A 54764-nucleotide genomic window follows, 5' to 3' on the forward strand; every position below is an offset into this window, starting at 1 on the left:
GGGTGCGGTGTTCCTGATGGGTATCCTGTTTACCCTGATCTCCGCCACCGGCATTCGCGCCTGGATCCTGCGCAACCTGCCGATGGGCGTGGCGCACGGCACCGGGGTCGGGATTGGCCTGTTCCTGCTGCTGATCGCCGCGGACAGCGTCGGCCTGGTGGTGAAGAACCCGGCACCCGGCCTGCCGGTAGCGATGGGCCACTTCACCTCCTTCCCGGTGATCATGACGCTGGTTGGGCTGGCGGCGATCTTCGGCCTGGAGAAGCTGCGCGTGCCGGGCGGCATCCTGCTGACCATTATCGCCATCTCGGTGATCGGCCTGCTGTTTGACCCGTCGGTTAAGTATCAGGGGCTGTTCGCCATGCCAAGCCTGAGCGATGCGCAGGGGAATTCGCTGGTGTTCAGCCTGGATATCCTCGGTGCGCTGCAACCGGCGGTGCTGCCGAGCGTGCTGGCGCTGGTGATGACCGCGGTGTTTGATGCCACCGGCACCATCCGCGCGGTGGCTGGCCAGGCCAACCTGCTGGATAAAGACAACCAGATTATCAACGGCGGTAAGGCGTTAACCAGCGACTCACTGAGCAGCATCTTCTCCGGTCTGGTCGGTGCGGCCCCGGCGGCGGTCTATATCGAATCGGCGGCGGGCACCGCGGCGGGCGGCAAAACCGGCCTGACGGCGATCGTGGTCGGCGTGCTGTTCCTGATGATCCTGTTCCTGTCACCGCTGGCCTACCTGGTGCCGGGTTATGCCACGGCACCGGCGCTGATGTACGTTGGCCTGCTGATGCTCAGCAACGTCTCTAAAATCGACTTTGATGACTTTGTTGATGCGATGTCCGGCCTGCTGGCGGCGGTGTTTATCGTGCTGACCTGCAACATCGTGACCGGCATTATGCTTGGCTTCGGTGCGCTGGTGATCGGCCGCATCTTTGCCGGCGAATGGCGCAAGCTGAACGCCGGTACGGTGATTATCGCGGCGATCCTTGTCGCTTTCTATGCCGGCGGCTGGGCGATTTAATGCTGTTTCGGGGCCGCAGACGGCGGCCCCACCTTCAGAACCTACTGAATTTCCCTCCTGAGCACATCCTGTTTTTCAACGGTTTACTATTTTGTTTTACTATAATCTGTGTCCCGTCACGCTGGCTGTGCCGCTGACGGTGATGTTCTGCAAGGTGCATTGCGCTGCCGTCTTTGCATGAAACCCCACCGGAAGACAGAGTAAGGTAAACATGGAAATCTTCTTCACCATCCTCATTTTGACGCTGGTCGTGTCGCTCTCGGGCGTGGCCGCGCGTATTATCCCGTTTCAGATCCCCCTGCCGCTGGTGCAGATTGCCGTGGGGGCGCTGCTGGCCTGGCCGACGTTCGGCCTGCACGTCGACTTTGACCCCGAGCTGTTTCTGGTGCTGTTTATCCCGCCGCTGCTGTTTGCCGACGGCTGGAAAACCCCGACCAGCGAGTTCCTGCACCACGGGCGGGAGATTATCGGCCTGGCGCTGGCGCTGGTGCTGGTCACCGTGGTCGGTATTGGTTACCTGATTTACTGGCTGGTGCCGGGCATCCCGCTGATCCCGGCGTTTGCGCTGGCCGCCGTCCTGTCACCGACCGATGCGGTGGCGCTCTCCGGCATCGTCGGTGAAGGGCGTATTCCAAAAAAAATCATGTCGATCCTGCAGGGCGAGGCGTTGATGAACGACGCCTCCGGCCTGGTGTCGCTGAAGTTTGCCGTGGCGGTAGTGATGGGCACCATGGTGTTTACCGTCTCCGGTGCTACGGTTGAATTTCTTAAGGTGGCGATTGGCGGCCTGCTGGCCGGTATCGCCATCTGCTGGCTGTACGGTAAATCGCTGCGCCTGTTCAGCCGCCTGAGCGGTGACGATCCGGCGACGCAGACCGTGCTGCTGCTGCTGCTGCCGTTTGCCTCCTACCTGATTGCCGAGCATATCGGCGTCTCCGGCATCCTTGCCGCCGTGGCGGCCGGGATGACCATTTCTCGCTCCGGCATTATTCGCCAGGCGCCGCTGGCGATGCGCCTGCGTGCTAACAGCGTCTGGCAGATGCTGGAGTTCGTGTTTAACGGCATGGTGTTCCTGATGCTCGGCCTGCAGCTGCCGGGGATTATGGAAATCTCGGTCAGGCAGGCCGATGCCGATCCTAACGTCGAGCTGTGGGTGCTGTTTGCCTCGGTGGTACTGGTCTATTTTGCGCTGATGATCGTGCGTTTTGGCTGGCTGTGGACCATGCGCGCCATCAGCCGCCGCCTGCTGAAAAAGCGGCCGATGGAGTTTTCCAGCTACACCACCCGCGAGCTGCTGATCGCCACCTTTGCCGGCGTGCGCGGGGCGATTACCCTCGCCGGCGTGCTGTCGATTCCGCTGCTGCTGAGCAACGGCAGCGACTTCCCGGCGCGCTACGAGCTGGTGTTTCTCGCCACCGGGGTGATCCTGTTCTCGCTGCTGGTTGGTGTGGTGCTGCTGCCGCTGCTGCTGCGCGGTATTGATGGCATCGATAAAAGCGTGCACCGCCGCGAAGTGCAGACCGCGCGGGCGGTGATGGCCGGCGTGGCGATGGAGAGCCTGTATAAGATGGAAGAACGGCTGACGGCGGACACCGAAGAGAACATCGATACCGAGCTACTGAAAGAGGTGAGTTCGCGGGTAATTGGTAACCTGCGCCGCCGGGTGGACGGCAAAGACGATCTGGAACGTTCGCAGTTTGCCGAGAACCTCGAACGCCGCTTCCGCCTGAACGCGGTGCGTGCCGAACGCGCCGAGCTCTACCACCTGCGCGCCACCCAGCAGATCAGCAACGAAACCATGCAGCAGCTGCTGCACGAGCTCGACCTGCTGGAAACGCTGCTGAGCGGTAAAGAGGAGTAAACCGGCGGGTGGGGCAATGCCCTGCCCGTATGCTGGTAGCACAAAAATGTGCGGATTAGTTCTCAGCATCTCCGCAACAAATAACCGCGCATTTTCTGAATTTTACAGTGACAGCCCTGGTGCTTCACCCGGCAGGCACTCGCGGCAGCAGCTGATCCACGCCTGGGCGCTGCGCGACAGGTAGTTGCCCTCGCGCCAGATCAGCCCCAGCTGCCACACCAGATCCGACTCCAGCGGCAGCCACAGCAGCTGGCTCTTATCCAGCCGCTGACAGACTGGCTCCGGCAAAATCGCTACCCCCATTCCTGCCTGTACCATTGCCGCCAGAAAGTCCCACTGGCCGCTGCGCACGGCGATCTGCGGCGTAAAGCCGCTGGCCTGAAATGCGCGCATCAGCTGGCGGTTGAGGGAAAATTCTTCGTTATAAATCAGGATCGGATGCCCGGCCAGCTCGGCCAGCGGCACGTGGGTGCGGCGCAGCCAGGCCTCGGTACGCGGCACCAGCACGCACAGCGGATGGCTGACCAGCGGCAGCGCGTTGAGTGGCTGATCGTCAGCGATTGGCAGGGCGGTCATGGCAATGTCCAGGCTGCCGGTCAGCACCGCCTGCTGCACCGTCAGGCCGCCAAACTCAGAGATCTTCAGCACCACACCCGGGTAACGCTGGCGGAAGGCGGAGACCGCACCGGCGATCTGCATGCCGACCATCGGCGGAATGCCCAGCCGCAGCTCGCCGGTTTTCAGCTCGTTGATATCGCTGATCTCGGCTTCCAGCTGTTTAAACTCCTGCAGGATAGTCAGCCCGCGCTGATAGACCGCCTGGCCGGTGTCGGTCAGATGCAGCCTGCGCCCTTCGCGCAGCAGCAGCGTGCAGCCCAGCTCCTCTTCCAGCTGGCGCAGCATCTTGCTGATGGTCGGCTGGGTGACGTACAGCTGTTCCGCCGCGCGGGTAAAACTCTGCTGGCGAACCACTTCCACAAAATAGCGCAACGCGCGAACGTCCATCATCATTCCTTTCTGGCATAGCTGGAATAATATTAATTCATTTTTTTCACCCTTTGTCGCGGATTTATAATCATTTCTGTCGAAGTATTACCGAGGATAAAAAGTGAGTCGCAGCACCCCACAGCACCTGACCGGCCCGCTACCGTCTGCCCCCGCCTGGCGGCAGCGCCTGCAGGTGCCACTGCAGGTCTTACTCTACATCGCGCTGTTTGTATTCTCTGAGCAACTGGTGATCTGGCTGCACCTGCCGCTGCCGGCCAATATCGTCGGCCTGCTGCTGTTGCTGGCGATGATCGTGCTGCGGGTGCTGCCGCTCGGCTGGGTCAAAGCCGGCGCGAACTGGCTGCTGGCCGAAATGCTGCTGTTCTTTATCCCGGCGGTGGTGGCGGTGGTGAACTATGCGGAGCTGCTGCGGCTGGAGGGCTGGCGCATTCTGCTGGTGATCGGCGTCAGTACCCTGCTGGTGCTGGCGGCGACCAGCGTGGTGGTGGAGCGGGTCTACCGTTTTGAGTGCTGGCTGAGCGCGCGGCGGGAGGCTAAACGTCATGCGTGATCTGCTGCTGAGCGTGGTGTGCCTGCTGGTCACGCTGGGCGTCTACTTCTGCAATAAGCGCCTCTACCGCCGCTGGCACCGTCTGCTGCTGATGCCGCTGGTGATGACGCCGATGGTGCTGGTGGCGCTGCTGCTGGTAACAAAAGTTTCCTGGCAGGACTATATCGGTGAGAGCCGCTGGCTGCTGTGGCTGCTCGGCCCGGCGACGCTGGCGTTTGCCGTGCCGGTATATGAAAACCTGGCGATTATTCGCCGCCACTGGCTGTCGCTGACCGCCGGGGTGATCGTCGCCACGCTGGTCGCCGTGTTCAGCTCGGTGTGGCTGGCCCGGTTGCTGATGCTGCCCGAGGCTATTCAGCGCAGCCTGGCGGTGCGTTCGATCACCACGCCGTTTGCGCTGGCGGCGGCGAAACAGCTCGGCGGCCAGCCGGACCTGGTGGCGCTGTTTGTGGTGATCACCGGGGTATTTGGCATGGCCGTGGGGGATATTCTTTTCCTGCGGCTGGCAATAACCCAGGGGATGGCGAAGGGCGCGGGCTTTGGTGCCGCCTCCCACGGTGCCGGTACCGCCCGCGCTTACGAACTGGGTGCACAGGAGGGCGTGGTATCCAGCCTGGTGATGATGCTGTCCGGTATTCTCACCGTGGTGCTGGCCCCGGCCATTGGTCATCTGATGTGGGCCGGATAAGAAATATTTGCTTACCGCCATTTTTGTAATGTTAATCAAATTCAGGCGCTTTCCCCTGTTTCTCATATAATTCTTAGTGTGATTGCTTTAGTCTTCACGCTCGCCGCCCTGCGGCATGCGTAATTTTTACCAGGAGAAAACAATGAAAAGAGTGGCAATGACAACCGGTGCGCTGGCACTGCTGGCGCTGGCAGGCTCTGCCCAGGCTATCGAAGGTGGCGTGAGCGTGGGCAAAGACTACACTGACGTTCACGTCGGTCTGGGCACCAACACCCCGGGCTTTGCGCTGTCCGGCGACTGGCTGCGCAGCGACCACGACGGCAACGTGGAAAGCCTCGGTCTGGGCTACAACGTGGCGGTCGGCGACGTGTTCCTGTCACCGACCGTCAAAGCACTGTCCACCAACCCGAAAGACACCCGTGACGGCTATGCCATCGCCATCGGCGGCGGCGTTAAGGTGCCGGTAACCAGCATGTTTAACGTCTACGGTGAGTACTTCTACGCGCCGGACGCGACCTCCAGCCACATCGACAACTATCAGGAAGCCGCTGCCGGCGTCAGCTTCCAGCCGATCTCGCTGGTTGACGTCAGCGTGGGCTACAAATATATGAGCCTGAACGGCAAAGACGGTCGTAAAGACAACGTCGTCGCCAACGGCCCTTATGTGGGTGCCGCGCTGCACTTCTAACCTGTTCTGCTTACAGGCAACTCGGAACGTTAAGCGCAGGGAGGCTGTATCTTGAAAGGTGTTTTCTTTCAGTCAGCTCCGAACCTAAAGCGCAGGGAGCCTGTACACGGAGCAAAGCATCACGGGTCATGGATGGCCCGCACAAAGCAGAAGTCGCTGCGTGTTCCGGTGCCCGGCGTATCGGGTCTTTCCGGAACGCGGACACGCTATGAACACGTCCGTGTGCGCTCGGCAGCGGCCGTCCCTGGCCGCTGACGGTCCGCTTATCCGGAAAGACCCGATTGCCCGAAATTTCTGGCGTCGCTGCCTGAGCCTGTCGATCACTGAACCCGCAGGCGATGACTCCTGCGGACAATGCAAAACGATGGGAGTCGGGCACGGTGCCCTTCCTTCAGGCAGCTCCGAACCTAAAGCGAAGGGAGCCTGTACACGGAGCAAAGCATCGCGGGCCAGGGAGGGCCCGCGCTGAGCTGTCATGGATGACGCTTGTTGCGTCTTTGCGGAGTGTACAGGCTCCCTGAGCCGGGCACGGTGTTAACGGTTTTTACCTTCAGGCAACTCAGAACGTACAGGCCCCCCTTGCTGACTCAGTGCCCCTTACCACCCTCAATCCCAATCCCGGTCTGCGAACGGATAAACTGCGCCTGGAAGCGCTGGCGCTCCTGCGCGCCGCTGGCGGAGTTATCGGTCACCGAGAACAGCCAGGTCCCGATAAAGGCGGCCAGCATCGAAAACAGCGCCGGATACTCATACGGATATATCGGCTTCGCGTGGCCCAGCACCTGCACCCACACCGTCGGGCCGAGGATCATCAGCCCCACCGCCGTCAGCAGCCCCAGCCAGCCGCCGATCATCGCGCCGCGGGTGGTCAGCTTCGACCAGTACATCGACAACAGGATAATCGGGAAGTTACAGCTGGCGGCGATCGAGAACGCCAGCCCGACCATAAAGGCGATATTCTGCTTCTCAAACAGGATCCCCAGCGCAATTGCCACCACCCCCAGCACCAGCACGGTGATCTTCGACACCCGCAGCTCATCTTTCTCGCTTGCCTGCCCCTTACGGAACACGCTGGCATAGAGATCGTGCGACACCGCCGATGCCCCGGCCAGCGTCAGCCCGGCCACCACCGCCAGAATGGTGGCGAAGGCCACGGCGGAGATAAAGCCGAGGAACAGGCTACCGCCCACCGCGTCGGCCAGATGCACCGCCGCCATATTATTGCCGCCAATCAGCGCGCCCGCGGCGTCTTTAAACGCCGGGTTGGCACCGACCAGCAGAATGGCACCGAAGCCGATAATAAAGGTCAGGAAGTAGAAGTAACCCATAAAGCCGGTGGCGTAAAACACGCTTTTACGCGCCTCGCGGGCGTCGCTGACGGTGAAGAAGCGCATCAGAATATGCGGCAGTCCGGCGGTACCAAACATCAGCCCCAGCCCGAGCGACAGCGCCGAGATCGGATCTTTCACCAGCCCGCCCGGGCTCATAATATCAATGCCTTTCGGATGGACCTTCATCGCCTCGCTGAACAGCGTATTAAAGCTGAAGCCGACGCTCTTCATCACCATAATTGCCATAAAGCTGGCGCCGAACAGCAGCAGCACCGCCTTAATAATCTGCACCCAGGTGGTGGCCAGCATGCCGCCAAACAGCACGTAGAGCACCATCAGAATGCCCACCAGCACCACCGCCACATGATAGTCGAGGCCAAACAGCAGCTGGATCAGCTTGCCGGCACCGACCATCTGCGCAATCAGATACAGCGCCACCACCACCAGCGAACCGCAGGCGGAGAGGGTGCGGATCGGTTTCTGCTGCAGACGGTAAGAGGCGACGTCCGCAAAGGTGTAGCGGCCAAGGTTGCGCAGCCGCTCGGCGATCAGGAACAGGATAATCGGCCAGCCGACCAGGAAGCCGAGCGAATAGATCAGCCCGTCATAACCGGAGGTATAGACCAGCGCCGAGATACCGAGGAACGAGGCGGCGGACATAAAGTCACCGGCCATCGCCAGGCCGTTCTGGAAGCCGGTAATGTTGCCGCCGGCGGTGTAATAGTCGCTGCGCGAACGGGTGCGCTTCGACGCCCAGTAAGTGATCCCCAGCGTGGCGGCGACGAAAATCAGGAACATCACGATCGCTTCAATATTGGTCGGCTGACGCTCGACCGCGCCGCTGATGGCGTCGGCCGCCAGCGCCGGTACCGGCAGCAGCGTCAGCAGGCTGAACAGGCGTAAAGGCTGTTTCATTGCTTCACCTCGGCAAGCAGTTCGCGGGTCAGGCGGTCAAATTCACCGTTTGCGCGCCAGACGTAGACGCCGGTCAGCACAAAGGAGATGACGATCAGGCCGACGCCGATCGGGATACCGCGCGTTACGCTGGTGCCGGCGTGCAGCGGGGTGCCGAGCCAGCCGGGGGCAAAGGCGATCAGCAGGATAAAGCCGACGTAGAGCACCAGCATGATCAGCGACAGCAGGGTGGCAAAGGCCTGGCGCTTGCTGACCAGCTCCTTAAAGCGCGCACTGTGTTCAATGCGTTGGATGATGACATCGTTCATTAACGCCTCCAGAGGTGGTGAACGGAGGGGTGCGGACAGGCACCACGCCCCGATCAGGGAGTTTTTTGTTATTGATATCAACGGTGTTTCGAATGAAAGAGCATTACGGCAGGCCCTGCTCTGCGGCAGGTAAAACAGGGGCGCGGAGGCCCCTGTGAGTTACGGCATCTTAATGGTCTGTTTCTCTTCCAGCAGCTTCTCCACCACGCCCGGATCGGCCAGCGTGGAGGTATCGCCGAGATTGCCGGTATCGCCGGTGGCAATTTTGCGCAGAATGCGCCGCATAATTTTGCCGGATCGGGTTTTTGGCAGCGAGTCGGTCCAGTGCAGCACGTCCGGCGTGGCGATCGGGCCGATCTCTTTCCGCACCCAGTTACGCACCTCGGTGTACAGCTCCGGCGTCGGCTCTTCGCCGCTGTTCAGGGTGATATAGGCGTAAATGGCCTGGCCCTTCAGACTGTGCGGAATGCCGACCACCGCCGCTTCGGCGATTTTCGGGTGGGAAACCAGCGCGGACTCAATCTCCGCCGTGCCCAGCCGGTGGCCGGAGATATTCAGCACATCGTCAACGCGGCCGGTGATCCAGTAGTCGCCGTCCTCATCGCGCCGCGCGCCGTCGCCGCTGAAGTACATATTCTTAAAGGTGGAGAAGTAGGTCTGTTCAAAGCGATCGTGATCGCCGAACAGGGTACGCGCCTGGCCCGGCCATGAATCGGCAATCGCCAGGTTGCCTTCGGTCGCGCCCTCCAGCACCTTGCCTTCGTTATCCAGCAGCACCGGCTGCACGCCAAAGAACGGCTGCATCGCCGACCCCGGCTTCTGTGCACAGACGCCCGGCAGCGGCAGGATCATAAAGCCGCCGGTTTCGGTCTGCCACCAGGTATCGGTAATCGGGCACTTACCGTTACCGATTTTCTTGTGGTACCACTCCCAGGCTTCCGGGTTAATAGGTTCGCCTACGGAGCCGAGGATGCGCAGCGAACTGCGTTGGGTGCCTTCAATCGCCTTATCGCCTTCTGCCATCAATGCGCGCACCGCGGTCGGCGCGGTATAGAGAATGGTGACCTGATGCTTGTCGACCACCTCGGCCATGCGGCTCGGTTTCGGCCAGTTGGGCACGCCTTCAAACATCAGGGTGGTGGCGCCGCAGGCCAGCGGGCCGTACAGCAGGTAGCTGTGGCCGGTGACCCAGCCGACGTCGGCGGTACACCAGTAAATATCATCCGGCTGGTAGTCAAAGGCGTACTTAAAGGTGCTGGCCGCGTAAACCAGGTAACCGCCGGTGGTGTGCAGCACCCCTTTCGGTTTGCCGGTGGAGCCGGAGGTATAAAGGATAAACAGCGGGTCCTCGGCGTTCATCGGCTCTGGCTGATGATGGTCGCTGGCTTTGCTGACCAGTTCGTGCCACCACAGGTCGCGCTGGTTGTCCCAGCCGGTGGCCTTACCGGTGCGTTTCAGCACCACCACGTTACTGACGCTGGTGACGTTAGGGTTATTCAGCGCATCGTCAACGTTGCGCTTGAGCGGAATGGCTCGCCCGGCGCGTATGCCTTCATCGGCGGTGATCACCAGACGTGAATTACTGTCGATGATGCGGCCTGCCACCGCCTCCGGCGAGAAGCCGCCGAAGATCACCGAATGGATGGCGCCGATGCGCGCACAGGCCAGCATCGCCACCGCCGCTTCCGGCACCATCGGCATATAGATGGCGACCACGTCGCCTTTTTTAATGCCGAGATCCAACAGCACGTTGGCAAAGCGGCAGACATCGCGGTGCAGCTCGCGGTAGGTCAGGGTGGTGCTTTCGCCGGCGTCATCGCCTTCCCAGATAATCGCCGGGTGGTCGCCGCGGGCGTCGAGGTGGCGATCGAGGCAGTTGGCGGCCAGGTTCAGCGTGCCGTCTTCATACCAGCGAATGGAAATATTGCCGGGGGCAAAGGAGGTGTTCTTCACCGTCTGATAGGGGGTTATCCAGTCGAGAATTTTTCCCTGCTCTCCCCAGAATGCGTCGGGGTTTTCGACCGACTGTTGATACATCGACTGGTACTGCCGGGCATTGATCAGCGTATGTTCCGCAATGTTTGCGGGAACCGGGTAACGGTGTTTTTCTGTCATGGCTCGCCTCCTTGAAGATGTTAATAATATGTCAATCAAAGGTTAATTGAAGACCGGTGTCTGGCTTTGTTTTCTTTTTGCGCGGCAGATCACGTCATAACAGCCGGTGATGAAAGCCGCCCGACAGTGGCCGTTTCCGTTGGGGATGGCGCGCCGTTATGCCGGTTGCAGTACAGCACGCCGTGCAAAAAAAACGCAAATAGACCTTTTTATTTCTGCGGGCAACGCCGCTTTTTTGCATCACTATGCGCATTTTTTAGATTAATAAACGCTTTCATAACAACGGTTTATTATGCTGGCTATTTTTCAGACGTTTATCCTGTCGCTGATTAAATAAGTAGCCGCATATCGCGTAGGGTTGCATTCATGCCGTTGAAAATGGTACTGATTACGCGCCTGTAAATCAGGAATCAACCATCCATCACCTGCGAATTGTCCGAATTCGGACTGCCTCCTCTGAGCGCCATTCATGCCGTATGTCTCATGCGGTAAGCAGGTTGTGTTAAGGAAAAAGACAAGTTATGAAATCTGTAAAGTTCAGCCTTGCCTGGCAAATATTGATTGCGTTGGTACTGGGGATCGCCGTCGGTGCGGTACTGCATAATCAGCAGGAGAGCCGCGAGTGGCTGGTCACTAACGTGCTCAGCCCGGCCGGTGATATCTTTATCCACCTGATCAAAATGATCGTGGTGCCGATCGTGATTTCCACGCTGATCGTCGGCATTGCCGGCGTGGGTGATGCGAAAAAGCTCGGGCGTATTGGTGTCAAAACCATCATCTATTTTGAAGTGATTACCACCATTGCCATTGTGACAGGGATTACTCTGGCGAACGTGTTTCAGCCCGGCTCCGGCATAGATATGTCGACGCTGGCAACGGTGGACATCTCTAAGTATGAAGCCACCACCGCGCAGGTGCAGGGACAGCCGCACAGCCTGGTGACCACCATCCTGTCGCTGATCCCGCAGAATATCTTTGCGGCGATCGCGAAAGGCGACATGCTGCCGATCATCTTCTTCTCGGTGCTGTTCGGCCTTGGGCTGTCATCGCTGCCGGCGGAACACCGCGATCCGCTGGTGAAGGTATTCCGCTCCACTTCGGAAGCGATGTTCAAAGTGACCAACATGATTATGCGCTACGCGCCGGTCGGGGTGTTTGCGCTGATCTCGGTGACCGTCGCCAACTTTGGCTTCGCCTCGCTGTGGCCGCTGGCTAAGCTGGTGGTGCTGGTCTATGCGGCAATCCTGTTCTTTGCGCTGGTGGTGATGGGAGCGGTCGCCCGCTTCTGTAATCTGCGCATCACTACGCTGATCCGCATCCTCAAGGATGAGCTGATCCTTTCTTACTCCACCGCCAGCTCGGAAACCGTGCTGCCTCGCATTATGGAGAAGATGGAGGCCTACGGCGCGCCGAAGGCGATCACCAGTTTTGTGGTGCCGACCGGCTACTCGTTTAACCTCGATGGTTCGACGCTGTATCAGAGCATTGCGGCGATCTTTATCGCCCAGCTGTACGGCATCGATCTGTCGCTGGGCCAGGAGATTATCCTGGTGCTGACGCTGATGGTCACTTCGAAAGGGATCGCCGGCGTGCCGGGCGTCTCCTTTGTGGTGCTGCTGGCGACGCTGGGCAGCGTCGGCATCCCGCTGGAAGGGCTGGCGTTTATCGCCGGCGTGGATCGTATCCTCGATATGGCACGTACCGCGCTGAACGTGGTCGGTAACGCGCTGGCGGTGCTGGTAATCGCCAAGTGGGAAGATCAGTTTGATGCGAAACAGGCGGTGGCCTACGAGGCGCAGCTGAAACAGGTGGCCGGTTAACCGCGTGCCGTTAACCTGAGTATCCGGCGCCGCGTGCGCTGAAGGGGACCAGCCTGCGGGCTGGTCTTTTTTTATTCCCGCCGAAGATACATCTGTAATACTCTAAAATCTGTCTTAAGTTTAATCACTTACCGCACTCAGGGTTTTTCTGCCCGTTGCAACTGACCGTTCACCGGCGACCACCTGCCGTCACTGAGCGAGTGGATATGCTACCTGCGTCATGTGATTTGTGTTAAGGCCACTAAAGATCTGCCCGTTCGCGCCGAAAATATAAAAAAATATAACTCATCCCCTCTTACCTCACTTTTGTTGATCCCATGAAGGATTTAACCCATGCGTAATAACTTGCCCGTTACACAGCAAGAGTACCTGTTTGAAGATGATGCCACGCTGATGTCGACCACCGACGCCAGCAGCCGCATCACCTACGCCAATGATGCGTTTATTGAGGTCAGCGGTTTTACGCCTGAAGAGATTAACGGCCAGCCGCACAATATGGTGCGCCATCCGGATATGCCGCCTGAAGCCTTTGCCGATATGTGGGCGACGCTGAAAAAAGGGGAGCCATGGAGTGCGCTGGTGAAAAACCGCCGTAAAAATGGCGATCACTACTGGGTGCGTGCCAACGCCATCCCGGTAGTGCGCAACGGCCAGGTGCAGGGCTATATGTCGGTGCGCACTAAGCCCGGCCAGCAGGAGGTACGCGAGACCGCCGCGCTGTATCAAAAATTCCGCGATGGCAAAGCGAAAGGCGTGCGTTTTCATAAAGGGCTGGTGGTGCGCACCGGCCTTATGCGCTGGCGTTCACTGTTTAAGACCCAGCCGCTGCGCTGGCGCATCCGCAGCCCGCTGCTGCTGCTGCTGCTGCTGACCACGCTGGGCGTCTGGGGGCTGGGGCTGAGCGCTACCGCAACCGGCATCTTCGCTGCCGGTATGGCGCTGCTGCTGCTGCTCGTCTCCGCCTGGCTGGAGAGCCAGATCTCGCGGCCGATCGAGCGTGTTTACCAGCAGGCGCTGGGCGTGGCCACCGGGGACAGCCAGAAAGTTGAGCAGATGGACCGGGTTGATGAGGTGGGTATGACGCTGCGCGCCATCGGCCAGCTGGGGCTGATGTTCCGCTGGCTGGTGGGTGACGTCAGCGGTCAGGCAATCAACGTGCTCAGTGCCAGCGATGCCATCGCGCAGAGCAATGCCGAGCTGAGCCGCCGTACCGAGCAGGCGGCCGCTAACGTGCAGCAGACCGCCGCCACCATGAATGAGATGACCGCCACGGTGAAGAACAACACCGATACCGCCGCCGAGGTCAATACGCTGTCGATCGGTACCAGCAGAAGCGCGCTGCAGGGCGGTGCAGCGATGCAGGAGATGGTCAAAATGATGGCGGAAATTACCGACAGTTCGAAAAAGATCGCCAGCATTACCAGCGTGATTGACGGCATCGCCTTCCAGACCAATATTCTGGCGCTGAACGCCGCGGTGGAAGCCGCCCGCGCCGGCGAGCAGGGCAAAGGCTTTGCGGTGGTAGCCGGTGAGGTGCGTAACCTGGCGCAGCGCAGCGCGGCGGCGGCCAGCGAGATCAAGTCGCTGGTGGAGACCAGCACCACCAAAGTGCAGTCGGGCACCCTGCAGGTGAACGACACCGGTAAAACGATGGAAAATATCGTCAGCCAGGTGCAGAACGTCACCACGCTGATTACCCGGATTAGCGAAGCTACCGCCGAGCAGGCCACCGCGCTGAGCGAAGTGAGCCTGGCAGTGGAGGATCTGGACCACATTACCCATCAGAACGCCGCCCGGGTGGAGGAGAGCGCCCAGGCATCCGGCAGGATGAACCGCCAGGCCACCCGGCTGGTGGAGGCGATCAGCGTGTTCCGTTAAGCACAAAGCGTCTTTACCCGTTGCCGGTGTGCCGCTTTACGCGCCGCCGCCGCCACACCGGCTCCGGTTCGCTGTCTTTTGAAACGATGCCCGGGTGTGCCGCCATAAGCGGATGCCCGGGGCTTCTGTCATTGTGTCTACCCGGAGCCTGGCCGCTGTCACCCCTGTCTGGCCGCCAGCGGGCGATCGTCCTGTGATAAGCTTTAGGCCTGAACGCTATCGCGAGCCTGTTATGTCCTCCACTATCGACTTCAGCTTTGCCACCCGCCCGCTGGTGCCTTTTGCCCATGACTACCGCCACGGCGAGCATCAGCCGCGCCATTATCATAACTGTGCGCAGCTGGTGCATACGCTGACCGGTGTCGTCCGGGTCGAGACCGATAGCGGGCACTGGATCGTGCCGCCGGGACGCGGCGTCTGGCTGCCGGCCGGCGTGCATCATGCACTGCAGATTACCGGTGACGTTGCGGCGCGGACGCTGTTTATCGATCCGCTGGCGCGCGCCGATCTGCCCGCCAGCTGTCAGGTGGTGCAGGTGTCGCCGCTGCTGCGCGAACTGATCGTCAGCGCGCTGGCGCTGCCGGAGGTGTACCCACCCGCCAGCCGCGCCGAGCGCATCTATGAGCTGATCCTGGATGAGATACGGGGGCTGGATGAGCTGCCGCTGCGCCTGCCGGAACCGTCCAGCGACGCGCTGGTGGCGCTGTGCCGTGCGGTACGCGCGCGGCCTGGCGATCGCTGGACGCTGGAGAACGGCGCGCGGCAGATTAACGCCAGCAGCCGCACGCTGGCCCGGCGCTTCAGTCAGGAGACCGGGCTGCAGTTCAGCGACTGGGTGCGGCGTGCGCGGCTGATGGAGGCGCTGACGCGGCTGGCGCGCGGCGACTCGGTGCTGAGCGTCTCGCTGGAGCTGGGTTACGAAAGCCAGAGCGCGTTCAGCGCCATGTTCCGCCGCATTATGGGCGTGGCACCCAGCGACTACTTCCCGGCGCGCGGCTGAGCCTGCCCGGCGGTGAGGCTCCTGCCTGCGGCCCTGTCGGTAACACGCCGGCGGCGGGCTGAACCTGTGCTGGCCGTCATTTCCCTGCGGCGGACAGAGCCTGCCCCAGCGCGTTTAGCAGCGCCTGCAGCGACGCGCGTGACACGTCGCTGTCGATGCCGACGCCCCACAGGCTGCGGTTGTCGCCGAAGGTGCAGCGCAGATAGGCAACGGAACGGCTGTCGCTACGCTGGCCGAGGGTGTGCTCATGGTAGTCCTGAATGGCAAAGGGGACGTCGAACGCCTGGCGCAGCGCGTCTACCGCGGCCGACAGCAGCCCGTTGCCGCAGCCGCTGATGGCGATCGCCTGCTCACCGCGCTGCACGCTGGCCGCAAACTGCAGCTGCCCGTGGTGGTCGCTCTGGCTGCGGTAGTCGTTCAGGCGTAAGGCCGGGGCATCCAGGCCATACGCCTGGCGGAACAGCTGCCAGATCGCCGCCTGGGTCATCTCTTTGCTGTCGCCGTCGGTGACCTGCTGCACCCGCTGGCTGAAATCCTGCTGCAGGCCGCGCGGCAGGGTCAGGCCATGATTCTGTTCGATCATCCAGGCGGCACCGCTCTTGCCCGACTGGCTGTTAACGCGGATCACCGCTTCATAGCTGCAGCCGATATCCGCCGGATCGAGCGGCAGATAGGGCACTTCCCAGTGCGGCTCCTGCTGCAGTTTACGCGCGGCAAAGCCCTTCTTAATCGCATCCTGGTGGGAGCCGGAAAACGCGGTAAACACCAGCTCACCCGCGTAAGGGTGGCGCGGATGCACCGGCAGCTGGTTACACTGCTCCACCACGTCCACCACCCGTTTCATCTGGCTGAAATCCAGTCCGGGGGCGATCCCCTGGGTATAAAAGTTCAGCGCCATGGTCACCAGATCGACGTTGCCGGTGCGTTCGCCGTTGCCAAACAGGCAGCCCTCCACCCGGTCAGCCCCCGCCAGCAGCGCCAGCTCGGCGGCGGCAATGCCGGTGCCGCGATCGTTATGCGGATGCACGCTGATGCACACCTGCCGGCGCAGCGAGAAGTGGCGGCAGAAGTACTCAATCTGATCGGCATAGACGTTCGGCGTGCTGACCTCCACGGTGGCCGGCAGGTTGATAATCATTGGCCGTGCGTCGCAGGGCTGCCAGACGGCGGCCACCGCTTCACAGACCTGCAGGGCAAACTCCATTTCGGTAAAGCAGAAGGTTTCGGGCGAGTATTCGAAGGTCCAGCGGGTCTGCGGCTGCTCTTCGCAACGCTGGCGGATCTGGCGGGCGGCGCTGACGGCCAGTTCGATAATCTGTTCACGGCTCTGGCGGAACACCAGCCGGCGAAATACCGGCGCGGTGGCGTTATACAGATGGACGATCGCCCGATCCACCCCTTCCAGCGCAGCGAAGGTGCGATCGATCAGATCCGATCGTGCCTGGGTCAGCACCTGGATGGTGACGTCCTGCGGGATCATCCGCTGTTCAATAAGCTGGCGCACAAAGTTGAAATCGGTCAGCGAGGCCGACGGAAAGGCGACCTCGATCTCTTTAAAGCCGCACTGCAGCAGCAGCTGCCAGAACAGCATCTTGCGTTCGGCATCCATCGGTTCTGCCAGCGACTGGTTGCCGTCGCGCAGATCGGTGGAGAGCCAGCGCGGTGCCTGGCGCAGGATGTGGCCCGGCCACTGGCGGTCTGGCAGCGTCAGGGCGGGAAAGGGGCGATATTTTTCGGCGGGATGTGGCAGCATGTTCAGGCTCCTGAAGAGGTCTTCGATCGCGTCAAGGGTGAACAGCTAGTGTGCCGTAAGCCGGCGCGTACTGGCTGGCGCAAAACTGACAATCTCTGGCGAAAAGCGGACAAACTACGGCAAAAAAAAAAGAGCAGATCGACTGATCTGCTCCTGATAACGCCCTGGTGTTGGCGTGGGTCTGGATTATTTTTGCTTAAGTTGAAAGCAGGGACCACCGGTAATCATTAAAATATTTATCTTATGTATCCTGAAGGCGTTCGCCGATTCAACGTTCCGATTGAGATCCCTGTAGATAGTTTTAGAACTTTTTTCAGATAAATGCACCTTAATTTACCTTGAACTGTGATTGATACTGCAATTTCAAACTGAATTCTGTTTTTGTAAATTAATGCGTCAAATGCGTATGTTTTATCTAATCGTTTTAATTCATGCTGTTATGGTATTTATAGTGAATGGTTTTATTCGTTCGATTTAAGGGTTTGATTCGAGATCTAATTACTTTAATTGTTCGATAAGGGATCGTTTTTAGGATTATGATTACGCGGTTGATTAAAGTTAATGGCGAGATTTTTTTTCTAAAAGTAACAGGCAGTGGCCAATATTATCGACTTCGTCTGACAGATATGTCCTGATACGGAGGGCAGCCAGCAAGGTGCTTTTCAGCAAAGCGAGCATAACTGCAGGATCGGCCTGCCTTACAAGGTGTCTCAACGCGGAGAAAAGCGATGTATCAATTTTTTGTCGACCAGAAACAAAATTTGGTAAATGAAGCGATTGACGGGGCGCTGATGTCGTCCCCGTACCCGAATCTGGCCCGCCTGGCGCTGGGTCCGCAGACCCGGGTGGTGGTGCGGCGCGACTGGGACAAATCACAGGTGGCGCTGATTTCCGGCGGTGGGTCGGGGCATGAACCGGCCCACATCGGTTTTGTCGGCAAGGGAATGTTAACCGCGGCGGTATGTGGCGATATCTTTGCCTCACCGAGCGTCGATGCGGTGCTGCATGCCATCATCAACGTTACCGGGCCAGCCGGCTGCCTGCTGATCGTGAAAAATTACACCGGCGATCGCCTTAACTTTGGCCTGGCGGCGGAAAAGGCCCGTCTGCTGGGATATGAGGTCGCGATGGTCATCGTGCGCGATGATATTGCGCTGGCGGATAACCCGCAGCCGCGCGGTATCGCCGGTACCGCGCTGGTACACAAAGTGGCGGGCTTTGCCGCAGAGCAGGGGCGGACCTTAAGCGACGTGACGGCAGCGGCGCAGCAGGCGATTGAGGCTACCGCTTCAATCGGCCTCGCCTTCAGCCCCTGTCACGTGCCGGGCGAAGTGCGTGACGACCGCGTGCCGCCCGGCCACAGCGAGCTGGGAATGGGCATTCACGGTGAGCCGGGGGCCTCCACGCTGGCAACGCAGAACAGCCGCAGGATCGTAGACGAACTGAGCCAGCGCCTGCAGCGCGTCAGCGGGGACGGGCCGCTGGCGCTGCTGGTCAACAATCTCGGCGGTTTTTCCCAGCTGGAGATGGCGGTTTTGACCCGCGAGGTGCTGCGCTCCACGCTGGGCAAACGGGTCACGCTGCTGGTCGGGCCGGCCACGCTGGTCAGCGCGCTGGATATGAAAGGCTTCTCGCTGTCGGTGTTACGGCTGGATCCTGAGCGTGACGCGGCGCTGCGGGCGTCGGTGGAGGCGGCAGGCTGGCCCGGGGTGAGTATCCCGCAACCGCCGGTGACGCTAGCGGCGGAGCCGATCGCCACGCAGACGTCGTTTACCCCGTCAGAGAATGCCGGCGCGGCCGCCGTGCTGACCACCGTCTGCCAGACCCTGATCGGCCTGGAGAGTGAGCTGAACCAGCTGGATGCGCGGGTTGGCGATGGTGATACCGGCTCGACCTTCGCGGCCGGCAGCCGCGCGCTGCTGCACGCCTGTGAAGCGCGACAGCTGCCGCTGGATAACCCTGCGGCGCTGTTGAGCGTGGTAGGCGAACAGCTGGCGGCGGTGATGGGCGGCTCCAGTGGGGTGCTGCTATCGATCCTGTTTACCGCCGCCGGTCAGCGCCTGCAGCAGGGGGATCCGCTGCCTGAGGCGCTGACCGCGGGGCTGGAGCGGCTGCAGCACTACGGTGGCGCACGGGTCGGCGACCGTACCATGATTGATGCGCTGGCACCGGCTTTTGCCGCGCTGCTGGCGGGTGAAGGGTTGTCAGTCGCCGCCGCCGCCGCGAAAGAGGGGGCGGACAGCACCAGCCGGATGCAGAAAGCGGGCGCGGGCCGCGCGTCTTACCTCAACGCGCAGAGCCTTGACGGGGTGAAAGATCCCGGTGCCTGGGCCGTGCAGCAGGTGTTTGCCGCGCTGGCCTCGCGGTAAGCGTGGCCGCGCGCGGTTAGCCAGCCGCCAGCCCTGGCGGCGGTCCGGCCAGCGCCTGCTCGAAACCGCGCAGGCGCTTATAGATCGACATCAGCTCAACCAGCGTGGTCCACGAGGTGATCAGATACTGAAACGCGCCGCGAACCTGATCGAACACGTTGGTAATCTGATTCAGCAGCCCCAGCGTCATGCCGCCGGCGACGATGGCGGGGAACAGCACCAGCAGGCCGAACACCGCGTCCAGCTGCAGATAGAAGATGCGCGCAATATTGAAATAGAGATAGTGGAAATAGAGGCGGAAGTAGTTTTTTCGTACCTGCAGGAACATCTGCCGCACGGTGGGTGGCGCGGCGCGGGTGGGGTCATCTTCGCCGTAAACCAGTTCTTTACGGTAGGCGGCTTCCACCCGCTGATTACGGAACGACAGCCCCGGCAGCTTGATGCCGATCGTGGCCAGTAACCCGGTGCCCAGCAGTGACCAGAGCACGGCCGCGATCACCAGCGCATAGGGGATGCTGCCGAGCAGCGGCACGCTTTTTACGTGGGCCGACAGCGCCACCAGCACCGGCAGAAAGGCGATCAGCGTCATCAGAGCGGTAATCAGGCTGCCGCCCATCTCTTCTACCGTGGCGGCGAAGCGCATGGTGTCCTCCTGTACGCGCTGGGCGGCCCCCTCAATGCCGCGCAGCTGCGGCCAGTGCGTCATATAGTAGTCATTCATTGCGGTGCGCCAGCGAAATACGTAATGGCTGATCAGAAACAGGTTCAGCACGTCTATCAGCACCGCCAGCAGCGCAATACTGAGAAAATCCAGCAGCTGGACGTACAGCGTGCCAGTCTGCACGCTGCCGGGTTTGTCCAGCGCGCTCTGAATCAGGTTATAAAACGGGCCGTACCAGCTGTTAATCGCCACGCCGACCTGCACCGAAAACCAGGTGAAGAAAATAATCATTGCGGTGCCGGTGACCGACCAGCGCTGCCACGGGTGCGGGCTGAGGCAGAACCAGGCCGCGCTGAACAGACCGACCACCAGCAGATAGTAGCCGTCAAAGGCCAGCGAGGTGGGGGCGATAAAACGCAGCGCGTTATCGGGCAGCGGTCCGGCCGGCACCGGAGAGAAAAACATCAGATGCGCAAACAGCCGGCTGGCAAACGTGAACCACAGCAGGATAGCCAGTGCGCTCCAGGCCACGGCGCTGATGAAAAGCAGGCCGGGCCGCGGGAAAAAGGATTTAAACATCGCAACTCCTGAATTTTTTAATTTTATAGCCTGAATGCCGGTAAATAATCTCGCTACGGTTGTATCCGTTCGTGTCTGCAGGAAATCTGTGTAACTGGCCACGGGCAGGTTGCCCGGCGACCTCAGGGCATTTATTTCAGGAAATGTCGTGGCGCGGGTTTTGACTTCTGCTCCCCTGAGGTAAGCATTAATGTTGCACGACTGAATATTTTTTAAGCAATGCCGATACTGTTGAAATGAACCAGGATGGGTAAATGGAATTATCTTGGACAGGCAGCGATTTTCAGTTTATACCCGAACCCTGGAACAAGACTGTAACCGACATCATCGCCGCTTTCGCAGGGAAGCCCCGGTGACATTTTGCGCCCGTCAGAGGCGTTTTTCAGCCGGCCGCGTTTTGCAGCAATGAAATACCGCCGGTGACCAGGTAACACTAAAAATGAAAGATGATTCAGATGTCATGTACCGCATGCTGGTACAAAGCGTGGTGGATTACGCCATTTATATGCTGAAGCCGGATGGCGTGGTCGCCAACTGGAACGCCGGCGCTCAGCGCGCCAAGGGATATACCCCGGAAGAGATCATCGGTAAAAACTTCAGCTGCTTTTACAGCGCAGAAGATCGCGAGAAGGGCGTGCCGCAGAACGGGCTGAATATCGCACGCGAAACCGGTCGTTACGACACCAAAGGCTGGCGCTACCGTAAGGACGGCACCGCGTTCTGGGCGCACGTGGTGATCGATGCGATTCGCAACGATGAGGGGCTGCTGCTCGGCTTTGCCAAAGTGACCCGTGACTACACCGAGCTGCGCGAATACGAGCAGCAGATGCAGCAGGCGCGTGAGCTGGCGGAGCGTAACGGCGAGAAGATGGCGGCGCTTTCCACCTTCCTGGATACCATCGTCTCCAATATTCCCTCCTGCGTAATCGTTGAAGACGCGGTATCGCGCGAAATCCTGCTGATCAACAGCAAAGCCGAGCAGCTGCTCGGCGGCTCCGAGCGTGATTTTGTCGGTAAGAAGCTGGCAGAATGCATGACGGAAGAAATGAGCGAATACTTTATGCAGCTCTCTGATGCGGTGCAGCGTAAACAGGGGATGCAGCGCAACGAGCGTCTGCTGGCCAGTCCGCTGGGCGACCGTATTATCAGCGCCAGCGCCTCGGTTATTCGCGGTAACGACGAACACCGTAACTACGTGCTGCTGATCGCCGACGATGTCACCGATCAACGGGCGGCCGATGCGCGTATCCACCATATGGCGCACCACGACAACCTGACCAGCCTGCCGAACCGCGTACTGTTCAGCCAGCGGCTGACCGAGGCGCTGCGCGAGGATCGCGATGCCCGGCGCGTCACCGCCACCCTGTGCCTCGATCTCGACAACTTTAAAAACGTTAACGATGCGCTGGGGCACCAGGTCGGCGACGATCTGCTGCGTACGGTGGCAGCCAGGCTGCGCGGCGTGCTGCGCGAGCAGGATACGCTGGCGCGCAACGGCGGTGACGAGTTCGCCATCGTGCTGCCTGGCCTGCGCGGTGGCGAAGAGGCCGAGCTGGTCGCCGGCCGGCTGATTGACGTGATCCGCCCGCCGTTCAGCGTGGACGGCCATGCGCTGTCGGTGGGGCTGAGCATCGGTATCTCCCTTGCCGAGCGTGGAACCAGTTCGCCGGATCAGCAGCTGCGCTGTGCCGATATGGCGCTGTACGAAGCTAAACGTAACGGCCGAAACCGTTTTGAACACTTTACCCATCAGATGGGTGAACAGGCCGAGAAGCGCCGCCTGATTGAGAACGATCTGCGCGAGGCGATCACCCGGCGTCAGCTTAAGCTCTACTATCAGCCAATCACCAACAACCAGCACTGCGAGATCGTCGGCTATGAGGCGCTGATGCGCTGGCATCACCCTGAGAAGGGGATGATTATGCCGATGGACTTTATCCCGATTGCCGAAGAGACCGGGCTGATCCACAGCCTGGGTGCCTATGCGCTGCATGAAGCCTGCCGCGAAGCGGCCGGCTGGGCGGGCGGGCAGAGCGTGGCGGTCAACCTGTCGCCGCTGCAGTTTAAAAACAGCGCGCTGGTCTCGGTGGTGGAGGCTGCGCTGCGCGATTCCGGGCTGGCACCGGAGCGGCTGGAGGTGGAGATCACCGAGTCGGTGCTGCTGGATAACAACTCGGTGAATATTGAGACGCTGCAGAAGCTGAAAGCGCTGGGCGTGCGCATCGCGCTGGATGATTTTGGCACCGGCTACTCGTCCCTCAGCTACCTGCGATCCTTCCCGTTCGACAAAATCAAAATCGATAAATCCTTTATCAGCGATATGAAGGACAGCCGCGAGGCGCTGGCGATTATCCGCGCTATCACCGGCATGAGCCGCAGCCTGGATATTCAGATCACCGCCGAAGGGGTGGAGAGCAACGAGCAGTTTGAACGGCTGAAAGAAGAGGGCTGTACGCTGTTCCAGGGCTACTACTTTGGCCGCCCGCAGCCGTCTGAGACGCGGCTGGAGGCGTTCACGCCGGGGTGAGTGCCGGCCGGCAGAAAAGCGCGGCTAAAATCTACCTTCTCCAGTGAGTACCCACTGCCTCTGCGTGCTGTCCGGTTAACGGTGCGCCAGGCTGAGCCCCTTTAACTCACCGCTGATAAAAGATGCGCAGATGAAAATTTGCGCATCTTTTGTACGTCATTATCTGGAATTTTCTGTAAATTAAGTTTCCGTATCGTTCCCCGCCTGAAGTGGTCAGACGCGAACTTTGGGCGGCTTGAAATATGTCATGCCTGTTACTCAGGCCTGTTACTGACAAAGGGAGAAACGAGATGGAAGAGTTAAACAAACGCGTGGAGCTGCTTGAAAAGGATACGCATAAAATCAGCGTAGATTTGGCAACGCTGACCGAACGCTCCAAAAATTTTGCCACGACGGCTTCGGTGGATGCGCTGGTTGCGCGTTGCGATAGCTTTGTCACTAAGGCGGAGTTCAACGGCAAGCTGCATGATTTTGAAGTGCGACTGAACGATCGTCTGGATCGGATGGACAACCGGATGAACGAACGGTTCGCAAAGATGGATGATCGGCACATGGCGATGATCAGCCGTTTAGATTCCAGAATCAACGCCACAGAATCAAGGATCAACGCCGTCGATTCCAAAATCTTCTGGGGGATTTTCTTACCGGGCATGACCGCCGCGATTGGTTGGTTTATCCGCACCGCCGTCATGACCTGAATGGCCGTGGGTAACCGATCAACCCGGATGCGCGGTGCCGCCACTTGCGGATGCTGTGCAGAATCAGCACTGACAAAGGGAGAAACGAGATGGATGAATTAAATAAACGGATTGAGCAGCTTGAAAAGGATACGCATCAAATCCGGCTGGATGTGACGGCGCTAACCGAGCGCTCCAAAAATTTTGCCACCACCGCTTCGGTGGAAAAGCTGATTGAGCGTTGTGATACGTTTGTCACCAAAGCCGAATTCACCGGCACACTGCATGCTTTTGAAGTTCGGCTTAATGAACGCTTAGATAACATGGATAGCCGGCATCAGGCGATGATTGAGAAACTGAATTCGCGTATCAACTCCAGCGACTCGAAGGTTTTTTGGGGCATTTTCCTGCCGATGATGACCGCAGCGATAACCTGGTTTGTTAAAACTGCAGTGCTGCAGGTCTGACACCTCACCTAAACGAGTAGCAGAAGCCCAGCCCGATGCCGACGAGGAAGCGGTAGCCCGTCAGAGTGCGGGCTTGTTAATGAATTTGTGCCTTTTTGTTTCAATCCCCTCACTTTCTGCGCGGGTTACTGTTACACTCTGCAAAATTGTTACCGGTAACAAAAAAGTGGCGTCTACAATAAAACCCTACGGCCCGTAGCACTATTCACCCGCGTTAACCCATTTTTCACGCCTGCAGCCGCCGGCGTCTGATAAGGCAATGTGATGTCAGAGCAAAAAACAGGAAGCACCCGCAGAGATTTTCTGCTGCGGACCATCAGCATCGCACCGGCGATGGCGATCGGTTCCGGCCTCGGCTCGCTGGCCGTGGCCCCGGCCGCAGCCAGCGCCGCTGAAACGCCCCAGGCCACCGGCCCGCAGCAGGCCCGTGATTACCAGCCGACCTGGTTTACCCCGGAAGAGTTTGCCTTTATCCGCGCGGCGGTCGCCCGGCTGATCCCGGCGGACGATCGTGGCCCCGGCGCGCTGGAGGCCGGCGTGCCGGAGTATATCGATCGACAGATGAACACCCCGTATGCCACCGGTGCCAACTGGTATATGCAGGGCCCGTTCCACCCGGATGCCGATAAAGCGCTGGGCTACCAGCTGCCGCTGGTCCCACGTGACATCTATCGTCTCGGGCTCGCTGATGCTGACGCACTGGCAAAACAGCAGCACGGCAAAGTGTTTGCACAGCTGAATGCGGAACAGCAGGACGCTTTCCTGCAGGCGCTGGAATCCGGCAACGCGGCGCTGCCGCAGCTGCCGGCGAAAACCTTCTTCTCTTTCCTGCTGCAGAACACCCGCGAAGGCTTCTTCAGCGACCCGATCCACGGCGGTAATCAGGGGCTGGTGGGCTGGAAGCTGATCAACTTCCCGGGCGCGCGCGCCGACTTTATGGACTGGGTGGAACGCGGTGAGCGCTATACGCTGCCGCCGGTGGGGATTCGCGGGGAGAGATCGTAAACATGGCAAACGTACTGAAAAAAGTGGACGCGGTGATCGTTGGTTTCGGCTGGGCCGGATCGATCATGGCGAAAGAGCTGACCGAAGCCGGTCTTAACGTGGTGGCGCTGGAGCGCGGCCCGCATCGTGATACCTATCCTGACGGTGCCTATCCGCAGGTGATTGACGAGCTGACCTACAACATCCGCAAAAAGCTGTTCCAGGATCTGTCGAAAAGCACCGTGACCATCCGGCATAACGCGGCGCAGACCGCACAGCCCTACCGTCAGCTGGCGGCGTTTCTGCCGGGCACCGGCACCGGCGGCGCGGGGCTGCACTGGTCCGGCGTTCACTTCCGCGTCGACCCGATCGAGCTGCGGATGCGCAGCCACTACGAAGAGCGCTACGGCAAAAACTTTATTCCGGAAGGGATGACCATCCAGGACTTCGGCGTCAGCTATGACGAGCTGGAGCCGTTCTTTGACCAGGCGGAAAAGGTGTTTGGCACCTCCGGCTCGGCGTGGAGCGTGAAGGGTAAGGTGGTCGGTCAGGGTGGCAAAGGTAACCCGTTTGCCCCGGACCGCTCGGCGGACTTCCCGCTGCCGGCACAGAAGCGCACCTACTCGGCGCAGCTGTTTGCCCAGGCGGCCGAAAGCATCGGCTATCATCCCTACGATCTGCCGTCGGCCAACACCTCCGGCCCGTACACCAATACCTACGGCGCGCAGATGGGGCCGTGCAACTTCTGCGGTTACTGCAGCGGCTACGCCTGCTATATGTATTCGAAGGCATCACCGAACGTTAACGTGCTGCCCGCGCTGCGCCAGGAGGCGAAGTTCGAGCTGCGTAACAACGCCTACGTGCTGCGGGTAAACCTTACCGACGATAAGAAACGTGCCACCGGCGTGACCTACGTCGATGGCCTCGGGCGCGAGCAGGAGCAGCCGGCCGATCTGGTGATCCTCTCCGCCTTCCAGTTCCATAACGTGCACCTGATGCTGCTTTCCGGCATCGGCAAACCTTACGATCCGGTGACCAATGAAGGCACCATCGGGCGTAACTTTGCCTACCAGAACATCTCCACCATCAAAGCGTTCTTTGATAAAGACGTGTTTACCAACAACTTTATTGGTGCCGGCGGCGCGGGCGTTGGCGTTGATGACTTTAACGCCGATAACTTCGACCACGCGCAGTACGGCTTTGTCGGTGGATCGCCGATGTGGGTCAACCAGGCGGGCGTGAAGCCGATCTCCGGCCTGCCGACCCCGCCGGGCACGCCGAACTGGGGCAGCCAGTGGAAGGCGGCGGTGGCCGATCGCTACACCCATCACGTGTCGATGGATGCTCACGGCGCGCACCAGTCGTACCGCAGTAACTACCTCGATCTCGATCCGAACTACAGAAACGTTTACGGTCAGCCGCTGCTGCGTATGACCTTCGACTGGCAGGAAAACGACATCAAAATGTCGCAGTTTATGCACGGGCGCATGCACAAAATTGCCGAAGCAATGAATCCGCAGCTGATCAGCGGCGCGCCGAAAATGCCGGGTACCCACTTTGATACCACCGTGTATCAGACCACCCATATGAACGGCGGTGCGATTATGGGTGAAGACCCGAAAACCAGCGCGCTGAACCGCTATCTGCAGAGCTGGGACGTGCCGAACGTGTTTGTGCCGGGCGCTTCCGCCTTCCCGCAGGGGCTGGGTTATAACCCGACCGGGATGGTGGCCGCGCTGACCTACTGGTCGGCGAAGGCGATTCGCGAGCAGTATCTGAAAAACCCCGGCCCGCTGGTACAGGCATAAGGACACGCAGATGAAAAAGATGATTTCAGGCCTGCTGCTGGGCATGGCGGCGTTTGGCGCATCCGCAGCGACCGCCAACACAGCGGCAGCAGATAACGCGACCGCACAGGCGGCGGGCGAGGAGAGCGGGGCGGCGCTGATCCGGCGCGGTGAGTACCTGGCACGCGCCGGTGACTGCGTGGCCTGCCACACCCAGGCTGGCGGTCAGCCGTTTGCCGGCGGGCTGCCGATGGCGACGCCGATCGGTACCATTTACTCCACCAATATCACCCCGGATAAGCAGAGCGGGATCGGCGACTACAGCTACGACGACTTCCAGAAAGCGGTGCGTCACGGCGTGGCGAAGAACGGCGACACGCTCTACCCGGCGATGCCGTATCCGTCCTACGCGGTGGTCAGCGACGAGGATATGCAGGCGCTGTACGCGTACTTTATGCACGGCGTGCAGCCGGTGGCACAGGCGAACCGGGAAAGCGATATTCCCTGGCCGCTGTCGATGCGCTGGCCGCTGGCTGTCTGGCGCGGCGTATTTGCCCCGGACGTGAAGGCCTTCCGGCCATTACCGGGGCAGGATGCGACGCTGGCGCGCGGCCAGTATCTGGTGGAGGGGCTGGGCCACTGCGGCGCCTGCCATACGCCGCGCAGCATCACCATGCAGGAGAAGGCGCTGAACGACCATCAGGGCAGCGACTTCCTCTCCGGCAGCAGTGCGCCGATCGACGGCTGGACCGCCAGCAACCTCAGAGGCGACGGCCGTGACGGGCTGGGTCGCTGGAGCGAAGACGATCTCGCGCAGTTCCTGCGCTACGGCCGCAACGACCATACTGCGGTATTTGGCGGCATGACCGACGTGGTGCAGCACAGCCTGCAGTATCTGCCCGCGGACGATATCACGGCGATTGCCCGTTATCTGAAGTCGCTGGGGGCGAAAGACCCGAATCAGGCCGGTTTTGCCCCGGATGACACGGTGGCGAAGGCGCTGTGGCAAGGGGATGACGGTAAAACAGGGGCGGCGGCCTACGTGGACAGCTGCGCTGCCTGCCATAAGACCGACGGCAGCGGCTATCAGCGCTTCTTCCCGGCGCTGCGCGGTAACCCGGTGGTGCTGGCTGAGGATCCGACCTCGCTGATCCATATCGTGCTGACCGGCGCACAGCTGCCGGGCGTGCAGGGTGCTCCGTCGACCATCACCATGCCGGCCTTCGGCTGGCGGCTGAACGACCAGCAGGTGGCGGACGTGGTCAACTTTATCCGCACCAGCTGGGGCAATACCGCGAAATCAACCGTTTCCGCCCGCGACGTGGCGAAACTGCGCAAGGATGAAACGGTGGCCGGGCGCCAGGGTAACGCCGACGTGGAGAAGCTGACGCCGTAACGACAGCTATTCAGGGGCCGGTTTACCACCGGCCCTTCAAAAGCGTTAAACCAGCACTTTTTTAAGTGGTGTGACGAAATCAACGCCCATGGCAGCGGCGTAGCCGATAAGGGTATCAATGGTCGGTGATGCCCTGCCTTTCTCCAGTTTGCTGATCGCCTGACGGCTGACGCCAACGGACTTTGCAATGTCGTTTTGAGTCAGATTACGGTTTTTACGCATATCAACAAACTGTGCCATCAGTTCCTGTCTTTTCAGCACCACCGCGTAAGCTTTAGCCGTTTCTTCGTCTTGCAGTAGTTCTGTCCGAACGTCATCCCATGCGTGTAAATCGTGGCTTTCTTTCATTGATTCCTGCTCCGGTCGCACTGACGATTTTGTATTTGGCGCACGGCTATAAAGTCTTGCCAGCGCTTCAACCCCTTGTGCTTATTCGCCTGGGGCGTGGCATTGCTCTTTTTGGCAAAGATATGGGTGATGATGTATTTACTTTCATGATAATGAAAATAAAACCCTCTCAACCAGTGGCTGGATGACTGTGTTTTCAGTTCGTACATATCGCCCTGAATCTTCTCAACGTCCGGTATACCTGAAGCGGGACCGTGCTTTTCGAAAGTCTCAATGGCTGCGATAAACTCTGCTCTGTTAGCGGGATTCAGGTCGAAAAGCTCTTTTCTCGCCGCTGCCAGTAACATCACCGGGTAGCGTTTTGCTGTTTTTTTATTCTCTTTTCCTTGTGTCATTTTGTCAACCTTAAGGTTTACTTTATGTGGATCACAAGGCCGAAAACTACCATCAGCAGGGGGAGCAATGAGGTGCATGTAATGCGCTATTTAGCATAAGGGGCCGGTTGACCACCGGCCCCGTTTTGTCACTGACCGTAATAGGCGGACGCCCCGTGCTTGCGCAGATAGTGTTTATCCAGCAGCACCTGCTGCATCGAGGCGATCCCCGGCGTCAGCTGGCGTGAGAACAGGTTCATATAGGCTATCTCTTCCAGTACCACCGCGTTATGTACCGCATTGTCTGCGCTGCTGCCCCAGGCGAACGGGCCGTGGGCGTTGACCAGCACCGCCGGGATCGCCGTCGGGCTGATCCCGCGGCGGCGGAAGGTGTCGATAATCACTTCGCCGGTGTTGTGCTCGTAGTCGCTGGCGATCTCCTGCGGCGTCATCAGCCTGGTGCAGGGGATCGCGCCGTAGAAGTAGTCGGCGTGGGTGGTGCCCCAGGCGGGCAGATCCAGCCCGGCCTGCGCCCAGATGGTGGCGTGGCGCGAGTGGGTGTGCACGATGCCGCCGATATCGGCAAAGGCGCGGTACAGCGCCAGGTGAGTGGCGGTATCCGAAGAGGGCTTTTTGCTGCCCTCGACGACCCGGCCGCTCTCCACATCGACCACCACGATATCGTCCACCGTCATGCCCTCATAGTCGACGCCGGACGGCTTAATCGCCACCCGGCCGCTGGCGCGATCGATGGCGCTGACGTTGCCCCAGGTAAAGGTCACCAGCCGGTGGCGCGGCAGCGCCAGATTAGCCTCTAAAACCTGCTGTTTCAGCGAAGATAAGCTCATTGTAATCCTCCTTCCTGCATTTTCTGTTCAATCCAGCGCCGTGCCTGCACGATCTCGGCCACCGGCTCTTCGGCTTTTTCGGTCCACATCTCAATCAGAAACGCGCCGCGATAGTTAAGCTGCTTCAGCGTGCGGAACACGCCAACGAAATCGACGCAGCCCTCACCAAAGGGCACGTCGCGGAACTGCCCCGGCGAACGGTCGGTGACCGGCTGGGTGTCCTTCAGGTGGATGGCGGCGATGCGGTCAATGCCCAGCGCCAGCTCCGCGGCGACGTCGTTGCCCCAGGCGCTGAGGTTGCCGACGTCGGGGTAGACCGTGAACCACGGCGAGGCCTGCTGCTGGTCCCACTGTTTCCACTTGCTGATGGCGTTCATAAATTCAGTGTCCATAATCTCTACCGCCAGCATCACCTGGGCGGCGGCGGCGCGATCCACCGCCCAGGCGATGCCCTCGGCGAAACGTGCCACCGTACCTTCGTCGCGCGGTTCGTAGTAGACGTCATAGCCGGCCAGCTGAATGGTGCGGATACCGACATCCTTCGCCAGCTGAATCGCCTGCTCCATCAGCGTATAGGCCTGCTGGCGCAGCGCCGGATCGCGGCTGCCGAACGGGAAGCGGCGGTGGCCGGAGAGGCACATCGAGGGCACGGTGACGCCGGTTTCCAGCATCGCGTTGACCAGCGACAGCCGCTGCTCGCGGCTCCACTGCAGCCGCGCCAGCCGGATGTCCGTTTCGTCCACCGACATCTCAACAAAATCAAAGCCGCAGGCCTTCGCCAGCGCCAGCCGTTCCGGCCAGCTGAGGTTGGCGGGCAGCGCTTTCTCATAAATTCCCAGTGGGTGCTGGCGCATCATTTTTTCCCCCAGATGGCGTCAATTGCCTGATGAAATTCCGCCGCCACGGCCACGCCGTGCGGGCCGTCGGTCAGCGCGCGTCCGGCGATAAACGCCTTCACGTTAATCTGTGCAAACTGCGGCAGGTCGGCGGGGGTGATGCCGCCGGTCACCGACAGGGCGAAGCCGAGATCGGAGAGCGCCTTCATCGCGTCCAGATCCTGTGGCCCCCACTGCTGGCCGCTGGCTTGGGCATCGCGTCCGCGGTGGTAAATCGCCTGGCGCAGCCCGAGACGCCGCCATTCGCGGGCGTCGTCCAGCGTCCAGTGGCCGAACAGCTCGATCTGGATCTCGCCGCCGTGCGCCTCGGCCACCTGCTGTGCGCTGGCAAAGGTGGCCAGCGGCGCGGCGCAGATCACCGTCATCCAGCTGGCCCCGGCCTGAAACGCCAGTGCGGCCAGCGTGCTGCCGGCGTCGGCAACTTTAAAGTCGGCGACCAGCGTTTTTTCGGGCAGTAGTTCGCGCAGCGCGCGCACCGCGGCAGCGCCTTCGCTCAGGCACAGCAGGGTGCCAGCTTCCACGATATCCACATGGGCATGCAGCCGCCGGGCGGCGTCCAGCGCCTGCTCCAGCCGGGTGTGATCCAGCGCCAGCTGCAGCTGTGGCAAGGGGTGACGGTTCATGGTGTGGTTTCCTGTTCCACGGCGGTCAGTGCCGCCACCAGCCGCTGATAGCGCTGATATTTTTGTTGGTAGAGCCGATGGCGTTCCGCATCCGGCTGATAACAGACGACTTCCGGTGCCAGAGTCTGCTGTGCGGCCAGCAGCGACGGATACGCCCCGGTGCCGGTCATCGCCACCAGCGCCGCGCCCAGGCAGCCGCTCTCCTCAATCTGCGGGATCTCCACCGGCAGGCCGCTGATGTCGGCGAACATCTGCATCCAGCAGGCAGAGCGGGTCGGGCCACCGCTGAGGCGCAGGGCCGTGACGCGCGGGAAGCGCTGGCGGATGCGGTTGAGGTGAGTCAGATGGGCGAACACCACCCCCTCGTAGATCGCCTGTAACAGATGGCCGCGCTGGTGTGCAGCCTGCAGGCCGTAGAAACTGGCGTGCAGATTGCCCCCGGCGTTATTGCCGTACAGGAAGGGGACAAACAGCAGCGAGCTGGCCGCCGGTGGCAGTTCCGCCACCCACTGATTAAGGCGCGGGTAGTCGTTCAGCCCCCACTGCTGGCAGAACCACTCGAGGTTGGCGGCGGAGGTCGGGCTGGCCTCGTGAATAATGTACTGGCCGTCGATGGCGTAGCGGCCGTAAACAAACGGGTAGTCGACCTCATCGCTCAGGCGGTCGGTGATGCCGCTGGTCACCGACCAGGTGCCCATTACCGCGTTGATGCGGGTGTCGTCATCCAGCCCGGCGCACAGCGCGGTGGAGACCACGTCAAACAGCCCGCCGACCACCGGCGTACCCGGCTTAAGCCCGCACAGCGCGGCGGCCCCGGCCGTCACCGTACCCGCCACAGCAGCAGAGCCGATAATCGCTGGCAGGGCCGGCAGGATCTCTGCAATTCCCAGCCGCTGTGCCAGCGCGGGCGAAAAGTCGCCCTGCTGCATATCGTACAGGTTGGATTCGGAGATATTGGTCTCTTCACAGGCCAGCTCGCCGGTCAGGCGGTAGCGCAGGTAGTCGTGCGCCATCAGCACGCTGCCAATGGCGGCATAACGCTGCGGTTCATGCAGTTTCACCCAGCGCAGCAGCGACACCGGGTGGCCGGTCCACAGCGTCTGGCGGGTGACCGGGTAGAGCGCGGCGGGCACCCCGTCGCGCTGCCACTGCTGCACCAGCGCCAGCGCCCGGCGGTCGGAGGAGAGGATGCCGTTGCCGAGCGGCTCGCCCTGCTTATCCAGCAGAAACAGCCCTTTACCCTGTGCGGAGATGCCCACCCCGGCCACCTGCGCGGCGTCCAGCCCGCTGTTTTCCAGCACCTGACGGATTACCGTCGCCGCCTGCTGCCACAGCTGGTGCAGGTCGCGCTCGGCGCGGCCCGGTTCCGGCACCAGCACCGGCAGGCTCTGCCGGGCGACCGCCAGCTCGCGGCCCTGTGCGTTATACAGCCCGGCCTTAATAAAGGTGCCGCCGCAGTCAAGCCCTAACCAGTAGCTCATACGAACGCCTTACGTGCGTTATCGCAGCGGGCTGGCAGGGTCAGCGCCAGCAGCGAGGCCAGCGCCAGCGAGACCGCCAGGCTGTAAACGCCGGCATCCTTGCTGTATTCGGCGATCAGTACGCCAACCATATAGGGGCCGCAGAAACCGCCAAGGTTGCCCAGCGCGTTAATCACCCCGCGCGCGCCGCCGGCCACTTCGGCATTAAACAGCCGGGGCGGAATACTCCAGAACACCCCGGCCGCCGACTGAATAAACACCCCGCAGCCGACCAGCGCGGCGTAGGACCACCAGATATGCGCCTTCAGCACCACCGACAGCGCCATGCACAGCGCAAAGCCGGCCAGCGGCAGCGTTACGAACAGCCTGCGGCGGCCGCTGGCGTCCGACAGGCTGGAGAACAGAAACATGCCGAAAATAGCCCCGACGTAAGGCAGGATCGCCAGCCAGCCGACCTGGGCAATATTGCCGTGGGTCAGCTCTTTCAGGATGGTCGGCAGCCACAGCGTGTAGCCGTAGATACCGGTCTGATAGAAGAAGTTGACCATAATCAGCCGCCACATCACCGGTTCGCGCATCACCTGGCGCAGCGAGGCTTTGCGGGTGTTCTGGCCTTTGATCTGCAGCTGTTCATCGTGCAGCGTTTTAATCAGATACTGCTTCTCGGCGGCGGAGATCCACTTCGCCTCCTGCGGACGGTTGCTGATGGTAAAGTGCCACAGCGCCATCACCACCAGCGACATGCCCCCCTCAACGAAGAACAGCATGCGCCAGTCCCAGCCGGTGATGATCCAGCCGGAGAGCGGGGCGGTGAGGATGCCGGCGATCGGCACGAACATGATCACGATGGCGTTGGCGCGGCCGCGCTCGGCGTCCGGGAACCAGTTGCCGATCATGGTCAGCACCACCGGCAGCATACCGCCCTCGGAGACGCCGAGCGCAAAGCGCAGCGCCAGCAGCTGATAATGGTTGCTGGCAAAGCCGGTCAGCACCGAGATCACCGCCCAGGCCAGCAGCGACCAGCCGATAAAGCGCTTGCCGTTGCCGTACACCGCCAGCCTGCCGCCGGGCACCTGCAGAAACAGGTAGCCGATAAAGAAGATGCCGCCGGCCAGGCCGGCCATCGAGGCGCTGATGCCGAGGTCGGCATCCATACCGCCGGGCATGGCGAAGGCGATATTCACCCGGTCCATATAGGAGATGATGCAGGTGATCAGGATCGGCGGCACGATGCGCAGCCAGCGCATCGCCGGGACCGCGTCGCGGGTGTCAGTGGTGGAGGTCAGACTCATAGCGATCCTCGTTGCTCAGGCCAGGTCGGCGACAGGAATTTTTACCACCACCTTGCGGATCGCCTGTGGCGTCTCCAGCATGCCGTTCGGGCGGTGAATATCTTGCGGATAGAACACCGCAAAGTTGCCCGGCTGCATCAGCAGCTGGCTCTCATGCGTTGCGTCCTGATAGAACACGATGTCGCGTTCTTCATCGTAGGGCTGCTGCACGGGCAGATCGGCCTGCGCCGTTGCGACACCGATCAGCTCGCTGCCGCTCACCAGGAACTGCACGTCGAGATGGCGGCGGTGCGCTTCCGGGAAGTTCTCATGGCCCGGCGAGGTCTGCAGATCCAGCACCTGCACCACCCAGCCGGTGGCGTCGTCCTGATAGCGCCCGGCGGCCATCGCCGCCAAGTCATGGCCGCGCAGGTAGTCGAGCGCGCGGGCGATGGCGGCGGGATAGTGGCGGGTATCGGTATTCTCAATGTGACCAAAGATCATCGCGTTGCTCCTTACAGGGCCTGGATACGTGCCCAGACGCGTTCATCAACCGGGATACCGAGCCGCTGGTTTTCAGCGCGAATGCCGGGGAATTTGTGGCCGGGCAGGCGGATCGCCTGCTGGCTGTCGGCACGTTCGGCACCGCTGATCGACTTGCGGATGCGCTGCAGCTTGCTGTCGCGGGTTGGGCCGTCGATCAGCCGGTCAACGTCGATGGCGATAAACACCTGGGAGATACCGAATTCGTCGCCGTTGTCCTCGGTCACCTCGGTCACCGAGGCACCGTTAGAGAGCAGGGTGGCGACCATATCCAGCACGATGGAGAGCGCCGATCCCTTCCAGTAACCCATCGGCAGAATGCGGCGGTTAGCCTCAATGGTGGCCGGGTCGCGGGTGTAGTGGCCGTCGTCGTCAAAGCCGCCGTCCACCGGCAGCGTATTGCCCGCCAGGCGGTTAATTTCCAGCATGCCGTAGGAGAACATCGACATCGACATATCGACCATGGTGATCGGATCGCCCGGTACGGCGACGATCAGCGGATTGGTACCGATGGCGCAGTTTTTTGCCCCCCACGGCGGCATTACCGCAATCGAGTTGGTCCAGCAGACGCCGATATAGCCCTTTTCTGCCGCCTGCCAGCCGTAGCTGCCGCCGCGCATCCAGTGGTTGGCGTTACGCAGCGCCACCAGGCCGATGCCGTGATCGTCGGCCAGCGCCATGGCGCGATCCATCATGCTCCGGGCGGTGAGGTTACCGATGGCGCGGTGGGCGTCCCACTGTTCGATCGCCCCCAGCGACAGGATCTTCTGCGGCTCGGCGTCCGGTACGATATGCCCGGCGTCCAGCTGCTGGATAAAGCGCGGGAAGCGGTTGACGCCGTGGGAATAGACGCCGTTTTCGCTGGTGTCGGCAAACAGGGTGGCGCAGGCGTCGGCTTTCTCCTCCGTCACGCCGCGTGCCAGTAACACTCTTAAGAACTCTTGCTTTAACTGCGCGTAGCTGATTCTCATTCTGCTGGTTCCCTGCCGCCGGGTACGCACCCGGTACTGGCGGCGTAATTTCAATATATGGAATGACGTTTCAAATAAATCCTATGGGGAACAGCGGGGGAAGTCAAAAAAAGAGGGTGTAAATTTTTCTTTAAAAATCAATGAAATAAAACCGTGTTTGGCTTCTGTGATCGCGGGCACATCGGGCGGGGATGGGGCGCGGGGCATCGCAGAACAGTCAGACCGATCTGTGGATCCTCCCCCGTAGAAAACAGGGGGGAGGCTGTTATGTGCAGGTCAGCGGCGGCCGCTGCAATCCCGCTCTGTTACTGGCGCAGCGGTCGACACTGGCAGGCAGGTTAGCGGGCGGGATACGGCGCGGTGGCTTTACGGCTGGCCTGCACGTGGCCGGCGACCCTTACCGCCCGATCCGCACCCGGTAGAGCGAGGTGGTGGCGGTGATATACAGCTCGTCACCGTCCGGGCCGCCGAGGGTACAGTTCGACACCCGCTCCGGCACCGCGATCTTGCCCTGGCGCTGTCCCTGGCTGTCGAACAGGATCACGCCGTCATCGCAGCTGCACCAGATCGATCCTGACGGATCGACGCAGAAGCCGTCCGGGATGCCCGGATCCACCCCGGCAAACTGGCGCCCGTCCACCAGCTGCATGCCGTCAACCCGGTAGACCCGCAGCTCACGGCGGCCCAGCGTCGGAAAGTCGATAACCGACATATCCGCCACGTAGAGCAGGCTTTCATCCGGTGAAAACGCCAGCCCGTTTGGGCGCTGCACGTCGCTGGCGGCGATACTTAGCTGCCGGGTGGCCGGATCGAAGCAATATACGTAGCAGCCGATCACCTGGCTGTGCGCGTGGTAGCCCTCGTCGTCGCTGATAATGCCGTAGGGGGGATCGGTAAACCAGATCGTCCCGTCGGAGCGCACCACCACGTCGTTCGGCGAGTTGAAGCGCTTGCCGTCGACCTTCTCCACCAGCAGCCGGACGCTGCCGTCCGCCTCGGTGCGGCTGATGGCGCGGCGGCCGTGTTCACAGCTCACCACCCGCCCTTCGCGGTCCAGCGCGTTGCCGTTAGCGTAGTGTGACGGTGAGCGCCACAGGCTCAGCTCACCGTTGCGCTGCCAGCGGAACATGCGGTTGCCTTTCACGTCGCTGAACACCACCGCATCCTGCTGCGGCAGCCATACCGGCCCTTCGGCCCAGATGGCCGGCGAGCAGAGTTTTTCCAGGATGAGTCCGTCCGTTACTGACATAGGTCCTCCGTTATTTCACGCCCCAGATGGCCTTGTAGTGCCCCTGGTAGTCATTTTGCGGGTCGTAGTGGTTCTGCGGCCCGCCGTCGCTGCCGATATTCTCTTTAGTGATCAGGTGCGCCGGGGTGATATAGCCGGACGGCGGCTGGCCGGCAAAGGCGCGGTTAAACTCGTCCAGCAGCTGCCAGCCGTGCAGCGCCAGCGGTTCAGCCACCGTGCCCAGCTGGCTGTCGCCGTTGCGGATGCGCTGGAAGGCCGAGATCGAGCCGTCGCCGGCGGAGATGTTATACGGCGCGTTGCTGCCGCCTTTACCGGCGGTTTTCAGCGCCGGGGCCATAAAGTCAAAGTAGAGATCGTTGATCGCCAGCGCGTACTGGAAGCGGTCGCCGTACTTCTGCAGCAGGCTGAAGGTCATCGACGGCATGCGGTTGGCGGTATCCGCCAGCGGCGTATCGATAAACTCCACCAGCTGACAGCCACTGCATTTGGCGATCTCCGCCTTCATCACGTTGGCCTTATCCAGCGCGATCTGGTACAGCGAGTCGGTGAAGATCAGCACCTTCGCGGTGCCGCCGGATTTCACCACCGCGTACTGCGCGGCGAGGCGGGCCACCTCGTTAGAGTCAGAAGTAATGTTGGTGACGATATTGTACTGCGCCAGCGGCCCCGGCTGCGGTTTGGCGTGCCAGGCCATCAGCACGATCTTCTGCTGGTGGGCTTTCTTCAGCAGGATTTTCGCCACGTTCGGATCCCAGCCGCCGATCACAATGCCGTCCGGGCGCTGGGCGATCGCCTGGTTCAGCGCCGCCAGCTGATCTTTCACCGAACCCCCGCCGTCCAGGGTGTCCAGCTGCCAGCCTGCCGCCTTCGCGGCGTCGCTCAGCCCCTGCTGCACGCCCTGGATGCCGCCGTTTTTCATATCGGCGGCGATGAAAATCACCTTTTTATTCGGCTGCAGACGCGGGCCGCTGGTCGGGCCGTCCCACTCGCTGACGCTGGCGGTGGCTCTGGTGACCGCCGCCGTGGCCTGGTCAAGGTAGCTGTCGGCCCAGGCGGGCAGCGATCCGGCAAGCAGGGTACAGAGGGCAAGAGCAGGAACATGACGTTTCATAGCGAACTCCCTGGAGTGATGGTTTTCTGATTATTGTCTGGCGTGCTGGCCGGGGTGCTCTGGTTGCGCACTACGGCTTTCTGATTGAGCATCCGGCGGCGCTGGGCGTAACCGGCAAGGGTGATTGACAGCAGCAGGGTGGCACCGTTAAACAGCGGTTCGACCCAGAATTCCCCGCCAAACTGCTGGATGCCGGCGATGCCGATGGCGAGAATAGCGATACCGACCACGGTGCCCCAGACGTTGACCCGCCCCGGACGAATGGTGGTGCTGCCGAGGAAGGCGCCGACCAGCGCCGGTAACAGGTAGTCCATGCCGACGCTGGCCTGGCCGACGCCCTGTTCGGCGGCGATCAGCACGCCGCTAAAGCCGGTCAGCACGCTGGAGGCGATAAACGCGCCGATGGTAAATTTATTCACCGCGATGCCGTTCAGCCGCGCCGCCGCCGGGTTTCCGCCCACCGCGTACATGCAGCGGCCGAGCGGGGTATGTTCGGTTACCAGCCACAGCACCACCGCCACCGCCAGCACGTAAAACGCCCCGATCGGAATGCCGAACAGCTCGGTGTACTGCAGCGCGGTGAAGGCATCGGGCAGGTCGCCGACGATCTGGCGGCCGCCGGAGTGCCACAGCGCCACCGCGTAGAGCACGGTGCCGGAGCCCAGCGTGGCGACAAAGCTGTCGATATCGGCCAGCGCGACCAGGATGCCGTTCAGCAGCCCGTACAGCGCCGAGATCGCCAGCACCGTCAGCACCGCCATCTGCCACGAGAAGCCGTACTGCACCTGCAGCGTGATGGCAAGGATGTGCCACAGCACGATGCCGAAGCCGACGTTAAGGTCGATTTTACCGACGATCATCGGCAGGGTGGCCGCCAGCGCCAGCAGGGCGATTTTGGCTTTGCTGGCGAGGATCGCCTGCAGGGTCAGCATGCTGGCGAACGACGGCGACAGCAGCGAGAACAGCAGCGTCAGCAGCACGCACAGCAGCAGCAGGCCGTAGCGGGTGATCACCTGCATCGACCAGGGGCCAATGCCGTGCTGGCCGAGGCTGACCCGCTGCTCCAGTGCCGTAGACTTAACGGATGTTTTGTTGGACATATCGCTTCTCCTGCCACCTTCCGGGCGGCGTAGTGGCTCAGACAGTGGCTAACGGGGCGGTGGAGCTGGCCGAAGCCAGTTCCAGTAATTGGGCAAAGGTCACCTGCTCGTTTCTCAGTTCACCCACCACCTGGCCGCGGTTAAACACCAGCGCGCGGTTACAGATATGGGCGATCTCTTCAAAGTCGCTGGAGATCACCAGCACCGCCACGCCGTCGGCCAGCGCTTTGTTCAGCAGGTGGTAGATCTCTTCACGCGCGCCGACGTCGACCCCGGCGGTCGGGTCTTCGAGGATCAGCAGCGGGGCGTTGAGGTGCATCCAGCGCGCCATCACCACCTTCTGCTGGTTGCCGCCGGAGAGCGCGCTGATATCGAGGTTGACGTCTTTCGGGCGCACGTCAAACAGCTGCACCTTCCACCAGCTGGCGCCAATTTCGGCGCGCCGGCCGTAGCGCGACAGCAGACGGTGGCCGCTGGCGCAGGGATTAATAAACAGGTTTTCGCGCACGCTCATTGACATCACCAGGCTCTCACCGGTGCGATCGCCGGCCACCAGCGAGACGCCGGCATCCATCGCCTGGCGCGGCGACTGCGGCTGATAACGCTGCTGGCGGAACTGAATAGAGCCCGCGCTGGCCTGGCGCAGGCCGAACAGCAGGCGACCGATCTCCTCCTGCCCGGCGCCGCGCAACCCGGCCAGCGCCAGCATTTCTCCCGGCTGCAGGTCAAAGGAGATCGGACCGACCTCGCCAGTGCGCAGCTGCTGCAGGCTGAGCACCGGGTCACGCTGCTCCGGCAGCGGCAGGCGCTGGTTATCGGCCAGCGCTTCGCCGACGATGGTTTCCACCAGGCCCCGCAGGCTGTACTCGCTGGTGTGCCCCCCTGCCACGCGCCGGCCGTCACGCATCACGCAGACCCGGTCGGCGATTTCGATCACCTCATCCAGCCGGTGGGTGACGTAGATCATGCCGACCTTTTTCGTTTTCAGCCGTTCGATTACGCCGAACAGGTGGCGCACGTCGTTGGCGGGCAGCGAGGCGGTGGGTTCATCCAGCACCAGCACTTCGGCATTCACCGCTACCGCACGGGCGATGGCCAGCAGCGATTTTTCGGTGCGCGTCAGCTCAAAAACCCGCGCATCCGGGTCGAGGGCGATACCGACTTCCTCCAGCGCGGCGCGGGAACGTTCACGCACGGCACGCCAGTCGATCAGCCCCAGCCTGCGGCGGAATCCCATCACCAGCGCCATGTTCTCCGCTACCGTCATCCACTCGATCAGCCCGAGATCCTGATGGATAAAGGCGATCGGCTGGCGCTGCGCGGTTTTCAACTGTGCTGCGGAGCTGATGCTCTGCCCGTGGAAAATGATGTCGCCGCCGTCACGCGGGTAGACCCCGGCCAGCACTTTGATCAGCGTGGATTTGCCGGCACCGTTCTCGCCCAGCAGGGCGAGGACCTCGCCGGGGTGAACGTCCAGACTGACATCGTTAACGGCGAGGGTGCCGCCGAAGCGTTTGGTAATGTGCGCAAGCGTCAGAACGGGATCGGGAGATGACGGCATTATGGCCTCCTGCAACAGGTGAATGTTTACAACGGCGACGGCAATGACATGGCGATTAATGGTTCAACTAATTCCAACATGCGAAATCAAGTTTCAAAAATAGTATTCTTCCTGAACCGGGAAAGCAAAGGGTCAGACATTTTATTTGTTATTTAAAAACAGTGACTTATTTTTGTTGTTGCGGAATTGTGATGGACTGCTCACTTCTGATTGCCGCTGTTCGCCGGCCGGGATGACCGCTACAATGGGGAAAACACCGTGCCATATTCCCAATCTGCCAGGGCTGAGTTACCCTCTGGCAACCCGGTGAAACCAAGAGGAAGCGTGGATGCGCACCAAGGCGGAAAATGAAGTGAAGGATGATAAAAAAGAGCAGCCTGCCGGTACCCAGAGCCTGTTTCGCGGACTGCAGCTGATTGAAATTCTGAGTAACTATCCGAACGGCTGCCCGCTGGCCCACCTGTCTGAGCTGTCGGGGATGAATAAAAGTACCGTGCACCGCCTGCTGCAGGGGCTGCACAGCAGCGGCTACGTCACCCAGGCACCGTCAGCGGGCAGCTACCGGCTGACCACGAAGTTTATCTCGGTCGGGCAGAAGGCGCTGTCGTCGCTGAACGTGATCCACGTGGCGGCCCCGCATCTGGAGAGGCTGAATCTTGAGGTGGGAGAAACCATCAACTTCTCCAGCCGCGAAGACGACCATGTGATCCTGATTTACAAGCTGGAACCGACTACCGGTATGCTGCGCACCCGCGCCTATATCGGCCAGCATATGCCGCTGTACTGCTCGGCGATGGGCAAGATCTTTATGGCGTGGGATAACGCAGAGTATCCGGCGCACTACTGGCAGACCCATCAGGACGTTATTCAGCCGCTGACCAGAAATACCATCACCGGCCTGCCGGAGATGCTGCAGGAGCTGCAGAGCATCCGCCAGCATCAGACCGCGATGGACAGGGAGGAGAACGAACTGGGCGTCTCCTGTATCGCCGCGCCGGTTTTTGATATCAATCAGCAGGTGCAGTACGCGGTCTCCGTTTCACTGCCGACCGCCAAGATGCAGCAGATCGGCGTGAAGAAGCTGATGGCACCGGTGGTGGCGACGGCGAAAGCCATCTCCGCCGAACTGGGTTTTCATGGTTAAACTGCGGTCTGTACGCTCTGCTGACCTGCGATTGACGGCTGAGACCGCACAGTTGTTTCCTGTGGGAAACAATTAAGGGTTTAATCGCTTAATTGTTGCGAAGAAATCTGGCTGTGGCAGGATGGTTTCAACGGGAAATGACCCACACTCTTTTGAACCAAATCCGAATACGAAGGTGTAGCGATGAACGATAAAGTAGTTAACTGGAATGGTGGCTTACAGCCGGAAGCCGTTGAGATCCTGTCTGCTGAAGGCGGCATGATCGTCTGCCCGACCAAAGTCGGCTACATCATCATGACCTCTGATGCCAAAGGCCTGGAGCGCAAGTTCGACGCCAAGCAGCGTAACCGTAACAAGCCGGGCGTGGTGCTGTGCGGCTCGCTGGAGCAGCTGAAAGAGCTGGCGCAGCTGAACCCGGAAATCGAATCGCTGTATCAGCAGCACTGGGACCAGGACGTGCTGCTGGGCTGCATCCTGCCGTGGAAAGAAGAAGCGGTGGCGCGTATTCCTGAAGACGGTTCCAAAGACCTGATGATGGACGGCCGTCAGACCAGCTGCTTCGTGATCAAGTTTGGTGTCCCGGGCGAAAACCTGGCGAAAGAGCTGTGGGAAAACCACGGTAAGTTCTCCTTCGCCAGCTCGGCTAACCCGTCTGGCAAAGGCAACCGTGGCCTGGTGGAAGGCATCGGCGAGCGCATCGAGCAGCACGCTGACCTGATTATTGCGGCCAACGACTACGTGAAATCTATCCAGCCAAATGAGTCTGAAAAGACCCGTTACGAGCAGGGTGTGATGGTGGCGATGGTAGACGAAACCGGTAAACTGGTTCCTGAGCAGAAAGGCGAGCGCAACATCACGCCATGCCCGGTACTGATCCGTAAAGGTCTGGACGTGGATAAGATTATGTCGATGCTGTCTGACACCTTTACCACCTGGGACTACCGCCACGGTAACTACTATTAATTCAGCCGCTTAACCCGCTCAGGTTAAACAGACTTAAGCCCGCATACTGCGGGCTTTTTCGTTGCTGTAAGGCGGTGCCCGGAACGTAAAGCGAACGCCTGCGGGATTTTTATTCTGCTAATGCTTTCTGTAACGCTTCCACAAATAAGCGCACGCGTGGAGAGATATAGTTTTCACTCTTCATAATCACGTAAGATTTATACACATCCATTTCCCAGTCGGGCAATACCTGTACCAGGCTGCCGCTGGCCACCGCCTCTTCCGCAATATAGCTGGGAAGATAGGCAATCCCCGTTTGCGCCTGTGCTGAGGTTAACAGTGCAATACTGTTATTAGCGCGAAAACGGCTGCGCACCTCAATATCTTTTTTCAGCTTCTCTTTGCGAAACGGCAGTGAAATGGTGTGGGCTGGCCCGCGGAAAAGAATAAAGTCGTGGCGCGGCAGATCGTCAGGGGTGCTGATGGCCGGATGCTGCTGTAAATAGCCTGGCGCGGCGTACAGCCCCCAGGCGATATCCATCAGCGGGCGATAGTGGCCGTGGCCGGGCAGCTCGCGGCGGATGGCAATCACCAGGTCAACGCCGTCGTCGTCGAGGCTGACCGGGCGGTCGGTCAGATCGAGATCGACGCTGACGTGAATGTTGCTGGCGACGAACTGATTGAGCACCGGCACGATGCACTGGCAGCCGAAGGTCACCGGTGCGGCCACCCGCAGGCTGCCGGTTGGCTCTTCATGAAACTGGCGGATAAACAGGTCGGCACTTTTCACCTCCTGCAGGATGCGATAGCAGTAGTGATAGTAGGTCATGCCAACTTCGGTGACCTTAATTCGCCTGGTGGTACGCTCCAGCAGCCGGGCGCCGAGGCGCACCTCCAACGCGGAGATCTCCTTGCTGATCGAGGATTTCGCCAGCCCGAGCACTTTCGCCGTCTCCGTGTAACTCAGCGTTTCAACCACTTTGGCAAAAATAATCATCCCGCTCAGGTTTTCAAAATCGCTCATCTCGGTCCTGGATTGTTTTTAGAGGGAAACAATGGCTGATATTAGCATGTTCCCGGTTTACTGCGCAGAGAAAAAGAGTAAGTTAATAAATAACAGCAACGGCAATGTGAGTTCAATAAGAAAGAGAGCTATTTAAATGGGGCAGACCATCAGTCAGAAAATTCTCGCTCATGCCAGCGGGCGCGATAGCGTATTGCCTGGAGAAATAGTCTGGGCGAAAGTGGATATATTAATGTCGCACGATCCCTGTATGCCGGGCGTCGCCAGCGTATTTAAAAAAGAGTTTGGCGATCGGGCGAAAATATGGGATGCCGAGCGATTTATTTTAATTTCGGATCACTTCGTCTATTCCGCCGACCCGCAGGCTAATCAAAATATTCGCGTGATGCGTGAATTCGCCCGCGAGCAGGGGGTGAAATATTTCTATGACGTCGGCACGCCGGATTATAAAGGCGTGTGCCATATTGGCCTGGCAGAGGGCGGCCACACCCGCCCCGGCGAGGTGCTGCTGGGCACCGACTCGCACACCGTGACCGCCGGGGCGTTTGGCTGCTTCGCCATCGGGCTTGGCATCACCGACGCCGCCTATGCGCTGGGCACCGGTGAGATCCCGCTCAAGGTGCCGGCCAGCATTCGCGTCAACTACCGCGGCGTGAAGCCGCGCTACGTGCAGGCCAAAGATCTGATCCTCGCGCTGCTGGCCGAGCTGACCGTCGACGGTGCCACCTATGAAAGCATCGAGTTCGGCGGCCCGGCGATCGAGGCGATGTCGGTGGAGGAACGGATGACGATGTGCAATATGGTGGTGGAGTGCGGGGCCAAAAACGGCATTATGGTGCCGAACCAGGCCACCCTCGACTATCTGGCCACGCGCACCGACGTGCCTTACGCCGTAGTTGAACCGGATGCGGACGCCGTCTACAGCCGGGTGGTGGAGATTGACGTCAGCGCCATGCAGCCGCTGGTGGCGCGGCCGCACTCGCCGGATAACGTGGTGCCGATCGGTCGGCTGCGCAATGTGCAGGTCGCCCGCGCCTATATCGGGTCCTGCACCGGCGGCAAGCTGGAGGACTTTATCGCGGTGGCGCAGATCCTGCGCGGGCAGAAGGTCGCGATCCCTACCTTTGCCGTGCCGGCCACCAGAGAGGTGTTTCACCGGCTGATTATGACGCAAATCGAGGGCGAATCGGTGTACCAGATCCTCACCGGTGCCGGAGTGCAGCTCTCCCCCGAGCCAGGCTGCGCCGCCTGCTGCGGAGGGCCAGCCGACACCTTTGGCCGGGTGAACGAGCCGGTGTCGGTGATTTCCACCACTAACCGTAACTTTGTCGGCCGCATGGGGCACAAAAGCGCGCAGATTTACCTCGCCTCACCCTATGCGGTGGCCGCCGCCGCCGTGCGCGGTGAAATCACCGATCCGGCCCTGCTGGCAGGAGTATGCCCATGAATCACATCATCACAGGTCCGGTCTACGTGCTGGGCGACAATATTGATACCGATCAGATCCTCACCGCTGAATATCTCAAGGTCAATCCGTCAACGCCTGCGGGCTATGCCCAGCTGGCCGGTCTGGCGATGTGCGGGCTGCCGCCAGGGGCAGCGCCATTCCTTGATGCCAGCGGTAAGCGGGCGGCGTACCCGATTATCGTTGCCGGCAACAACTTTGGCTGCGGGTCGTCGCGCGAGCACGCGGTGATCGCGCTGGGGGCGGCCGGGGTGCAGGCGGTGATTGCTCAGTCCTATGCACGTATCTTTTTCCGCAACTGCGTGGCAACCGGCGAAGTGCTGCCGGTAGCGTCACCGGCACGGTTGTGCGAGCGGTTGCAGACCGGCGATCGGGTCGAAATTGACCCGCTGACGCAACGGGTCCGATTGCTGAGCAGCGGTGAGACGGCAGAGATTGAACCGGTGGGTGAGCTGGCAAATATCATTGCCGCGGGCGGGCTGTTTGCCTATGCACGCGCCAGCGGCCGCATAAAAAAAGCCTGCGAAAATGCAGGCTTTTAGCTTTCCGGGTCGCGCCAGAGCGGCGGGACGGGCTTATTTCGCCGAGGCGACCAGCGCACCGCCGGCAAACACAAACAGCGTGCCGGTCGAGCGGTTCAGCAGGCGCAGGCGTTTCGGGTTAGCGAACAGCCCGGAGAGACGGCGACCGGCGCAGGCATAGGCGAACATAATGCTGCCGTCCAGCACCGCCCAGGTCAGCGCCAGGGTGGCAAACTGCAGCGCATGCGGCTGGCTGGCATCGATAAAGTTCGGGAACAGCGCCGCGAAGAACAGCAGGTCTTTCGGGTTGCTGATGCCGACCATAAAGCCTTTGCGGAACAGACGCAGCGCACCGGCGGACTCTTCCACATCCGGCGTCGCCATCGGCGTTTCATCGCCTTTATCGCGCCAGGCGGAGATGCCCAGCCAGATCAGATAAGCGGCACCCACCACTTTCAGCACGGTAAACGCCGTGGTCGAGGCGGCCAGAATCGCGCCGAGGCCCAGCGCCGAGGCGGTCATCAGCATCAGCGCGGCCAGTACCCCACCGGTGATGGTGGCCAGCGCCTTCTGGCGGCCGTAGCGCAGGCCGTGGGTCATGCTGATGAGTGCCGACGGGCCGGGGATGGCGATCAGCGCGGCGATCACGCCGGTATAAGCCAGCCAGAGATGCAGGGTCATATCAATCCTTTCAGGTTAACCCTCTGCCTGAGGGGCGCGGGTGAATACAGAAATCGGGTCATTCTACAATGGTGCGATAGTTTATTTTCCCGGCAGTGAGAAGTAAATCACAGCGGTAAAATTTGTGCGTCTGGGTGCTGGGGTCTGTGCGGCTCGCGGCTGCCGTACGCAGGATACAGGTGGCAAAGGGGTAATCCGGGAAGGTGCTGCAGAGCGTGAGGCGCGAGGCTGCCGGCCAGGTTTTATCACTGCTTATTGCAAAATCATTGCGCAAAAAACGGGCAATTGTTAGAGTTTACAAATCTGTAATATCACCGGTGAGCCTGATTATTTACCTGACTTTACCCTGGGGGAGAAAATAAACTCAGCGTTTTCCGGTAAATAGAAATATTCTCACGCCACAGTTATTTTTAGACATATTTACATATTAACTGTAATAGAAACATTGGGTTGCAGTGTCACTCCTGACGACTATAATGAGTGTTCGCCATAACATTCACCACGCTAATTATTGCCAGTAGCGTTTGGCATCAGGAGGTTCTTATCACTTTTAATCAGAATCAAGCGATGATCGACAACAACCATACTGAATATGAAGCCTGGTACCACGATTACGAAGCCGGACCGGACGCGGTAGTTGAACCGCAGCCGGAGACCATTCGCGGCCTGCCGGTTTCGGATATCCTCACCCCGGCAGATCGTTATCAGGACCTGTTTGAGGCGGTGCAGATGTCACGCGTCTTTGCGGACAGCAAAACTTTTGCCGACTGTACCCCGAAGCGGGAGCCGGAGCAGATCCTGTTCCGCTACTACCTGGCGCGCGAGCGCGACGACTTCAGTCTGCTGGATTTTGTGCTGGAGAACTTCGAGCTGCCGGTCGTCCATGAGAGCCATTACGTTTCCGATCCGCAAAACAGCATGGCGGAACATATTGACGGGCTGTGGCCGGTTCTGACCCGCCATCCGGCCAGCCACGGCGAGTTTTCGTCGCTGCTGCCGCTGCCAAAACCCTATGTGGTACCGGGCGGGCGGTTTGGTGAAGCCTACTACTGGGATTCGTACTTCAGCATGCTCGGTTTTGCCGCCAGCGGGCGCGGCGATCTGCTGCGGCATATGGCGGACAATTTTGCCTGGATGATTGATACCTACGGCCATATCCCTAACGGTAACCGGACCTACTATCTCAGCCGTTCGCAGCCGCCGGTATTCGCGATGATGGTCGAACTGTTCGAGAAAAACGGCATTAATGAAGCGACGCGCTACCTGAAGCAGCTGAAAAGCGAATACGCCTTCTGGATGGACGGGCAGGATGACCTTGTCCCGAACCAGGCTTACCGCCATGTGGTAAGGATGCCTGACGGATCGGTGCTGAACCGCTACTGGGACGACCGCGATACGCCGCGCGATGAGTCGTACTTTGAGGATGTGGAAACCGCCCGCCGTTCAGCGCGCCCGGCCAGCGAGGTGTATCGCGATCTGCGCGCCGGGGCGGCGTCCGGCTGGGATTTCAGCTCACGCTGGCTGAGTGAAGCAGGGCGGATGGAGAGCATCCAGACCACCAGTATCGTGCCGGTCGATCTGAACGCGCTGATTTATAAGCTGGAAACCGCGATTGCGCGTCTTTCGGCCGCCGAAGGCGATCTGGATACCGCCGAGCGCTTCCAGCAGCTGGCGCTGAAACGCCGTAAGGCGGTTAATCACTACCTGTGGGATGACCAGGCCGGACTCTACCGCGACTATAACTGGCGCGAAGGCGGGCAGGCGACGTTTTCGGCGGCGGCGGTGACGCCGGTCTACGTGGGCATGTCCAGCCTCGACCAGGCTGCCCGTACCGCGAAGGCGGTGCGCGACTACCTGCTGGCGCCGGGCGGGCTGCTGAGCAGCATGGAGGAGAGCGGCGAACAGTGGGACAGCCCCAACGGCTGGGCACCGCTGCAGTGGATGGCGATTAAAGGCTTCAGCAGCTACGGTGACGCGCTGCTGGCGCAGGAGATCGCCCGCCGCTGGCTGCATACGGTCAGCGCCACCTATCAGCAGCACCATAAGATGGTGGAGAAGTACAATGTAACCGGCGATGCGGCACTGCTCGGCGGCGGCGGCGAGTATCCGCTGCAGGACGGCTTCGGCTGGACCAACGGCGTGACGCGCCGCCTGCTGGAGATGTATCCGGACCTGTAACCGGCCGCGGGCGGCACAGCTGCCCGCGCTCTTGCCGACAAATTTCCGCAGGTAAAAAAAAGAATCTGGCTTAACGCCAGATTCTTTTTTTTTGTCTTTGGGGCAGTTGGTGGTTGCCCGTAAGACGATTATCACATGCACCCACCGTTAACGATGAGAGGTTAATCGCAACCTTTTATCAGGTCAATAATTCATCATTGATAAAAAATCACCCTCGTTAGCGGAACAGCTTCTCCACGAAGCGGATATAGGCCGGCCGCCAGAAATCCATCTCGTGGCCGCGGTCCGGCACCGACTGATAGTCAAACTTCACGCCGTTCTGCTCCAGCGTCTGCTTCAGCCCGGCGATATCCTTACCGGTGATGCTGTCCTCAGCGCCCACCGCCACGGTGAAATTCACCAGCTGGCGGTTGATCTCATCCGGCCGCGCCAGCTGTGCCGATACTTTTGCATCCGGCACCGTGGTCACCGTCACGCCGCTTAAGGTCGCCAGCGCGCTGAACGACTCCAGGTGGCGCATGCCGGAGACCAGCGCCTGATAGCCGCCCTGCGACAGCCCGGCCAGCGCGCGGCCGCCGGCGTCGCGACGGACGTTAAAGCGCTGGTTAATCAGCGGAATAATATCGTGGATCAGCTCACGGTCGGCCGCATCGGCGTTACGCGGATAGAACTCCTTGCGGCGCTCTTTCGGCACGTAGGTTTCCGGGGTGGTGGTGGCGGTATCGGTTTCGGTATCCGGGATCACCAGCAGCATCGGTTTGATCTTCCCCTCTGCCAGCAGGTTATCCATGATCTGTGGGAAACGTCCCTGATCCACCGCCGAGCGGATGCTGTCACCAAAGCCGTGATAGAAGTAGAGCACCGGCAGCGGTGCCCCACGGCCATCGTAGCCCGGCGGCGTCCACACCAGCACCTGGCGTTCGCGTTTAAGCTCAGCCGAGTGATAGGTCAGCGCGCGCAGCTCGCCGTGCGGCACCTGGCGTTCATCCAGCACGCTGCCCGGCACCAGCACCAGGCTGGTATTGACCTGGCGCTGCGGCTTAACGCTGGCGGTGCCGGTATCCACGCTGCGGAAACCGTCTACGGTGAAGAAGTACTCATACAGGTTCGGCTGCAGCCGCGCGGAGCGGAAGCTCCAGATACCGTCGGCGTCGCGGGTCATCGGCTGTGAGACGATGGTTTCCGGTGGCACGCTGGTAAACAGCGTCACCTGTTTTGCCTGGGGTGCAAACAGGCGGAAGGTGATGCTGTTGTCCGCGTTAACGCCGGTCACATACTGCGTGACCGCCCGATCCTGCGGTGGCAGGGTCGGAAAATCCGCCGGCAGCGTCAGCGCCTGAGCGGGCAGGGTGCCCCCCAGCAGCAGGCTGGAGAACAGCAGTGTAAGCGTACGTTTCTTCATGGTCGGTTTCCTTATTTCGCGTGATTAGCCGGGCGTATTACCACCAGACCTCAGCCTGCACGCCGACGGTAAACTGGTCTTTTTTGTTATCGGCAAAGCTGTAGTTGGACAGCTCATTATCCAGCATACGCAGCCAGGTGCCGTAGAAGCGGATCTCCGGACGCGAGTTGAGGATGCTGGTATCCACCTTCAGCGCATGGTAGAGGGTGGTTTTGTAACCAGACTCTTTCAGCTTCTCGCCGTCCTCTTTTTTGTTGGTCTGGGTAAACCAGCCCAGCTCTACGCCGGTCTGATTATAGGTGTCCCAGATCCACGCCGGACGTACCACGGTGCGCACGCTGCTAAAGTCGCTGTGCGCGCCGGTGTCATAGCTGTAGACGTCACTACCCTGTGACAGCACCACGGCGTTGGCCATAATGATCCTGTCGCTGAGGTAGGCTTCGCCCTGCGAGAACAGGCGGTAGGCGGTACCGTTGGTGTGGTCGCCATAATAGTAGCCGTTGAAGCTCATCGCCGAGCTGGCACCCGAGTAGTTAGCAAAGCTGCTGGCTGAGGAGTTGGTGGCCCCCTGCAGGCCGATATCGTTGTAGCCTTTCTCACCGATCTTCTGGTGCAGGATCGCCGTTAACAGGGCAGAATCCTTGACCGCGAAGTAGCTTTTGTCATTTTCAGCGCTCTTCTGCGTATCATTTTTATTGGCCATGGTGTACTTGGCCATCAGGCTCAGCGTGGCGCTGTCCCACAGCGGCAGATCGTTATAACGTGCTTCCACCGAGTTGCTGTTCATCTGGGTTTTGCTGCTCAGATCGCGCGAGTAGACGTCGAAGTCTTCCCGGGTCAGAGCGAGGTCCAGTTTACCGGCGCCCACCTGCCAGTTTTCTATGCCAAGGCCGCCGCCGACGTCGGTACGCAGGCTTTTCCAGTCGAGCATCTGGATTTCATATTTCTTCAGACCGTGTTTACCGACCCAGAAGTCCGCTTCCGGTGCAAACGGCAGGAAGCCGGTGGTGGTCAGGTACATATCGGAGAACTGCATGATGTTTTCGTTGCCGGCGTTTTCACCGAACCAGCCGGAGCCGTACTGCTGGCCAACGTTACCGTCCAGCATCACCACCGCGTGGGCGGTTTTACCGTTCTGGTTATACACCCGCTGTTTAAACTGCAGATCGTACCAGCCGGAGTGCTCGTTGCCGAAGCGGCCTACCGAACCGATAGCGTAGGATTTCGGTGAACCGTGGTTACCGGTTGCCCAGCCGGTGCGGATATAGCCGTTGTAGCTGAAGCCGATATCCTCTTTCACGTACTTGCTGATATCTTTCAGGCTGACCGGCTGGCTGTTCTGGCCGTTGCTGCTGGCCACGTCGACGGTGGAGCTGGCGTCAACCGGCACGGGAGCCGTCGCGCTGCCAGCGGTGCCAGAGGTATCCAGATCCGCGGCGTTTGCCGTGGTCGGCCGGGTGGCAGCACGTTTTGCTATAGTCTGATTTTCGTGCTGTGCCTTATATTCACGGAATTCGCTTTTAGTCTGTTGCAGCTCTTTCTCTAATAATTCCAGACGCTGTTCGAGGGTCAGCTTCGCCGCGAATACGTGGGGCGTAGCCAGTGCCGAAGTCATTAAAACCGCTATCATCTTAAGGGCATGTTTTTTCACTTTTGAGTTTCCCCTGGTGAATTATTATTAATTAAAGGTAATAAAATCCCCTGCCGGTCAACCTGCTGACTGGCATTATTTAATCGCTGCAATCCCTCCGGCAGCGAGATGTTTTTAAAAGCGTTTTATATTTTTTTCTCTGACGCTGGCAATTCCCCCACCTTGTTCTGGCCTTTTTTTGAGCAAAAAAAAACCTGAATGACGTCGCGGTCGTAGCATTCACTACGCGCTGACGTCATTCAGGTTTTGCCCGTTAATCGGCATGCCGAAAAACAGTAACAACCCTGTGTTGCAATTAACTAACTCATGTCTAAATATTTCGCTAAGAAGATTCTCTATCAGCTGAGGTTGCCGCTGCAATCTGTTTTTAATCTCCGTTTACGTTCTGTGATGCAACTAACACTTAACGGCTGGCTGGCTGCTATCCTGCGATGGGGCGTTTTACCGACGTTGTCAGGAGAAAATAAATGGGTGAAAGATTTATCAGCGCGGACCATATTCGCGATCGTTTTTCTAAGGCCATGTCGGCGATGTATCAGACGGAAGTGCCGCAGTACGGCACCCTGCTGCAGCTGGTACGTGAGGTGAATCAGCAGGTGCTGCAGGACACGCCGCTGCCGCTGCCCACGGAAGAGTGGCCCGCTGCCCTGAACCGGCTGAGCGTGGAGCGCCACGGGGCAATTCGCCTCGGCAGCGCGGCCGAGCTTGCCACCCTGCGCCAGCTGTTTGCGGTAATGGGGATGGAACCGGTGGGCTATTACGATCTCTCTGCCGCCGGCGTGCCGGTGCACTCCACGGCGTTCCGCCCGGTCAGCGAGCAGGCGCTGCAGATTAACCCGTTTCGCGTGTTTACCTCGCTGCTGCGACCAGAGCTGATTGAGGACCCGGCGCTGCGCCAGACGGTGTGTGAGGTGGTGGCACAGCGCGATATCTTTACCCCGCGCCTGCGCGAGCTGCTGGCGCTGTGGCAGCAGCAGGGGGGATTTGACGACGGTGAGGCCGACGAATTTGTGCGCCAGGCGCTGGAAACCTTCCGCTGGCATCAGCAGGCGTCCGTCGATCTTGCCACCTACCAGGCCCTGCTCGGGCAGCACCGGCTGGTGGCCGACGTTGCCTGCTTCCGTGGGCCGCATATCAACCATCTGACGCCGCGCACGCTGGATATCGATCGGGTGCAGCAGCTGATGCCGGAGTACGGTATTACGCCGAAAGAGATCATCGAAGGGCCACCGCGGCGGCGCTGCCCGATCCTGCTGCGGCAGACCAGTTTCAAGGCGCTGAACGAGGAGATTTACTTTGCCGATCGGCAGCAGGGCACCCACACCGCCCGCTTTGGTGAAATCGAACAGCGCGGCGTGGCGCTGACCCGTAAGGGGCGCGCACTCTACGACCGCCTGCTGCTGGAGGCATCGCAGGAGAAACAGGCGGATAACGCCAGCCACCAGCGCCACCTCAGCGCGGTGTTTGCCGCCTTCCCGGATGATGACGATACGCTGCGCCGCGAAGGGCTGGCCTGGTATCGCTTCCGGCGTAACCCGCAGGTCCCGGCAGAGCCGGGTGAAGATCTGGATGCGCTGATCGCCCGCGGGGCGGTGGTGGCCGAACCGATTATCTACGAAGATTTTCTGCCGGTCAGCGCGGCGGGAATTTTCCAGTCCAACCTCGGCACGGATAAGGGCCAGGTGAACAGCGGCAACCCCAGCCAGGGCCTGTTTGAGCAGGCGCTGGGCCGCGCGGTGATTGATGAGTTCAGCCTCTATCAGCAGCTGCAGCAGGACTCTCTGGATCGGCTGTGGGCGGAAGTTGAATAAGCGGGCAGAAACCTCGCGGCGTTCATACGCGTGGATCAGGCGAAAGGTGGCTGGCGGTTGAGTACGCGATCGATCACGTTCAGCGCCCCTTCATGGTTGTTACTTTCGGTATGGAAGCGCGCCACCTGTTTTACCGCCGGTTGTGCGTTAGCCATCGCGAAGCCAAAGCCGGCGTGAGCGACCATCTCGACATCATTACCGCTGTCGCCTACCGCCACCACTTCACTATCTGCAATCTGCCAGCGCTGTTGCAACAGCGCCAGGCCGTGCGCCTTGTGCACGCCGGGGATAATCAGGTCGACAAAACCAAAGCCGCTGGAGACCGGGGTGACAATGCCGTCAAGGGCATGGCCGACGTGGGCCATCAGCTGCGGGATATGTTCGTCATCCATATTCAGCGAAAACTTAAAGATGGTGTCGTTCAGCTGGCTGAAATCCTGACGCAGCTCCAGCCGGTGGTAGTGTTTCGACATCAGCGTGACCAGCGCCGGCGGCGACGTATCCAGCATGTAAGCGCTGCGCGGGCCGCAGACTACCACGTGAACGTAGGGCAGGTCGGACAGCACCGACAGCACCTTTGCCAGATGGTCCTGACTCAGCTCGCCGCAGAACAGCGTTTCGCCTTTATCGACAATATTGGCGCCATTTTCGGCAACGAAGGCGATCTCATCGCGGATATCCGGGAAAAAACTGATCAGCTGGTAGTACTGGTTGCCGCTGGCGACGACAAACTTGATCTCCTGCTGTTTAATCTGCTGATACTGCTCAAGAAAGCGCGCTTTATTGTAGCGTTTCTCATCATTCAGAAAGGTGCCGTCCATATCGACGGCGATCATTTTAATCATTTTGCCAGGCCCCGGGTCAGTAGAAAGAACAACTTCCGTCATCATCGCGGGAAAATCATGCATGAAAAAGAGGTTGGTTTTTGCGGTTTTTTCCCCTTTTATCGCCTCTGCGGGTGCAGCAGTGGCTTTTATCAGAGGGAAGGCGGCCGGTTTTATGCCGCCAGGCTACTATCCGGTAATAAGGGGAAATCTTGAGTCAATAAAGCGGAAACTATTGTAAACGCTTATGACCTGTCCGACATACCGGGTGACCCGTCGGACAGGTTGATCTGCATCCCGGCGTGGCTACTCTGTGCAGCCCTGCGCCAGCGGCGTACGACGCTCGCTGATTCTCACCACAAAAC

Annotated in this window: 45 protein-coding genes; 21 read left to right on the forward strand and 24 right to left on the reverse strand. The window is 60.3% G+C overall.

Annotation, left to right across the window (positions count from 1 at the left end; translation table 11 throughout):
* Both NV64_RS13980 and NV64_RS13985 read left to right on the forward strand, forming a co-directional pair.
* Positions 1-1018 (forward strand): NCS2 family permease (locus tag NV64_RS13980; protein ID WP_233208988.1); only part of this gene is annotated, 1018 nt, incomplete at its 5' end.
* Between the two features lie 211 nt (positions 1019-1229).
* On the forward strand, positions 1230-2879 hold the full coding sequence (locus NV64_RS13985) for a Na+/H+ antiporter (protein ID WP_101506138.1): 1650 nt from the start codon (positions 1230-1232) through the stop codon (positions 2877-2879).
* Positions 2880-2981: 102 nt separating this feature from the next.
* Here NV64_RS13985 and NV64_RS13990 read toward each other — a convergent pair whose 3' ends face one another.
* Positions 2982-3884 (reverse strand): LysR family transcriptional regulator, encoded by a 903-nt coding sequence (locus tag NV64_RS13990; RefSeq protein ID WP_101506139.1) that lies wholly within the window; start codon positions 3882-3884, stop codon positions 2982-2984.
* Positions 3885-3987: 103 nt separating this feature from the next.
* Between NV64_RS13990 and NV64_RS13995 the strand changes: the two genes are divergently transcribed.
* The 3 genes from NV64_RS13995 (at position 3988) to NV64_RS14005 (ending at position 5813) form a co-directional block, all read left to right on the forward strand.
* Entirely contained in the window at positions 3988-4437 is a 450-nt protein-coding gene (locus NV64_RS13995) for a CidA/LrgA family protein (protein ID WP_369814371.1), read from the forward strand.
* Complete coding sequence (locus tag NV64_RS14000) at positions 4430-5125, forward strand: LrgB family protein (protein ID WP_056235175.1); 696 nt, start codon at positions 4430-4432, stop codon at positions 5123-5125. The genes NV64_RS13995 and NV64_RS14000 overlap by 8 nt, the downstream gene beginning before the upstream one ends.
* A gap of 142 nt (positions 5126-5267) precedes the next feature.
* Positions 5268-5813, forward strand: a complete 546-nt coding sequence (locus tag NV64_RS14005; protein ID WP_056235178.1) for a YfaZ family outer membrane protein — start codon at positions 5268-5270, stop codon at positions 5811-5813.
* A 587-nt stretch (positions 5814-6400) separates the two neighbouring features.
* On the opposite strand, the gene actP is transcribed toward NV64_RS14005, so the two are convergent.
* The 3 genes from actP to acs all read right to left on the reverse strand — a co-directional run bounded on the left by actP (position 6401) and on the right by acs (position 10482).
* Positions 6401-8059, reverse strand: a complete 1659-nt coding sequence (gene actP, locus NV64_RS14010; RefSeq protein WP_101506140.1) for a cation/acetate symporter ActP — start codon at positions 8057-8059, stop codon at positions 6401-6403.
* On the reverse strand, positions 8056-8367 hold the full coding sequence (locus NV64_RS14015; protein ID WP_056235184.1) for a DUF485 domain-containing protein: 312 nt from the start codon (positions 8365-8367) through the stop codon (positions 8056-8058). The genes actP and NV64_RS14015 overlap by 4 nt, the downstream gene beginning before the upstream one ends.
* A gap of 159 nt (positions 8368-8526) precedes the next feature.
* Positions 8527-10482: an acetate--CoA ligase gene (gene acs / locus NV64_RS14020; protein ID WP_056235187.1), complete on the reverse strand. Its 1956-nt coding sequence runs from the start codon at positions 10480-10482 to the stop codon at positions 8527-8529.
* 521 nt (positions 10483-11003) lie between these two features.
* On the opposite strand from acs, the gene gltP reads away from it, so the two are divergent.
* The 3 genes from gltP (at position 11004) to NV64_RS14035 (ending at position 15180) form a co-directional block, all read left to right on the forward strand.
* Positions 11004-12302: a glutamate/aspartate:proton symporter GltP gene (gltP, locus tag NV64_RS14025; RefSeq protein WP_101506141.1), complete on the forward strand. Its 1299-nt coding sequence runs from the start codon at positions 11004-11006 to the stop codon at positions 12300-12302.
* Positions 12303-12635: 333 nt separating this feature from the next.
* Positions 12636-14180 (forward strand): PAS domain-containing methyl-accepting chemotaxis protein, encoded by a 1545-nt coding sequence (locus NV64_RS14030; RefSeq protein WP_101506142.1) that lies wholly within the window; start codon positions 12636-12638, stop codon positions 14178-14180.
* 232 nt (positions 14181-14412) lie between these two features.
* A complete protein-coding gene (locus tag NV64_RS14035; protein ID WP_056235194.1) occupies positions 14413-15180 on the forward strand; it encodes a helix-turn-helix transcriptional regulator in 768 nt (255 codons plus the stop codon).
* 76 nt (positions 15181-15256) lie between these two features.
* Here the strand turns inward: NV64_RS14035 and leuA are convergent, their stop codons facing one another.
* On the reverse strand, positions 15257-16933 hold the full coding sequence (leuA, locus tag NV64_RS14040) for a 2-isopropylmalate synthase (protein WP_101506143.1): 1677 nt from the start codon (positions 16931-16933) through the stop codon (positions 15257-15259).
* Between the two features lie 728 nt (positions 16934-17661).
* Here leuA and NV64_RS14045 point away from each other — a divergent pair.
* A complete protein-coding gene (locus tag NV64_RS14045) occupies positions 17662-19302 on the forward strand; it encodes a dihydroxyacetone kinase subunit DhaK (RefSeq protein ID WP_101506144.1) in 1641 nt (546 codons plus the stop codon).
* 16 nt (positions 19303-19318) lie between these two features.
* On the opposite strand, the gene sbmA is transcribed toward NV64_RS14045, so the two are convergent.
* Complete coding sequence (gene sbmA / locus NV64_RS14050; RefSeq protein WP_056235202.1) at positions 19319-20542, reverse strand: peptide antibiotic transporter SbmA; 1224 nt, start codon at positions 20540-20542, stop codon at positions 19319-19321.
* Positions 20543-20981: 439 nt separating this feature from the next.
* Here sbmA and NV64_RS14055 point away from each other — a divergent pair, with 439 nt between their 5' ends.
* The 6 genes from NV64_RS14055 (at position 20982) to NV64_RS14080 (ending at position 28380) form a co-directional block, all read left to right on the forward strand.
* Positions 20982-23069 (forward strand): EAL domain-containing protein, encoded by a 2088-nt coding sequence (locus NV64_RS14055; protein WP_056235203.1) that lies wholly within the window; start codon positions 20982-20984, stop codon positions 23067-23069.
* Positions 23070-23359: 290 nt separating this feature from the next.
* The gene (locus NV64_RS14060) at positions 23360-23767 is read left to right on the forward strand and encodes a hypothetical protein (RefSeq protein ID WP_056235207.1); all 408 of its coding nucleotides are present in this window, start codon (positions 23360-23362) and stop codon (positions 23765-23767) included.
* A gap of 89 nt (positions 23768-23856) precedes the next feature.
* Positions 23857-24213 carry a hypothetical protein gene (locus NV64_RS14065; protein WP_056235209.1) on the forward strand — a complete coding sequence of 119 codons (357 nt, stop codon included), beginning with the start codon at positions 23857-23859 and terminating at the stop codon, positions 24211-24213.
* Positions 24214-24477: 264 nt separating this feature from the next.
* The gene (locus NV64_RS14070) at positions 24478-25218 is read left to right on the forward strand and encodes a gluconate 2-dehydrogenase subunit 3 family protein (RefSeq protein WP_101506145.1); all 741 of its coding nucleotides are present in this window, start codon (positions 24478-24480) and stop codon (positions 25216-25218) included.
* Between the two features lie 2 nt (positions 25219-25220).
* Positions 25221-27005 (forward strand): GMC family oxidoreductase, encoded by a 1785-nt coding sequence (locus NV64_RS14075; RefSeq protein WP_056235212.1) that lies wholly within the window; start codon positions 25221-25223, stop codon positions 27003-27005.
* Between the two features lie 10 nt (positions 27006-27015).
* A complete protein-coding gene (locus NV64_RS14080) occupies positions 27016-28380 on the forward strand; it encodes a cytochrome c (protein ID WP_101506146.1) in 1365 nt (454 codons plus the stop codon).
* Between the two features lie 45 nt (positions 28381-28425).
* Here NV64_RS14080 and NV64_RS14085 read toward each other — a convergent pair whose 3' ends face one another.
* From NV64_RS14085 to NV64_RS14145, 13 genes are all read right to left on the reverse strand, one after another.
* Positions 28426-28728, reverse strand: a complete 303-nt coding sequence (locus NV64_RS14085; RefSeq protein ID WP_056235216.1) for a helix-turn-helix transcriptional regulator — start codon at positions 28726-28728, stop codon at positions 28426-28428.
* Positions 28725-29123, reverse strand: coding sequence for a type II toxin-antitoxin system RelE/ParE family toxin (locus NV64_RS14090; RefSeq protein ID WP_101506147.1), 399 nt, complete (start codon positions 29121-29123; stop codon positions 28725-28727). The genes NV64_RS14085 and NV64_RS14090 overlap by 4 nt, the downstream gene beginning before the upstream one ends.
* A 128-nt stretch (positions 29124-29251) precedes the next feature.
* Positions 29252-29950: an L-ribulose-5-phosphate 4-epimerase gene (gene araD, locus NV64_RS14095; protein ID WP_056235221.1), complete on the reverse strand. Its 699-nt coding sequence runs from the start codon at positions 29948-29950 to the stop codon at positions 29252-29254.
* Positions 29947-30804 carry an L-ribulose-5-phosphate 3-epimerase gene (locus NV64_RS14100; RefSeq protein ID WP_101506151.1) on the reverse strand — a complete coding sequence of 286 codons (858 nt, stop codon included), beginning with the start codon at positions 30802-30804 and terminating at the stop codon, positions 29947-29949. Before NV64_RS14100 ends, araD begins: the two co-directional genes overlap by 4 nt.
* On the reverse strand, positions 30804-31469 hold the full coding sequence (gene ulaD, locus NV64_RS14105) for a 3-keto-L-gulonate-6-phosphate decarboxylase UlaD (protein ID WP_056235223.1): 666 nt from the start codon (positions 31467-31469) through the stop codon (positions 30804-30806). Before ulaD ends, NV64_RS14100 begins: the two co-directional genes overlap by 1 nt.
* Entirely contained in the window at positions 31466-32950 is a 1485-nt protein-coding gene (locus tag NV64_RS14110; protein WP_056235225.1) for an FGGY-family carbohydrate kinase, read from the reverse strand. Before NV64_RS14110 ends, ulaD begins: the two co-directional genes overlap by 4 nt.
* Positions 32947-34242 (reverse strand): MFS transporter, encoded by a 1296-nt coding sequence (locus NV64_RS14115; RefSeq protein WP_101506148.1) that lies wholly within the window; start codon positions 34240-34242, stop codon positions 32947-32949. Before NV64_RS14115 ends, NV64_RS14110 begins: the two co-directional genes overlap by 4 nt.
* Positions 34243-34257: 15 nt before the next feature.
* Positions 34258-34725 carry a YhcH/YjgK/YiaL family protein gene (locus NV64_RS14120; RefSeq protein WP_056235231.1) on the reverse strand — a complete coding sequence of 156 codons (468 nt, stop codon included), beginning with the start codon at positions 34723-34725 and terminating at the stop codon, positions 34258-34260.
* 11 nt (positions 34726-34736) lie between these two features.
* Positions 34737-35735, reverse strand: coding sequence for a 3-dehydro-L-gulonate 2-dehydrogenase (gene yiaK / locus NV64_RS14125; protein ID WP_101506149.1), 999 nt, complete (start codon positions 35733-35735; stop codon positions 34737-34739).
* A gap of 397 nt (positions 35736-36132) precedes the next feature.
* A complete protein-coding gene (locus NV64_RS14130) occupies positions 36133-36984 on the reverse strand; it encodes an SMP-30/gluconolactonase/LRE family protein (protein WP_056235235.1) in 852 nt (283 codons plus the stop codon).
* 10 nt (positions 36985-36994) lie between these two features.
* On the reverse strand, positions 36995-38095 hold the full coding sequence (locus NV64_RS14135) for a substrate-binding domain-containing protein (RefSeq protein WP_056235238.1): 1101 nt from the start codon (positions 38093-38095) through the stop codon (positions 36995-36997).
* The gene (locus NV64_RS14140; protein WP_056235240.1) at positions 38092-39195 is read right to left on the reverse strand and encodes an ABC transporter permease; all 1104 of its coding nucleotides are present in this window, start codon (positions 39193-39195) and stop codon (positions 38092-38094) included. Before NV64_RS14140 ends, NV64_RS14135 begins: the two co-directional genes overlap by 4 nt.
* Before the next feature lie 37 nt (positions 39196-39232).
* Positions 39233-40756, reverse strand: coding sequence for a sugar ABC transporter ATP-binding protein (locus tag NV64_RS14145; protein ID WP_056235244.1), 1524 nt, complete (start codon positions 40754-40756; stop codon positions 39233-39235).
* 328 nt (positions 40757-41084) lie between these two features.
* On the opposite strand from NV64_RS14145, the gene NV64_RS14150 reads away from it, so the two are divergent.
* Entirely contained in the window at positions 41085-41900 is an 816-nt protein-coding gene (locus NV64_RS14150; protein ID WP_056235246.1) for an IclR family transcriptional regulator, read from the forward strand.
* A gap of 183 nt (positions 41901-42083) precedes the next feature.
* A complete protein-coding gene (locus NV64_RS14155) occupies positions 42084-42863 on the forward strand; it encodes an L-threonylcarbamoyladenylate synthase (protein ID WP_056235251.1) in 780 nt (259 codons plus the stop codon).
* Positions 42864-42972: 109 nt separating this feature from the next.
* Here the strand turns inward: NV64_RS14155 and NV64_RS14160 are convergent, their stop codons facing one another.
* On the reverse strand, positions 42973-43866 hold the full coding sequence (locus NV64_RS14160; RefSeq protein ID WP_056235254.1) for a LysR family transcriptional regulator: 894 nt from the start codon (positions 43864-43866) through the stop codon (positions 42973-42975).
* A 136-nt stretch (positions 43867-44002) separates the two neighbouring features.
* Here NV64_RS14160 and NV64_RS14165 point away from each other — a divergent pair, with 136 nt between their 5' ends.
* Positions 44003-45313, forward strand: coding sequence for an aconitase/3-isopropylmalate dehydratase large subunit family protein (locus tag NV64_RS14165; RefSeq protein WP_101506150.1), 1311 nt, complete (start codon positions 44003-44005; stop codon positions 45311-45313).
* On the forward strand, positions 45304-45873 hold the full coding sequence (locus NV64_RS14170; RefSeq protein WP_056235260.1) for a 3-isopropylmalate dehydratase: 570 nt from the start codon (positions 45304-45306) through the stop codon (positions 45871-45873). Before NV64_RS14165 ends, NV64_RS14170 begins: the two co-directional genes overlap by 10 nt.
* A gap of 33 nt (positions 45874-45906) precedes the next feature.
* Here the strand turns inward: NV64_RS14170 and NV64_RS14175 are convergent, their stop codons facing one another.
* Positions 45907-46533, reverse strand: a complete 627-nt coding sequence (locus tag NV64_RS14175; protein WP_056235261.1) for a LysE family translocator — start codon at positions 46531-46533, stop codon at positions 45907-45909.
* Between the two features lie 543 nt (positions 46534-47076).
* On the opposite strand from NV64_RS14175, the gene treF reads away from it, so the two are divergent.
* Positions 47077-48711: an alpha,alpha-trehalase TreF gene (gene treF, locus NV64_RS14180; RefSeq protein WP_255354441.1), complete on the forward strand. Its 1635-nt coding sequence runs from the start codon at positions 47077-47079 to the stop codon at positions 48709-48711.
* Positions 48712-48928: 217 nt separating this feature from the next.
* On the opposite strand, the gene NV64_RS14185 is transcribed toward treF, so the two are convergent.
* Together NV64_RS14185 and NV64_RS14190 are read right to left on the reverse strand one after the other, a co-directional pair.
* Positions 48929-50113: an esterase gene (locus tag NV64_RS14185; protein WP_056235269.1), complete on the reverse strand. Its 1185-nt coding sequence runs from the start codon at positions 50111-50113 to the stop codon at positions 48929-48931.
* A 37-nt stretch (positions 50114-50150) separates the two neighbouring features.
* A complete protein-coding gene (locus NV64_RS14190; RefSeq protein WP_233208990.1) occupies positions 50151-51728 on the reverse strand; it encodes a carbohydrate porin in 1578 nt (525 codons plus the stop codon).
* Between the two features lie 503 nt (positions 51729-52231).
* On the opposite strand from NV64_RS14190, the gene NV64_RS14195 reads away from it, so the two are divergent.
* On the forward strand, positions 52232-53575 hold the full coding sequence (locus NV64_RS14195; protein WP_056235271.1) for a VOC family protein: 1344 nt from the start codon (positions 52232-52234) through the stop codon (positions 53573-53575).
* A gap of 35 nt (positions 53576-53610) precedes the next feature.
* Here the strand turns inward: NV64_RS14195 and NV64_RS14200 are convergent, their stop codons facing one another.
* Positions 53611-54420, reverse strand: coding sequence for a Cof-type HAD-IIB family hydrolase (locus NV64_RS14200; protein WP_056235272.1), 810 nt, complete (start codon positions 54418-54420; stop codon positions 53611-53613).
* Positions 54421-54764 lie beyond the last annotated feature (344 nt).

Source organism: Erwinia sp. B116, assembly GCF_002865965.1.
Classification (GTDB): Bacteria; Pseudomonadota; Gammaproteobacteria; order Enterobacterales; family Enterobacteriaceae; genus Erwinia.

Bases quoted from the DNA above. Each gene is read 5' to 3' on its own strand.
- NV64_RS14145 (WP_056235244.1), bottom strand. From the start codon at position 40,756: ATGCCGTCATCTCCCGATCCCGTTCTGACGCTTGCGCACATTACCAAA.
- NV64_RS14005 (WP_056235178.1), top strand. From the start codon at position 5,268: ATGAAAAGAGTGGCAATGACAACCGGTGCGCTGGCACTGCTGGCGCTG.
- NV64_RS14120 (WP_056235231.1), bottom strand. From the start codon at position 34,725: ATGATCTTTGGTCACATTGAGAATACCGATACCCGCCACTATCCCGCC.
- acs (WP_056235187.1), bottom strand. From the start codon at position 10,482: ATGACAGAAAAACACCGTTACCCGGTTCCCGCAAACATTGCGGAACAT.
- NV64_RS14080 (WP_101506146.1), top strand. From the start codon at position 27,016: ATGAAAAAGATGATTTCAGGCCTGCTGCTGGGCATGGCGGCGTTTGGC.
- NV64_RS14045 (WP_101506144.1), top strand. From the start codon at position 17,662: ATGTATCAATTTTTTGTCGACCAGAAACAAAATTTGGTAAATGAAGCG.
- NV64_RS14030 (WP_101506142.1), top strand. From the start codon at position 12,636: ATGCGTAATAACTTGCCCGTTACACAGCAAGAGTACCTGTTTGAAGAT.
- NV64_RS14075 (WP_056235212.1), top strand. From the start codon at position 25,221: ATGGCAAACGTACTGAAAAAAGTGGACGCGGTGATCGTTGGTTTCGGC.
- NV64_RS14115 (WP_101506148.1), bottom strand. From the start codon at position 34,242: ATGAGTCTGACCTCCACCACTGACACCCGCGACGCGGTCCCGGCGATG.
- gltP (WP_101506141.1), top strand. From the start codon at position 11,004: ATGAAATCTGTAAAGTTCAGCCTTGCCTGGCAAATATTGATTGCGTTG.
- NV64_RS13990 (WP_101506139.1), bottom strand. From the start codon at position 3,884: ATGGACGTTCGCGCGTTGCGCTATTTTGTGGAAGTGGTTCGCCAGCAG.
- NV64_RS14035 (WP_056235194.1), top strand. From the start codon at position 14,413: ATGTCCTCCACTATCGACTTCAGCTTTGCCACCCGCCCGCTGGTGCCT.
- NV64_RS14170 (WP_056235260.1), top strand. From the start codon at position 45,304: ATGCCCATGAATCACATCATCACAGGTCCGGTCTACGTGCTGGGCGAC.
- NV64_RS14200 (WP_056235272.1), bottom strand. From the start codon at position 54,420: ATGATTAAAATGATCGCCGTCGATATGGACGGCACCTTTCTGAATGAT.
- NV64_RS14130 (WP_056235235.1), bottom strand. From the start codon at position 36,984: ATGTCAGTAACGGACGGACTCATCCTGGAAAAACTCTGCTCGCCGGCC.
- NV64_RS14160 (WP_056235254.1), bottom strand. From the start codon at position 43,866: ATGAGCGATTTTGAAAACCTGAGCGGGATGATTATTTTTGCCAAAGTG.
- NV64_RS14190 (WP_233208990.1), bottom strand. From the start codon at position 51,728: ATGACTTCGGCACTGGCTACGCCCCACGTATTCGCGGCGAAGCTGACC.
- NV64_RS14195 (WP_056235271.1), top strand. From the start codon at position 52,232: ATGGGTGAAAGATTTATCAGCGCGGACCATATTCGCGATCGTTTTTCT.
- NV64_RS14000 (WP_056235175.1), top strand. From the start codon at position 4,430: ATGCGTGATCTGCTGCTGAGCGTGGTGTGCCTGCTGGTCACGCTGGGC.
- ulaD (WP_056235223.1), bottom strand. From the start codon at position 31,469: ATGAACCGTCACCCCTTGCCACAGCTGCAGCTGGCGCTGGATCACACC.
- leuA (WP_101506143.1), bottom strand. From the start codon at position 16,933: ATGCTGCCACATCCCGCCGAAAAATATCGCCCCTTTCCCGCCCTGACG.
- NV64_RS14085 (WP_056235216.1), bottom strand. From the start codon at position 28,728: ATGAAAGAAAGCCACGATTTACACGCATGGGATGACGTTCGGACAGAA.
- NV64_RS14165 (WP_101506150.1), top strand. From the start codon at position 44,003: ATGGGGCAGACCATCAGTCAGAAAATTCTCGCTCATGCCAGCGGGCGC.
- NV64_RS14175 (WP_056235261.1), bottom strand. From the start codon at position 46,533: ATGACCCTGCATCTCTGGCTGGCTTATACCGGCGTGATCGCCGCGCTG.
- NV64_RS14055 (WP_056235203.1), top strand. From the start codon at position 20,982: ATGAAAGATGATTCAGATGTCATGTACCGCATGCTGGTACAAAGCGTG.
- NV64_RS13985 (WP_101506138.1), top strand. From the start codon at position 1,230: ATGGAAATCTTCTTCACCATCCTCATTTTGACGCTGGTCGTGTCGCTC.
- NV64_RS14100 (WP_101506151.1), bottom strand. From the start codon at position 30,804: ATGCGCCAGCACCCACTGGGAATTTATGAGAAAGCGCTGCCCGCCAAC.
- NV64_RS14150 (WP_056235246.1), top strand. From the start codon at position 41,085: ATGCGCACCAAGGCGGAAAATGAAGTGAAGGATGATAAAAAAGAGCAG.
- NV64_RS14135 (WP_056235238.1), bottom strand. From the start codon at position 38,095: ATGAAACGTCATGTTCCTGCTCTTGCCCTCTGTACCCTGCTTGCCGGA.
- NV64_RS14070 (WP_101506145.1), top strand. From the start codon at position 24,478: ATGTCAGAGCAAAAAACAGGAAGCACCCGCAGAGATTTTCTGCTGCGG.
- NV64_RS14110 (WP_056235225.1), bottom strand. From the start codon at position 32,950: ATGAGCTACTGGTTAGGGCTTGACTGCGGCGGCACCTTTATTAAGGCC.
- actP (WP_101506140.1), bottom strand. From the start codon at position 8,059: ATGAAACAGCCTTTACGCCTGTTCAGCCTGCTGACGCTGCTGCCGGTA.
- NV64_RS14065 (WP_056235209.1), top strand. From the start codon at position 23,857: ATGGATGAATTAAATAAACGGATTGAGCAGCTTGAAAAGGATACGCAT.
- NV64_RS14140 (WP_056235240.1), bottom strand. From the start codon at position 39,195: ATGTCCAACAAAACATCCGTTAAGTCTACGGCACTGGAGCAGCGGGTC.
- NV64_RS14155 (WP_056235251.1), top strand. From the start codon at position 42,084: ATGAACGATAAAGTAGTTAACTGGAATGGTGGCTTACAGCCGGAAGCC.
- NV64_RS14015 (WP_056235184.1), bottom strand. From the start codon at position 8,367: ATGAACGATGTCATCATCCAACGCATTGAACACAGTGCGCGCTTTAAG.
- NV64_RS14060 (WP_056235207.1), top strand. From the start codon at position 23,360: ATGGAAGAGTTAAACAAACGCGTGGAGCTGCTTGAAAAGGATACGCAT.
- NV64_RS14185 (WP_056235269.1), bottom strand. From the start codon at position 50,113: ATGAAGAAACGTACGCTTACACTGCTGTTCTCCAGCCTGCTGCTGGGG.
- yiaK (WP_101506149.1), bottom strand. From the start codon at position 35,735: ATGAGAATCAGCTACGCGCAGTTAAAGCAAGAGTTCTTAAGAGTGTTA.
- NV64_RS14090 (WP_101506147.1), bottom strand. From the start codon at position 29,123: ATGACACAAGGAAAAGAGAATAAAAAAACAGCAAAACGCTACCCGGTG.
- araD (WP_056235221.1), bottom strand. From the start codon at position 29,950: ATGAGCTTATCTTCGCTGAAACAGCAGGTTTTAGAGGCTAATCTGGCG.
- sbmA (WP_056235202.1), bottom strand. From the start codon at position 20,542: ATGTTTAAATCCTTTTTCCCGCGGCCCGGCCTGCTTTTCATCAGCGCC.